This is a genomic window from Acidipropionibacterium jensenii DSM 20535 (assembly GCF_000425285.1).
Lineage (GTDB): Bacteria > Actinomycetota > Actinomycetes > Propionibacteriales > Propionibacteriaceae > Acidipropionibacterium > Acidipropionibacterium jensenii.
The window spans coordinates 114,429-171,582 of record NZ_AUDD01000006.1 but is presented as its reverse complement, the minus strand read 5'-3'; the positions used below and the strand labels follow the sequence as shown (position 1 = coordinate 171,582).

The following is a 57,154-nucleotide window of genomic DNA, read 5'->3' as shown; positions in this document are numbered from 1 at the left end:
GCGACCCCGGTCTTGCCCCGGAACATCTCACCGTCGGCCGACCGGGTGCCCTCGGGGAAGATCCCGACCATTCCGCCCTCGCGCAGCCGGTCCAGAATCGGACGCATCCCCTCGACGGAGCGCCGGCCGCCCGACCGGTCCAGGGGGACCTGGTCGACCGCCTTGAGGAACCAGGCGACCGCCTTGGACCGGAGTCCCCCGTCCCCCTGGAAGAGCTCCTTCTTGGCCGGGTAGGTGAGCTGGCGGGGAATCATCGCCGCCACGATCACCGGGTCGAGGTACTCGATGTGGTTGCAGGCCAGCACCGCTCCGCCGGTGCTCGGGAGGTTCTCCTCACCGACCACCCAGGGATGCCACAGGGTGCGCACGATCGGACGGATCAGACCGCTCCGGAAGAACTGGTACCACATGGGGATCCCTTCTGGACCATGGCCGCCCGCGCGGGGCCCGCCAGCGCTCGTGACTCTTCGGCCACAGACTATCCGGTGCCGCCGATCCCGTGCTGACCGCCGAGGGGGCCTAGGCTCGACGCCGTGATGCCCTCACAACTGCTCGGATCCTGGTCGTTCACCCGCTCGATCGCCGAGCACCGGACCGGGGCTCGCTACCGGGCGCACGGGACGGCCCGGTTCAGTCCGGCGACCGGTGGCCGGGTGCGCTGGTTCGAGGAGGGGGTTCTCACCACCGACGGCGGATCCAGGCCCTTCACCCGCACCCTCTTCCTGGTGCCGGGGGCGCAGGGCTGGACGGTGACCTTCGAGGACGGCCGGTTCTTCCATCCCTGGGTGGACGGGCGGGTCACTCATCTGTGCGGACGCGACACCTATCGCGGCGACATCGCCGGTCCGCAGAGCTCCGGTGCAGGGAACTGCGGCACGCAGAGCTCCGATACGGGCATCCACGGTGCGGGGAGCTCCGGTACGGGCGTTGACCAGGACCGGGAGCCGGCCTCCTGCGACGCCGGCTGGCAGATCACCTGGACGGTGTCGGGTCCTCACAAGGACTACACGATGACGACCGGGTACCGGCCGATCACCGAGTGATCGAGGACCTCTCCGAGGGGGCCGCGAAACCCTCGGTGAGGGTCTGGAAGATCGGGCGGCGGCGAGGCCGGGCGCGACGGGGGTTGCGACGGCGGGGCCAGAATCCGCGCGCCGGGCCTGGCGGCTCGGTGATGGAGTGACGGGCCAGATCGGCGGCCCCGATGAGCCCGGCGTCGGGACCGAACGCGGCGTGCTCGATCTCGGCCATCGGACGGAATCCGCGACCGGTGAGGTGTCTTCCGAAGGCGGTCCGGGCCGGTGCCAGCAGCAGCTCGCCGGCATCGCTCACCCCGCCGCCGATGACGAACAGATCGGGGTCCAGGGCGGCTGCCAGGTCGGCCATCCCGAGACCCAGCCAGTGGCCGACATCGGCGATGAGTTCGATGGCCATCTGGTCCCCGTCCACCGCGGCGGCGGTGACGTCGGGGCCGACGAGTCTGGCCGGATCGTGGTCGGTGACGTGCTCGATGAGACCCTGGGCCCGCGGTGAGCCCTCCTCGATGAGGGCTCTGGTGTCACGCACCAAGGCATTTCCGGAGGCGTACTGCTCCCAGCATCCGCGGTTTCCGCAGGGGCACCAGTGCCCGTCCGGGACCACCGTCATGTGGCCGAACTCCCCGGCCATCCCGTAGCGGCCTCGGAACAACCGGCCGTTGATCACCAGGGCACCGCCGATACCGGTCCCCAGGGTGAGGCAGACCATCACCCTGGATCCGCGTCCGGCGCCGAACCGGAACTCCGCCCAGGCGGCCGCGTTGGCGTCGTTGTCGACCAGCACCGGGACGGGTATCCGGGTGGTGAGCCGGTCTCGCAGCGGCTCGTTGCGCCAGGCGAGGTGGGGTGAGAACCTCACCAGGGCCTGTTCGGTGTCGACCCATCCGGCCGCTCCGATGCCGACCGCACCGATCGACAGGCCGGTGGAGAGCTCGTCCACCGACTCGACGATGGCGTTCTCGACGGCCTCCGGGCTCCGCGAGGGAGTGGGACGTCTCAGTCGGCGAAGGATGGTCCCGGACTCATCGACGACACCGGCGGCCACTTTCGTGCCGCCGATGTCGATCCCGATGCTGAGCACCGGGTCAGCCTACCCGCCTCGCACCCGCGATGGGCATCTCGCCCACGGGAGAGGTCTTGATGCCGGCGCTCGGATTGGCAGCGTGGACGATCTGCCCGTTGCCGATGTACATCGCCACGTGGCTCGGCGGCACGCCGTAGTAGAAGACCAGGTCACCGGGCTGAAGGCTGCCGGTCGAGACCGGGGTGCCGGCGTTGAACTGCTCCTCGGAGGTCCTCGGCAGGCTCACACCCGCCGAGGCCCAGGCGGCCTGCATGAGGCCGGAGCAGTCGTAGGCGGTGGGGCCGGTGCCACCCATCACGTAGGGCCCGCCGACCTTCGACATCGCGAAAGCGATGGCGGTGGCGGCGCGACCGGAGGCCGAGCTGCCGGTCGAACTGCTGGAGGAGGCCTTCCGGGGAGTCGACGAGGCGCTGGTGCTCGGGGCCGCGGGCCGGGAGTTGGAGCGGGAGGTCTGGGCGGCGGCCCGGGCGAGGTTCGCGGCGGCAGCCGCTGCCTGCTCCTGGGCCAGCCGCTCCTTCTCCTGGGCGGTCAACCGGTCGAGGATCTGGTTGGCCTCGTCCTGCTTGGCCTGGGACTGCTTGAGCAGCTTGGCCTGGGCGTCGCGGTTGGACTTGATGGTGGCCCGGTCGGCGGCCGCCTGCTTCTCGAGGGTCTGCAGCAGGCCCTGCTGGGTCTGGAAGGCCAGGAACTGGCTCTTGGTGCGGTCGCTGACGTTCTGCACGGTGGCCAGCTTGGAGAGGAACTGAGCGGAGTCCCCGCTGGTCACCAGCTGGGCGGTGAGGCTGACCCCGCCGCTCTGGTAGTCGTTGACGGCCAACGAGCTGAGGGTGGAGCGCATCGAGGAGACCTTGGCGCGCTGGGCGGTGAGGTCCTTGTTGGCGGTGGCCAGCTTCTTGGAGGTGGTGTCCAGCTGAGCCTGGGCCTTGGTGTAGCTGTCCTGGATCTTTGCGGTCTGGGCCGAGATGGCGTCGAGGTTCGACTTGGCCTCCGAAACCGTGTCAGGAGCGGCGGCAGCACTTCCCTGTCCGCCGACCAGCCCCGAGACGACAATGACACCGCTCAGTGCGGTGGCCGCCAGGCTGCGGCCGATCCTGCTCCGCCTGCCGGTCGAGCAGGGGCGGGTCGCCGAGCTGGTCTGTCGATCCTGTGCCACGTTCTCTCCTCTGCACCACCGGTGAACCGGTGGTCCTCAATGCCTGATGTCGTCGGTGTGCACATGCAAGCGCCCAACCCGTCCGACTGAGAAAATCTTAGACGTTGCTCAGCTCCAGCGCAAATGATCCCGTCCTTCGGCGTCCGCCCTTGTCAGAGCGATCGGAAAGGGATCGGGAGAACGCCGTGGGAAGTGTCGGTGGCGATCTCTAGCCTGAGGATCATGACCGCTCCCGCCGTCCAGCCCTCATTCGACGATCTGGGCACTCCGCTGTTCGACGTCACCTTCTGCGTGGTGGATCTGGAGACCACCGGGGCGGGCGGCGAGGACGCCATCACCGAGATCGGAGCGGTGAAGGTGCGCTCCGGCGTCGTCCTGGGCGAGTTCGCCACGCTGGTGCACCCGCCCTCCCACATCCGCGCCTCGGTCCAGCTGCTCACCGGGATCACCGACGAGATGGTGGCCGACTCCCCCTCCATCGTGGCGGTCCTCCCGAGCTGGCTGGAGTTCAGCCGGGGGACGGTGCTGGTGGCCCACAACGCCCGCTTCGACATCGGCTTCCTCAAGAGGGCCTGCGCCGACGACGAGCGACCCTGGCCCGGCAACACCGTGGTCGACACCCTGGCCCTGGCCCGCTCCTGCCTGCCGCGTCAGGAGGTCGGCGACTTCAAGCTCGGCACCCTGGCGCGCCACTTCCGGGCTGCCACCTCCCCCACCCACCGCGCCCTGGACGACGCCCGGGCGACGGTCGACGTCCTCCACGCGATTCTCGAGAGGCTCGGCAATCTGGGGGTGACCACCCTCGAGGACCTCATGGAGGTCACCCACGCGGTCCCGGCGGCGCGGCGTGCGAGACGCACCTGGGCCGACGGGCTGCCCGAGGGCCCGGGGGTCTACTGGTTCGTCTCGGAGCACCGGACCAGTGTCCCCGAGGTGATCTACGTCGGCACCTCGGTCAACGTGCGCAGACGGGTCCGCCAGTACTTCACCGCATCGGAGACCCGACGGCGGATGGATGAGATGGTGCGGGTGGCCACCGGGGTGCGAGCCCAGGCCTGCGCCACCACCCTGGAGGCCGGGGTCCGCGAACTGCGGCTCATCGACTCCCGTCAGCCGCGCTACAACCGCAGATCCCGACGTCAGGACGCGGTCACCTGGGTGGCCCTCACCGATGAGCCCTTCCCACGGCTCTCGATGGTGCGCGACACCCGCCGATCCGGCCGGATCTACTGGGGCCCGTTCACCGGTCGCGGTCAGGCCGAGGAGGCCACCCGGACGCTGCGCGAGCTCACCGGGCTGCGGGAGTGCACCGGGGCACCGGCCTCCCACCCGCACGGCTGCCCACTGGCGGAGATGGGTCGCTGCGCTGCGCCCTGCCTGGATCCCGAGGCGGCCGACCGCCGGGCCGACTACCAGCGGGTGGTCGACTCCGCCCGCCGGGCGATGACCGACGACGTCCGACCGGTGATGGAGGCCGCCTGCCGGCGGATCGCCACCCTGGCCCTCGCCGAGCGTTTCGAGGAGGCCGGTGACCTCACCCGGCGCACCGGGCTGCTCATCAGGGCCTCGCGCCGCCGCGCCCGGATAGCCGCCCTGGCCGACTGCGAGGAGATCATCGCCGCTCTGCCCTGCGGCGGGGGAACGGGCCGCGACGGCTGGCAGTTCCATCTCATCCGTCACGGCCGACTGGCCGCCGCGGCGGTGAGCCCGGCCGGCTCCGACCCGATGGAGACGGTGGCCAATGCCCGCCGGGAGGCCGAGACCGTCCTGCCCGGACCTCCCGGAGTGCCGGGCTGCTCGGTCGAGGAGGCCGAACTGGTGGCCTCCTGGCTCGAGCAGCCCGGGGTACGGCTGGTGGACATCACCGGACAGTGGGCGTGGCCGGTGCACTGCACGGTTCCGGACCATCAGCAGGCCCAGTCCGTGGCCCGGCTGATGACGCCCGAGCCGACACGACCGGGCGCGGCCCCGGAGATGGACGACACCCCCGGCGAGCGCCACTAGAGTTGTGGCCATGCTCAACGCGATCGTGCTCATCCAGGCCAGCTCGTCGAGAATCCCCGAGGTGGCCCAGGCCATCCTCGACCTGCCGGGAGTCTCCGAGGTCTACTCCACCGCCGGTCATGTCGATCTCATCGCCATCGTGCGGGCGCACGACATGGAGGAGGCGGCGGAGATCATCTCCGACCGCATCAACAAGATCGACGGCGTCGTCGACACCGACACCCACATCGCCCTGCGCACCTACTCCGAGCACGACCTGGAGTCGATGTTCTCGATCGGCGACTGACAGTCGGCCCGGCGGGGATCAGCGCATCCAGGTGAGGACCAGCACGACCAGGCAGACCAGCGCCACGGCGGCGTAGCTCAGCCAGACCCTGGTCCGGCTCGCCCAGCGCGTCCGGTTCCAGACCCATCCCACCAGGGCGCCCACCACGACCGCCCCGATCCCGGCGGTCCAGTCCCTGGAGCCGGCCAGGATCCCCCAGATCACCAGCAGGGCGATGAGGATGATGTCGCCGCGGATGTCCTGGTGCTGCAGGTACTTGATGACGGCCATCGCCGCGAGAATGCCGAAGACCCCGCAGATCGACCCCGACAGGGATGCGGCGACGCCGGTCACCGACAGCGCGGTGGCACCTCCCAGACCCGCCAGCAGGTAGACCACGGCGAAGTCGATGGAACCGAGCATCGGTTCCAGGGAGCGTCCGACCAGGATGAGGAAGGCGGCATTGATGACCGCCTGGAGGATCGACCCGCCGGACAGCGCGAACAGCAGCGGCCGCCACACCTGGAAGTCGAACTGGGGGCTGGCGCCCGCGGCCAGCCAGTAGCCGACCGGCCCGACCATCGAGACGACCGAGATCACCACCGTCACGGCGGCCAGTGCGATGGCGGCCGGAATCTGAGCACCGGATGGTCGGATCCGGTGCTCAGCCCATCTGTCATTGCCGTTCCTCATGTCAGCCTCCTCGTCGCGACCCCGCCGCAGGCTCGGTTGTTCAGCCGGGACGCCGGCCCCGGGGTGCCGGGGGAGGCCGACGAGGCGATCACTCGCCGAGCTCGACGCTCTCGATCACCACGGGCTCGACGGGTCGGTCCATCCGGCCGGTGGGCACCTTGGCGATCTCGTCGACGACCTTCCTGGACGCCTCGTCGGCGACCTCGCCGAAGATGGTGTGGCGCCGGTTGAGGTGCGGGGTGGGGGCGACGGTGATGAAGAACTGAGAGCCGTTGGTGCCCGGGCCGGCATTGGCCATCGCCAGCAGGTAGGGCTTGCCGAAGGTGAGATCGGGGTGGAACTCATCGCCGAACTGGTATCCGGGGCCGCCGGTTCCGGTGCCCAGCGGGCATCCTCCCTGGATCATGAATCCGTCGATGACGCGGTGGAAGGTCAGTCCGTCGTAGAACTTCCCGGTCGTCGGCTTGCCGGTCAACGGATCGGTGTACTCCTTCGTGCCGCCGGCCAGGCCGACGAAGTTCTTCACCGTCTTGGGTGCCTGGTTCTCGAACAGATTGAGCACGATGTCGCCGTGATTGGTGTGCAGGGTCGCGGATGTGGCCACCTGACTGCCTTCCTGGTAGGGGTGTTGGAGACAACTGCTGGTCCCCCGGTCCACAGTAGCGACTCCGGTAGGACCCATTCCGGTTTTCCCTGTCGTGGCTCGACCCCTGCGGCTACGGTGGGTGATGCTTGACCACAAGCCACACACCATCAGGAGGAACTCGTGTCCTGCACCAAGAAATCGCTGCGCGAGGCCGCCGAGCACACGGCCGCCTCGGCGAAGGAGCAGAGCGCCCAGGCACTCGCTGGCGCCACCACCACCCTCAGGGCCGCCCAGGAGAAGGCCGCTCCGCTGGCCGCTCAGGCCGCCGACCGGATCGGACCGTTGACCGAGCAGGCCGCCGAGCGCGGCAGGCGGGCGGTCGCCGAGGCCCGCGAGGTGACCCAGCAGAAGGTCGTCCCGGCAGTGAAGCAGGCCTACGAGTCATTCCAGAAGGATGTCCTTCCCGAGCTCGAGGTGCGCGCCCGCGAGGTCGCCTCCAGCCCCGCCGTCGAGGAGGCCACCAGGCGCGGCCAGGCCGCGCTGTCGGCGCTCAAGGGCCAGACGGCCGGCGCCGGGGCCACCGCAGCCGGTGTGGTCGCCGCCTCTCCGAAGCTCTCCCGCAAGGCGCGCAAGGCTGCCAAGAAGGCCGAGAAGAAGCTCGCCAAGGCCGACCGCAAGAGCCACAAGGTGCTCAAGACCTTCCTCATCCTGGGTGGTCTCGGAGCTGCCGGCATCATCGCCGCCCGCAAGTTCCTGGGCTCCTCCGACGACGGCTGGACCGCCCGCGAGCCCGCCGAGACCTACTCCTGGACGCCGAAGGCGCCCACCACGGAGCCCGCCCCGGAGGCCGAGAAGCCCGCTCCGCAGGCCTCGGCACCGTCTCCCGAGAGCCCCGACGAGACCTCGGGCGAGGCCACCATGACCGAGGAGGGAGCTCCGGCTCCCGAGGGCGTGGAGACCACCGCAGACGCCCCGGCCGATGACTCCTATGTCGGCAACGAGCCCCCGGAGGGATACGTCATCAAGGCCAACAGCCGCTCGAAGAAGTACCACCTGCCCGGATCCGCCGGCTACGACCGGACCATCACCGACATCTGGTTCGCCAGCGAGGAGGCCGCTGAGGCGGCGGGGTTCACCAAGGCGCAGCGCTGAGGCACTCAATCCGCTGAGCCGTTCCGGCACAGCGTCGAGACGTCACCGAGAGGCGGGCGGGTCCGAGAGGACCCGCCCGCCTCTCGTGCGCCCTCGCCGGGGCGAGTTTCCTGTGAATATCGCCCAGACCGTCACAACCGGGCCCTCTCAGTCCACCTGTTCAGGGTGAGAGGGGCTACTGGGTCCCTCCGCCCGACGACGCGAGGACAGTCATGAGCACCCCATCTCGACCGGACCGACCCGACCAGCCCCAGCATCCCCACCAGACCCGCCGGCCCGGGCGAACCCCCGCCGACGATGCCGTCGCGCACCGCTGGGTGCCGTCGGCCCGCTTCGCCGCCCACCTTCGTCAGCTGAGATCGGCCACCGGGCTGCCCTGGCGGGTGCTGGCGCTGGCCTGCGGGGTCTCCCCCCGCACGGTGGACCGACTGCTGGGCGGCGGCCGACCGCCGCGCCGGATCCGGCAGGTCGATGCCCGTCGACTCCTCCTCCTGGACACCCGGGCTCTGGCAGCATTGGAGCTGGAGCTGGTCAAGGCCGACGGCACGACGGCACGGCTGAGGGCCCTGGTGGGTCTGGGCGTTCCGCTGTCGCAGCTGTGCTCCGAGCTGAGGATCGACAGGACCGAGCTCCTCGACCTGATCAGTGGTCGTCGGCGCCGGTGCACCGCGATGGTGCGGCTGAGGACCAGGGCCGCCTGCCAGTCCCGCCGGATGTGGACCTGGAGCGAGGATGTGGGACCCACCGAGTCCGAGGAGGCGGCCTGAGATGTTCGGTGCAGCGCTGTCGTGGGATGTGCTCGCAGCGGCCGGGGCGGGGGCCGCGGTCTCCCTCCTGCTGGCGATCGTGCACCTGAGGGTGCTGGTCCCCCGGCTTCCCGAGCCCGACCCCGACGAGGTGGGGGCTGAGGTGATCGCCGCCAAGCCCCGGTACCGCGACCTGGTGACCCCGGCCCGCACCGCGGTGCTGTCGGTGCTGGCGATGGCGGCCGGAGCGGCCACCAGCCAGGTGCCGGCCTGGGGTCGGGGGATCTGGTGGGTGTGGGCGGGCTCGGTGCTCACCCTGGTGGCGGTGGACCAGGCCACCACCTTCCTGCCCGTCCGGTTGTGGAGATGGTGCCTGGCCGAGGGACTCATCGCCGCCGCGGTCACCGCGGCCCTCGTGAGCACCCGCCCGGCCGACCTGCTGGCCTGCCTGGTGCTCGGCGCGGTCACCGCCGGCCTGTTCTGGCTGGTGTGGAGACTCGGCGCCGGACTGGGCTTTGGCGATGTCCGGCTGGCCGCCGGGACCGGCGCGGTGGGAGCCGTGCTGGGTCTGGAGGGGTGGGCGGCCTCCCTGATGGCGACCGCCCTGACCGGGGTGCTGATCGGTGTCGGCACGACCCTGGTGAGGCGGTTCCGGCCCTCCCCGTGGGGCACCGTCTTCGGCTACGGACCGGCTCTGTGGCTCGGTCCGTGGGGCGCCCTGGCGGTCAGTGGTGCGCCCTGGCAGTGAGCCCAGCGGCACTCTCTGCTGAACCCCTCCGGGACGAGGACGGACCGGGAATGGAACCTCAGTCGGTCCGGGTGGCCCTCTGGGTGGCCTCGATCCAGCCGGCCAGATGCTCCCTGGCGACTCCCTGGTCGACGGCCTCGGCGGCGCGCTCCAGGGGACCCTTCAACTGGTCGGCCAGCGGGGCCTCCAGGTCGGGCCCCTGGAAGGCCAGCAGGGCGCCGGCGGCATTGAGCAGCACGATGTCGCGCACCGGTCCGGTCCGCCCGTCGAGCAGGTCGCGGACGACCTGGGCGTTGAAGGCGGGATCGGCCCCCACCAGGTCGTCACGGCTGGCCCGGGCCAGACCCAGGTCCGCGGGATCCAGGGTGGTCTCGACCACCTGGCGGTCGCGGAACAGCCAGATCGACGAGTCGGTGGTGGTGGTGAGCTCGTCGAGCCCGTCACCGCCGTGGAAGACCAGCCCCCGGGAGCCACGCCTGGCCAGTACCTGGGAGACCAGCGGAGCCATGCTCCGATCGGCGATGCCGATCGCATTGGCCACCGGACGGGCCGGGTTGCTCAGCGGCCCGAGCAGGTTGAAGGTCGTCTGGATGCCGAGCTCCTTGCGAGCCGGCCCGGCGAAGCGCAGCGAGGCGTGGTACAGCGGGGCGAACAGGAAGACGATGCCGGAGGAGGCCAGCACCTCGGGCTGACGGTCCGGGGGCACCGACAGGGCGACCCCCAGGGCCTCCAGGCAGTCGGCGGTGCCGCAGGCCGAACTGGCGGCCCGGTTCCCGTGCTTGACGACCCTCGCCCCGGCTGCTGAGGCCACGATGGCCGCCATCGTGGAGACGTTGACAGTGTTGGCCCGGTCACCGCCGGTGCCCACGATGTCGACCGTCTCGTGGTCCAGGTCGATCGGGGTGGCCCGGCCCAGCATTCCGTCCGCCATTCCGGACAGCTCGTCGACCGTCTCCCCCTTGGCGCGCAGGGCCACCGCGAAACCGGCGATCTGGACCGGGCTGAGATCTCCGGAGAGCACCTGATCCATCGCCCACGCCGCGGTCTCCTGATCCATGTCCGTGCCGCTCACCAGGCTGGTGAGCAGGTCCGGCCAGGTCCGGCCACCTGCGGGGACGGTTTCGGTCGACATAGGGGAACTCCCTTCAGGCTGCCCTGACGACGTCCGCGACGACCCTGGGCAGCTCAAGAGGATCGACGGGGTGGGTGGAGATGGCATCGGCACGTGACCAGCTGGCCAGCCACGCGTCGGCGACGCGAGCAACCAGCAGCACCACCGGTGGGCAGTCTGCCACCTCGTCCTTGAGCTGGTGACACAGTCCCATTCCGCCGCTCGGCACGGCTTCGCCGTCGGCGATCAGCACGTCATAGCCGCCGGAGTCCACCGCATGGACGGCTGCCGCCTGGGTGGCCACGTCCACCGTCTCCACCTCGGGCAGGTCCGCGGCGATCCGGCTGCCCAGTGCCAGCCTCACCTGCTCGCGCACCTGTCGGTCGTCGGAGTACACCAGCACCTTCAGGGTGCGCGTCCCACTCGTCTTCTCGTCACTCATGTCCGGTCCTCACACGGGTCGTTGTGTGCGCCGACGGTGAAATCCGGGAATCCGTCCGGCGGCTCTGGGCGGAGGCGGCCGCGGAGCCGACGTCGCACTCCAAGCCCTCCGGAGGGCATCGTATCGCCACCCGAACCGGCTGCGATCACCCCCACCCGACCGCCCCGAGGGCCCGGCCATATCTCATCGGGAAGTCTGTCAATCACTCAGGGTTGAGGTTTCCTTTCGCCAAGACATGACCAATCGCCCGATTGCCGACATAATGACCTCGTGGCCACTTCATCGCAGACAGCCGAGCGACCGACCGGTGCCATCCATCCGATCGCCCCATCACGACTCAAGGCTCCCGCCGGTCGTCCAGACCTCCTGCCCATGGGGGTCTGGGTGTGGCTCGCCAGTGAGCTGATGTTCTTCGCGGCACTGTTCGCCGCCTACTTCATGATCCGTCAGACCACCAGCGTCCAGGCGGCGGCCGGCTCGCAGAACCTCTGGCAGAGCCAGTCCTCCCACCTGGACATCCCCTACGCGGCGGTCAACACGCTGATCCTGGTGCTCTCCTCGGTCACCTGCCAGATGGGTGTCCACGCCGCAGAGCACGGCCGGGTGCGCCGTTCGGGCGGGTTGGGGGCGATCACCTCCTGGGGGATGCGCGAGTGGTACACCCTCACCTTCGCGATGGGCGCGGTCTTCATCGCCGGGCAGGCTCTGGAGTACGCGAACCTCATCAGCGAGGGCCACACGATCTCCTCGAACGTCTACTTCTCGTTGTTCTTCCTGGCCACCGGTTTCCACGGCCTGCACGTGCTGGGCGGCCTCATCGCCTTCCTGTTCACGCTGGCACGCACCTACCTGGCGCGGACCTTCACTCACGAGCAGGCGGTGATGGCGATGGTGGTGTCCTACTACTGGCACTTCGTCGACGTCATCTGGATCATCCTGTTCTCGGTCATCTACATCGTGCACTGACCGCGCGCCAGACAAGAAAGGTCGATCCAGTGAGATTCCTCTCCACGCGACGACGGCACCCGGCGGCGAAGCCCCTGATGCTGGTGCTGGCTCTTGTGCTGGTGGGCAGCGTCTACGCCCTGGTGAGCCCCGCCGCCTCCAGCAGTGCCGACTCGAATGTGTCCAGCCAGGTGGCTGCCGGCAAGGCGATCTTCGAGACGAACTGCTCCTCGTGCCACGGCATGAACGGCGAGGGCACCTCCCAGGGCCCCAGCCTGGCCGGAGTGGGAGCGGCGTCTGTCGACTTCCAGATGGGCACCGGGCGGATGCCGATGGCCCGCCCCGAGGCCCAGGCCCCCGCCAAGCGCACCACCTTCACCTCCGAGGAGGTCGCCCAGGTCGCCGCCTATGTCGCCACCCTGGCCCCGGGCCCGGCGATCCCCAGTGCCGACCAGTACGCCACCGTCGGCCTGACCGCCGAGCAGGTCGCCCGCGGCGGGGAGCTGTTCCGCACCAACTGCTCTGCCTGCCACAACATCGAGGGACGCGGCGGAGCGCTGCCCAACGGTTCCTACGCACCCTCCCTGATGAAGAGCTCCGGCAAGCACATCTACGAGGCGGTGCGCACCGGACCCCAGCAGATGCCGGTCTTCTCCAAGCAGGTGATGACCGACCAGGACGTCAAGGAGATCATCGCCTACCTCAACACGACCCACTCGCAGCCCTCAGACGGAGGGTTCGCGCTGGGCGGTCTCGGCCCGGTCTCCGAGGGGCTGTGGGGCTGGATCATCGGAATCGGTGGATGTCTGCTGGCCGCCGTGTGGCTGGCGCGGAAGGGAGCTCGGTCTCGATGAGCACCGATCAGATGGAACCGGCGGGAAAGACCCCGGAGCAGGATCCCTCGACGGTCCATCCGCCGATCGCTGATCCGGGCCCCGAGCCCTATGTCGACCGGTACAGCGACACCGACCCGGAGGTCGGCCGCCGGGTCTACCGGCAGGTGGTCGCGATGTACGGCCTGGCCCCGGTGCTGGCCGTCGCCTTCGTGGTGTGCTACTTCGCCATCCCCCGCGACGCCGCGGTGTCCTTCGGCCCGCTGCACACCAGTGCGATGCATCTGGCTCTCGGAGGCACCGCCGGGCTGGCCATCCTGCTGATCGGGCTGGCCTCGATCCACTGGGCCAAGCAGATCATGGAGGACCGCGAGATCTCCGAGGAGCGCCATCCGGTGGCCTCCTCCGACGAGGACCGGCAGGCCATCGCCGCGGCCTGGAAGGCCGGTGCCGAGGACTCCCGGCTCGGCCGGCGCAAGGTGATCGGCCTGGCCCTGGGAAGTGCGCTGGGAGCGCTGGCCCTGCCGGCCGTCGTGAGCTTCGCCGACCTCGGACCCAAGCCGACCGCCTCGATGCGCGCCAAGACCATCGAGCGCACCATCTGGGCCGAGGGTGTCCGGCTGGTCAACGACATCACCTACACCCCGATCAAGGCCTCCGAGATGGAGATCGGCCAGCTCGTCAACGCCGAGCCCGAGAACCTCGCCGAGATGGAGGGGGTCCACCAGCAGATCGAACGTGCCAAGGCCGCCATCATCATCGTGCGGATGGATCCGGACTCGATCAAGATCCCCGACTCCCGGCGCGACTGGCAGGTCGGCGGGATCCTCTCCTACTCGAAGATCTGCACCCACGTGGGCTGCCCGATCTCGCTGTGGGAGCAGCAGACGCACCATCTGCTGTGCCCCTGCCACCAGTCGACCTTCGACCTGGGCGACTCCGGAGTGGTGGTCTTCGGACCGGCCGCCCGCTCCCTGCCGCAGCTGCCGATCACCGTCGACCAGCAGGGCTATCTGGTCGCCCGCAGCGACTTCACCGTCCCGGTGGGTCCGAGCTACTTCGAGCGAGACTCCCGTCACGACTTCAAGAAGGGTGACAACTGATGGCCAGCCCCACCGGCACAGCCGACACCTCACCCGCCGTGGAGACCAAGGTCCCCGACGACGTCCCGCCCAAGAGGTCCGCCACCGGCGTCCTCACCTGGGCCGATGACCGGCTCGGACTGGCGAAGCTCGGCCGCTCCGGACTGCGCAAGGTCTTCCCCGACCACTGGTCATTCCTGCTCGGCGAGATCGCGCTGTACTCCTTCATCGTGCTGCTGCTCACCGGGGTCTTCCTGACCCTGTGGTTCAAGCCCTCGATGGCCGAGATCGACTACCAGGGCTCCTACCAGCTGCTCCGAGGGGTGCCGATGTCGGAGGCCTTCGCCTCCACCCTCGACATCTCCTTCGACGTGCGGGGGGGCCTGCTGGTCCGCCAGATCCACCACTGGGCCGCCATCCTGTTCGTCGCCGCCGCGATGGTGCACATGCTCCGGGTGTTCTTCACCGGAGCCTTCCGCAAGCCGCGCGAGGTCAACTGGCTGATCGGCATCGGACTGTTCATGCTGGCCATGGTCGAGGGATTCGCCGGCTACTCGCTGCCCGACGACCTGCTGTCGGGAACCGGCCTGCGCTTCGTCGACGGCCTCATCCGGTCCATCCCGCTGGTGGGCACCTGGATCGAGTTCTTCCTCTTCAACGGGGAGTTCCCCGGTACCGCCATCGTGCCCCGGCTGTACATGGTGCACATCCTGCTGGTGCCGGCGATCCTGCTGGGACTGGTGGTCGCCCACATCTCGCTGGTCGTCTACCACAAGCACACCCAGTACCCCGGCCCCGGACGCACCGAGAACAATGTCGTGGGCTACCCGATGTTCCCGGTCTACATGGCCAAGGCCGGCGGATTCTTCTTCGTGGTCTTCGGGATCACCACCCTGATGGCCACCTTCATGCAGATCAACCCGGTGTGGAAGTACGGCCCGTACAATCCCTCCCAGGTCACCGCCGGGTCCCAGCCCGACTGGTACATGGGCTGGTTGGAGGGTGCCATCCGCATCATGCCGGACTGGGAGTCGCACATCGGCCACACCACCTGGAGCTGGAACATCTTCATTCCGGGCGTGGGACTGATGGGGCTGCTGATGACCGCCTTGGTCGCCTGGCCCTTCGTGGAGCGGTGGATCACCGCCGACAACTCGTACCACAACATCCTGGACCGGCCGCGCAATGTGCCGACCCGCACCGCACTGGGTGTGGCGGCGATGACCTGCTACGCGATGTTCTGGCTGTCGGGCGGCAATGACATCATCGCCACCCACTTCCACGTGAGCCTCAACGCGGTGACCTATTTCATGAGGGTCGCGGTGTTCGTCGCCCCGGTGATCGCCTACCACATCACCAAGCGCACCTGCATCAGTCTGCAGCGGGCCGACGCCCAGCGTCTGCGCCACGGATCCCCATCCGGGGAGATCGTGCGCTCCCCCGACGGCGGCTACACCGAGTCCCATGAGCCGATCAGCGTCGCCGAGGCCTACTCCCTCACCCAGCACCGGCAGTACCCGGTCCTGGAGGCCACTGTCACCGGTGATGAGGGAATTCCGGTCAAGAACGGCATCTCGAAGCGGCGGGCCCGGCTGTCGCGGTGGTTCCTGGGAGCCAATGTCCCGGTCCCCCGCTCCGACGAGATCCACGTCGAGGAGGAGCCCGAGGTCGGCACTCAGCCCGAGTCCCCGTCCGAGGTCGGAGACGCCCCGAGGAGTGATGAACTCGAGGGATCGACGCACTGAGTCCTGCGGCCCGGGGGTTGTCCCCCGGGCCGCAGTGCGTCCTGGGGTTGCTGGTCCGGGTGGTCCTGTCGCGATGGCTCCCCGGCGGCGGCGAGTGCGCTCAGATAGGCCCGGGCCCAGCCGACCAGATCGGCGCGACAGCCGGCGATCCGGCAGCCACGACCCGAGGCCTTGACCGGGATACCCTCCTGCCGCCATCTCTCGACCGCTCGGGCCGTCAGTCCGATGGGCAGGTCGCCGGAGACGGTGACCACCCGCCACCAGCACACGTCATGGCCGCTGACCGCCATGATCCGACCGACCCGGCGGGCCGAGGTGCCGACCAGCTCGGCGACGTCGGAGTAGCTCACCACTCGTCCGGAGGGCACCAGATCCACGGCGAGCAGCACCCGGTCGATGGTCTCGGCGGTCGGGCTGGGGTTCACCAGGCCATTCTCGCCCAGCCGCGGAGCACCCCCGTCCACCCCGTGACAGAGATAGGCTGCAAGGCACCTGTCATGAGAGGATCAAGTACGTGCGTTTCCTGAATGAGCAGCCGACCTACGACCTCACGTACAACGACGTCTTCATGGCGCCCAACCGGTCCTCGGTCGGATCCCGGATGAATGTGGACCTCACCTCCACCGACGCCCTTCACACCCCCACCCCGATCGTGGTGGCCAACATGACCGCCGTCTCGGGCCGGAGGATGGCCGAGACGGTCGCCCGTCGGGGCGGCATCGCGATCCTCCCCCAGGACATTCCCGCCCCCTTCGTCGCCCGATCCATCAGCCGGGTCAAGGCCGCCGACACCCGCTTCGACACGCCCGTGAAGGTCGATCCGACGACCACCGTCGGGGAGGCCGTCGGACTCCTGCAGAAGCGAGCACACGGGGTGGGGATCGTCCTGGAGGACGACCGACCCGTGGGCCTGGTCTCCCCCAGCGAGGCCGAGGGGGTGGACCGGTTCGCCCAGGTCCACGAGGTGATGTCCACCGACCTCACGGTGGTCAGCCCCGATCTCAGCGCCGACGACGTCTTCAACACGCTCTCCGACCACCACCAGAAGGTGGCGGTCGCGGTCGACGACCAGGGCCGGCTGGTCGGCATCATGACCTCCCGCGGAGCCCTGCGCAGCGAGATCTACCAGCCCGCGGTCGACCCCTCCGGGCACCTGATGGTCGGTACCGCGATCGGCATCAACGGGGACGTCGCCGGGCGCGCCAGGGCCGCCCTGGACGCCGGCTCCGATGTGCTGGTGATGGACACCGCCCACGGTCACCAGGACCAGATGATCAAGGCGATCCGGATCGCCCACCGGGTGCGCGGCGAGTTCGCCGAGGAGACCGGACGGCGGGTCCCGATCGTGGCCGGCAACATCGTCACCCGGCGCGGCACCCTGGACCTGCTGGACGCCGGTGCCGACACCGTCAAGGTGGGCGTCGGGCCCGGCGCGATGTGCACCACCCGGATGCAGACCGGGGTGGGACGTCCCCAGTTCAGCGCCGTCCTGGAGTGCGCCGAGGCCGCCGCCGAGGTCAACGGCTCGATCTGGGCCGACGGCGGGGTCCGCTACCCGCGCGACGTCGCCCTGGCCCTCGCCGGCGGCGCCGGCTCGGTGATGATCGGGTCCTGGTTCGCCGGCACCCACGAGTCGACCGGTGAGATGATCACCGACCACGACGGACGCCGGTACAAGGAGTCCTTCGGAATGGCCTCGGCCCGCGCGGTGCGTCACCGCACCCGTCAGCGCAGCGCCTTCGAGAGGGCCCGTGCGGCACTGTTCGAGGAGGGCATCTCGCACTCCAGGATGTACCTGGACCCGGACCGCCCCGGGGTCGAGGACCTGCTGGACTTCATCACCTCCGGGGTGCGCTCCTCGTGCACCTACGCCGGCGCCGCCAATCTGGCCGAGTTCCACGAGAAGGCCGTCATCGGGGTCCAGTCCCCGTCCGGCTACGAGGAGGGCCGCCCGCTCTCCAGCTCCTGGAGCTGACCGGTCGCCCTCTGCCGGCCTGCGTAGGCTGATGACCATGAACTCTTCCATCAGCACAGCATCCACCAGTGAGGGCCGCACGGTTCTGGTCATCGGCGGGCACGGCAAGGTCGCCCTGCTGCTGGCCGCCGAGATGGCCGACACCGATAACCGGCTGATCTCCGTCATCCGTCACGCCGAGCAGTCCGACGATGTGCGGCGGGCCGGGGCCGAGCCCCTGGTCGCCGACGTCACGACGATGTCGGCCGCCGAGCTGGACCGACTGATCGAGGGGGTCGACGCCGTGGTGTGGTCGGCCGGCAACGGCGGCCGGGCCGGGGCGGAGCAGACCTATGCCATCGACCGGGACGGCTGCCAGGCCGTGGTCGACGCCATCTCACGGTCCTCCTCCCGGCCCCGGTTCATCCTGGTGTCGTGGTCCGGCAGCCCGGACCACGGGGTGGACCCGGCGGTGCCCTTCTTCGCCTACGCGGATGCCAAGGCCCAGGCCGACCGGTACACGATGGCCTCATCGGTCGACTGGACCATCCTCGGCCCGAGCTCGCTGAGTCTGGAGGCTGCCGGCGGCATCACGGTGCTGCCCGACGGGCACTCGGCCCACCCGGACACACCCACCTCCCGGCAGGCGGTGGCCCGGGTCATCGTCGCGGTTCTGGCCCACCCGAAAACCACGAGTCACCGGTTCATCCGGTTCAGCGATGGCTCGACCCCGATCCCCGAGGCCTTCGCCTGAGCCGCCTCACGGGCTCTTCAACGCCACGCAGCACCAGCACGACAGCGCCCCGGGAACCACTGCTGTGGTCCCCGGGGCGCTGTGCTTGCATGCGCACGCTGGCCGCCGGCTGGAGCGGCTCAGTGGGCGTACTCACCGCGGTAGAACTGGAAGGCCCATCCGGAGACGGCCCAGATGCCGACCGCGACGCCGAGCACCGACAGCCACCAGCCGAAGGGCGGGCCGAGGCAGATCAGGGCCACCGTCACCCCGCACCAGAAGGGCCAGATGCTCGTCGGGGGGAAGAAGCCCAGGGTGCCGGCGCCGTCGATGACCTCGGCCTCCTTGTCGTCCTCGGGGCGGGCGTCGATCCGCCGGCCGACCGCCAGGACGTATCCGGCGATCATCACCGACATCAATCCGGCGAGTCCCAGGGCCAGGGCTCCGGCGATCTCGTGGGCGGACAGCCAGTAGATCGGCGTCATCACGAGCAGGAAGATCGCCAGCCCGGTGAATACCCAACGTTCGACCTTCATCGGTGATCCTCTCGCTTGCTGGAGTGGATGAGCTCGCGCGGCTCGTCGGACTCCCCCGCCAGGGATCCTGGCTCCTTCTGAAGTTCAGGATGGGCGGCGTCGAAGGCCGGGGAGGCCGAACGGACCCGGATCATGTGATCGAAGTTGTGTGCCGGCGGCGGGCAGGTGGTGATCCACTCCAGGGTCCGCCCCCAGCCCCAGGGGTCATCGACCTCGACCTTGGGGTGCTTGCGGGAGATCCAGACGTTCCACATGAAGGGCAGCATCGAGATGCCCAGCAGGAAGGCCCCGAAGGTGGACACCTGGTTGAGGGTGGTGAAGCCCTCCCAGGCGCCGTAGTCGGCGATCCGGCGCTGCATGCCCTCCACACCCAGCCAGTGCTGGACCAGGAAGGTGGTGTGGAAGCCGACGAAGAGGGTCCAGAAGTGGATCTTGCCCCAGGTCTCGTCGAGCATCCGCCCGGTGATCTTGGGCCACCAGTAGTAGTAGCCGCCGAACATCGCGAAGACCACCGTGCCGAACAGCACGTAGTGGAAGTGGGCGACGACGAAGTAGGTGTCGGAGACATTGAAGTCCATCGGGGGGCTGGCCAGGATGACGCCTGTCAGGCCGCCGAACAGGAAGGTCACCAGGAAGCCGACGACGAAGAGCATCGGGGTGTCGAAACTGATCGACCCGCCCCACATGGTGCCGATCCAGTTGAAGAACTTCACACCGGTCGGAACCGCGATGAGGAAGGTCATGAAGGAGAAGAAGGGCAGCGAGACCGCACCGGTGACGAACATGTGGTGGGCCCACACCGACATCGACAGGCCGCCGATCGCCAGGGTGGCGAAGACCAGACCGACATAGCCGAAGACCGGCTTGCGGCTGAACACCGGGATGATCTCGGTGACGATCCCGAAGAACGGCAGGGCGAGGATGTAGACCTCAGGGTGGCCGAAGAACCAGAACAGGTGCTGCCACAGGATCGGTCCGCCGTTGGCGGCGTCGAAGACGTGGGAACCCAGCAGCCGGTCGGACTCCATCACCAGCAGGCCGGCCGACAGCACCGGGAAGGTCACCAGCACCATGATCGAGGTGACCAGGATGTTCCAGCAGAAGATGGGCATCCGGAACATCGTCATGCCCGGGGTGCGCATCGTGATGATGGTGGTGACGAAGTTCACCGAGCCGAGGATCGAGGACAGGCCGAGCAGGTAGATCCCCATCATCCACAGGTCGCCGCCGACACCGGGGGTGTTGATGGCGTCCGACAGCGGCGCATAGGCGAACCAGCCGAAGCTGGCGGCACCGCCGGGGGTGAGGAATCCGGAGCAGGCGATCAGCGAGCCGAACAGGTACAGCCAGTAGGCGAACATGTTCAGCCGCGGGAAGGCGACGTCGGGGGCGCCGATCTGAAGGGGCATCACGTAGTTGGCGAAACCGGCGAACAGCGGGGTCGCGAACATCAGCAGCATGATCGTGCCGTGCATCGTGAACAGCTGGTTGAAGGTCTCGTAGTGGACGAACTGCATGCCCGGGTAGGCCAGCTCGGCGCGGATGATGAGGGCCATCACGCCGCCGAAGAGGAAGAAGAAGAAGGACGTGATGAAGTAGAGCCGACCGATCTTCTTGTGGTCGGTGGTCGTCATGTAGTCCCAGATGAGCTTGCCGACCCGGTGCCGGGTGGTGGTCCGCTCACCGGCGGGGGCGATCGCCTCGCGGTTCAGTGGTGCTGCTGCGCTGCTCACTTGCCCTCACTTCCTTCCTGGCTGGGGCTGGAACCGGCGAGGGTGGTCACCGATGCCGGTGCCTTCACCTCTCCGGTCTGGCCTGCCGCCTTGAGCTTCTGAAGGTGAGCGTTGTACTCGGAGACCGGCACGACGTGGACCTTGAAGAGCATGTTCGCGTGGTAGGTGCCGCAGAACTCGGCACACTTGCCGTCGTAGACCCCGACCCTGGTGGGGGTCAGGTCGAACTGGTTGGGATGGCCGGGGATGACGTCCATCTTGAAGTAGAAGGCCGGCACCCAGAAGGAGTGGATGACGTCGGCGGAGTTGAGATGGAACCTCACCGACTCGTTGACCGGCAGGTAGAGGTCCGGAATCTTCTCGATGGTTCCGGCCTCGCGGGTCACCACGGACCCGGCGGCCGGGTTGTCGGCCTCCATGTAGTTGAAGGTCCAGGACCACTTCTGCCCCACCACGTTGATGGTGTGCTGAGGCTTGGTGTCCTTGGCCAGGACCGAGCTCTGGGTGCGCACCGTGTAGAAGAACAGCACCCCGATGATGAGGAAGGGCACCATCGTGTAGAGGACTTCCAGGGGCAGGTGGTAGCGCGACTGCCGGGGAATCTCGGGATCACCGGAGCGGCGGCGGAACCGCACGACCGCGAAGATGATGAGACCCCAGACGAACACTCCGACGATGAGTGCCGCGATCCAGGCACCGGTCCACATCGACTCCATGTGCGCCGCACGATCGGAGGCACCGTCCACCAGACCGAACCTGGCAGCCTGCCCCTGAGTCTGCGAACTGCACGCCGACAGCATCAGCGCTGACAGCCCCGCTCCCACGGCCGCGAGCCGACGGCCCACTCTGGCCCGCCGAGGTTCGACTTGAGCTCTCACGACTCACCCTTCCCGCCACATGCCGTGCCGCAGGCGCGACAGAAGACCGTTGTGTCCGACAGGTCGAACAATAGCGAAAAAGAGTCACCCCGTCCGGCTCGAGAACCGGACGGGGTGATATCAGTCGACGTGTGACGCCGGTGGCCTCACGGGTCGACGCTGTAAGCGGAACACGATCCCCGACAGCCGACCTTCTGGATCAGTGGAAGGAGTCGCCGCAGGCGCAGGTCGAGGTGGCGTTGGGGTTGTCGATGGTGAACCCCTGCTTCTCGATGGTGTCCATGAAGTCGATGGTGGCGCCGGCCAGGTACGGGGCGCTCATCCGGTCGGTGACGACGTCGACGCCGTTCCAGGTCCCCACGACGTCGCCCTCGAGGTGACGCTCGTCGAAGAACAGCTGGTAGCGCAGGCCGGAGCATCCGCCGGGCTGGACGGCCAGCCTCAGGGCGAGGTCGGTGCGACCCTCCTGGTCGAGCAGGGCCTTGACCTTGGCGGCCGCGGCATCGGTGAGGATGATGCCCTCGATGGCGGGGGCCTCGTTGACAGTGTCAGTCATATCGGTACTCCAAGCTGATCAATCGGTGTTGATCCAACGGTGCTGGTCGGACGATGCTGCTCGAACAAATCCGGGTGCGGGACATCGACCCGCACCGCCACCAGTCTAGAAGGTGCCCCCAGAGCCCGCCCAACGCGTCTCGGGCGAACCACTCACCAGTGCCAGGTGCGCGCCACCGGCACGGCGAGGTCGGTGATCGCGGCGGCGCCGGTGCGCCCGACCGGCTCGGTACCGGGTTCCAGGGCCAGGGCGGCCTCCAGTCCGGCGGCCCGCAGTTCCCGCTCGGACACCTCGTTGGTGGCCGTCACGGCGATCACAGGGACCCCCGCGCGCCCGGCCAGACCGGTCACGGTGGAGACCACCTCGCCGGTCAGGCTCATCGCGTCGAGGTGGCGCACCCCGGTGACGATGAGGTCGGCGGTGGCGGCGCTCTGCTCCGCTGCGGCCGCCTCGAGGAGGAATCGGGAACCGGTGGTGACCTCTCCGCCCAGAGCGGAAACTGCCATTCCGACCCCGCCGGACGCCCCGGATCCCGGGGCGGTGCCGGCCTGGGGGGCACCGGTGAGCTCGGCGGCCCAGTCGCACAGCACCTGGTCGAGCCGGAGCATCCGTGCCGGGTCCATCCCCTCGGAGCGGGCCTCGGTGGAGACCAGCCCGCGCAGTCCGGTGAGCTGGCGATCGGCCTCCTCGACCGAGGTGACCAGGGTCATCCCGGACAGCCGTGACGCCATCGGGCCCAGAGCGTCCATCATTCCGTGGCCGCCGTCGCGCCACGGGGCCGAGGCGAGCTCCAGAACCGGGGGCCGGACCGGGTCCCGGTCCCCCAGCGCCGACCGGAGGAACTCCCCCAAAGGTGCCGATGAGGCCGTCCAGCGGTCCTCGCCGACGTCCGGCCACCGTGGGCTGAGCGGCCTGCCGCCGGTGAGACGGTTCAGGCAGTGGGCGAAGCCCTGCCCGGCCGGAGCCACCGGGAGGACGGCCGCCTCGTCCCCCAGTCGGGCCCAGGCCCGGGCCAGGCACGCTCCGACCTGCGCCGAGTCGAGACCGGCCGGTGAGTCCTGGGACTGCCAGGATCCGGTCGCGACGAGAACTCTCACCCGGGGATCAGGCCGTCTCCCGATCCATTGCCTGCGAGCAGCCGGGAGACCTCCTCCACGGTCGCCGTCTCATCGGGGACGATGAGGTCGGAGTCGAGGATCTGGTCGTCGGGAACCTGATGGCCCTGCGTGCGCAGGGTGTTCACGAGGTGGGTGAGGGCCGTGGTGAGCTCCTCCTGGGAGCCGGTGGCGACGGCGTGCTCGACCTGAGAGTCGATCCCGTTGAGCTCATGGAGGACCGAGTCGGGAACATCCCACTGGCCCTCTCCCATGATGCGGATGATCATCTCTGGTCCTTCCCGTCCTCACCCTGCTCCAGCTCCGGACGGGCGGATGAACCGCCCGTCAGCTGGGCCTTCATCGCCGACAGCTCCTGCTCGACCGAGGAGTCGGCCGACAGGGCGTCCAGCTCGCGCGTGATGCCGTCCTTGTGCATGTCGGTGGGGTCGTCGATCGCCCCGGCGGAGATGAGTTCATCGACGGCACCGGCGCGGGCCTGGAGCTCCAGGGTCTTGTCCTCGGCGCGCTGAATGGCCATCCCTACGTCGCCCATCTCCTCGCTGAGGCCGGTGAAGGCCTCATTGATGCGGGTCTGGGCCTCGGCGGCGGAGTAGCTGGCCTTGATGGTCTCCTTCTTGGTGCGGAAGGCGTCGACCCTGGCCTGCAGCCGCTGGGAGCCGCGGATCAGCTTCTCCTCCTCGCCCTGCAGCTGGGCGTGCTGGGCCTGGAGATCGTCGAACTGGGACTGCAGGCCCGCCTTGCGGGTGAGCGCCTCGCGGGCCAGGTCCTCGCGACCCTGCTCCAGCGCACGCTGGGCCGACCGCTGCATCTTGTCGATCTCACTGTTGAGCTGGTTGGCCTGCAGCTCGACGCGTTTGCGGCTCGTGGCGACATCGGCGACGCCGCGGCGCACCTTCTGAAGCATCTCGAGCTGTTTCTGATACGAGTAGTCCAGCGTCTCGCGCGGATCTTCCACCTTGTCCAGGGCCTTGTTGGCCTTGGAGCGGAAGATCATCGAGAATCGCTCGAAAATTCCAGCCATGGGTGGTGTCGGATCCTTCCGTTCGGTTCGGCCGCGACCGCGGCACGGACATCCCGCGACCGCCTACGGTCCCGGTGACGCCCTCAAGACTACGGTCACCGGGTCAAGATGTCCGCCCGAGACGACGTCAATCACCCTGTGGGCCCGAATTCGGGGGACCAGTCCGGGCCCGGGAACCGATCTTGGCAGGATCTTCTAGACTGTCCGAGCCTCCTTCACCAAGGAGTGCCCCCAGGAGCATGGGGGTGGACATATCGGATCAAGGACGCAGCGTGGGACTCTTCCGCCCGTACCAGCAGGGCCAGACCGAGACCGCCAAGGCCTCCGACCGGGACACGGCAGAGCACTCCCCGAGGGCCTCCGAACCCGGCCGGGACGCCGACAACCAGGTCGCCAAGGGCCAGGGTGACAAGGGTCAGGACGCCAACGGTCAGACGGTCGTGACCGGGCGTCGCGGACCGCAGCGCAAGAGCGGTCCGACACCGAGCCGCGCCGAGGCCGAGGCGGCGAGAATGGCGCGTCTGCACCCCAACCTGTCACGACGGGAACTGCGCCGACGCGACCGGGACGCCAGGCGCCAGGCCCGGATCACCGGCCTGGAGAACATGGAGAAGAAGCCGGAGCGGATCCTCATCCGCGACTACATCGACTCCCGCCGGACCTTCAGCGAGTTCATCATGCCGATCTTCCTGGGCGTGATGATCCTGTGGTTCATCATCATCACGATCTTCCCGAGAGCCATCGTGGTGGTGAACCTGATGACCGTGCTGATGCTGGCCGTGATGGTCGGCTGGGCGGTGGATGCCTGGCGACTGTGGCGTCCGATTCGCCGTCAGCTCATCTCCGAGTATCCCGAGACCTCGCGCAAGGGGATGCTGAGCTACATGAACAACCGGTCGATGACGCCGCGCCGGTGGCGCAACCCGGCCCCCCGGGTCGCCCCCGCCTCCCGCAAGAAGGCCTGACAGACGCGCTCCCGGCTAGGCTCGGGTGCCATGAGCTTCGCGTGGATCCTGTCAGTCCCCCGTCCCACCCCCGCCTCGGCCGAGGCGCTGGCCGAGCTGGGTGCCAGCCAGAGCTTCGAGACCGCCGACGAGGCGGACGCCTGGTTCTCCGAGGTCTGGGAGGACCTCTCGGAGGAGGGGGTGGACGCTGCCACCCTCGCCGAGGACGGCAATCCGGTCCGCTCCCCGATGTCCCTGGCCGAGGGCTGAGCGCCTCTGCTTGAGGGTTACCTGCTGAGGGTTGAAGGCCCCCTTCCTGGGGGCTGAGAGTCACTGCTTGGGGGGTGACTGCCTGGGGGCTGGGGGCTCCGGTCGTCGCAACCGCCGAGTGAGCATTCCGGCGCCGAAGACCGTCACCACTGCCCCCAGGACGATGACGGTGGGGCGCGACTGCGCGACCGCCCGGCGTCGCTGCTCGTAGCTCTGGACGGTGTCGGTCCGCAGCGAGGTGTAGCTGGACTTGTGGCAGACGTCCCCCGGGCCCATCTCGACCCCGCGGCAGGTGAGCGTGGGATGGGTCAGCACGACGGTCCCCCAGACCAGGATGACCACCCCGACAGCAACCACTGCGGCGTCCAGGCACACGCGCCACCAGCTGCGACCACCATCGGCGGCGGTTCGCGATGATCGGTTCCGGGTCGATCCTGTCACTGCATGCACATTACGACAGCCCGGGCTAGGCTGAAACTCACACGTAGCGGCTTGCAAAGGAGCTCCACCTCATGTCGACCGAAGTCACCCTCCCAGCGCTCGGTGAGTCCGTCACCGAGGGAACCGTCTCCCGTTGGCTCAAGGCCGTCGGCGACACCGTCGAGGCAGACGAACCCCTCCTTGAGGTCTCCACCGACAAGGTCGACACCGAAGTCCCCTCACCCGTCTCCGGAACCCTCCTGGAGATCCGCGTCCGCGAGGACGAGGACGCCGCCGTCGGATCGGTCCTGGCCGTCATCGGAGACCCCGACAGCGCCCCAGCCCCCGCACCCGCGGCCACCCCCGAACCCCCCAGGTCCGAGCCCACCCCACCACCCGCACCGGCACCCGCAGCACCGGCCACACCCGCCCCGGCACCCGCGCCGGCTGCTCCCTCAGCCCCCTCTCCGGCGGCCCCCCCGTCGGCCGGCAGCAATGCCGTGGCGCCGCGGGCCACCAGCTCCTCCTCTGATGTCTACGTCACCCCGCTGGTCCGCAAGCTCGCCAAGGAGAACGGCATCGACCTCGGCTCCCTCACCGGAACCGGCGTCGGCGGGCGGATCCGCAAGCAGGACGTCCTCGACGCCGCGGAGAAGGCCAAGGCCCCCACTCCCGTTCCGGCACCCGCCCAGTCCCCCGCGCCGGCCTCGTCGTCGGCCAGGGCGGCCGCCCAGGAGGTCTCGGCGGAAGCGGCAGCACTGCGCGGCACGACCGAGAAGATGAGTCGGCTGCGCAAGGTGATCGCCTCCCGGATGGTCGACTCGCTGCACGTCTCGGCCCAGTTGACGGCCACCGTCGAGGTCGACATGACCGCGATCTCGCGGATCCGCAAGGCCGAGAAGGCCGCCTTCAAGGCGCGCGAGGGAGTGGGCCTGTCCTACCTGCCCTTCATCACCAAGGCGATCGTCGAGGCCCTCAAGCAGAACCCCAAGTTCAACGCGCGGATCGACACCGAGGCCGGGACGATCGAGTACGGCGCCAGCGAGAACGTCGGTATCGCGGTGGACACCCCCAGGGGCCTGCTGGTCCCGGTGATCAAGAACGCCGGCGATCTCAACATCGCAGGACTGGCCCACCAGATCGGCGATCTGGCGGCCCGGACCCGCGACAACAAGGTGACTCCCGACGAGTTGGCCGGTGGCACCTTCACCATCACCAACTACGGTTCGGCCGGTGCCCTGTTCGACACCCCGATCGTCAACCAGCCGGAGGTCGCCATCCTCGGCACCGGGGCCCTGGTGAAGCGCCCGGTGGTGGTCACCAATGAGTTCGGCGAGGACACCATCGCGATCCGCGACATGATGTACATCTCGCTGAGCTACGACCACCGTCTGATCGACGGCGCGGTCGCCGCCCGCTTCCTCACCGGCGTCAAGAACCGCCTGGAGGAGGGCGACTTCGGGGGCGAGTTCTGAGCCCTCCTCCCACTCAACCAGCCGACTCATCCCCTCCCCTGCACGGGCCCCGACACGGGTCCGCGCAGCGGAGGGGATCGGTGTATATGGTGACTGCGTGACACAACAGGCGACCTCACAACCACAGACTCCGCAGGTCCACGGCGGCGTCTCGCCGAAGGGCTGGGTGCCCCATCCCGAGGGTCTGGAGTTCGAGTACCTGGGCATCACCGAGGTCCCGCCGGTCCGCACCGAGTACCGCTGGTGCTGGGACCACCAGCGCCGGGTGCACGCCCGGGTGTCGGCCCATGAGATCCCCGACACGGTGATCTACGTGGAGCACGACCCGGTGTACACCGCCGGTCGGCGCACCCGTCCGCAGGCCTATCCCTTCGACGGCACGCCGGTGGTGCCGGTCGACCGGGGCGGGGAGATCACCTGGCACGGGCCGGGCCAGCTGGTCGGCTACCCGATCGTCTTCCTCCAGCGCGGGATCGGCGTCGTCGACTACGTCCGCCGGGTCGAGGAGTCCATCATCCGGCTGCTGGCCGGCTACGACCTCCAGGCCGGGCGGGTCCCCGGACGCACCGGCGTGTGGTTCCCCTCCGACGGGACCGGGCCCGAACGCAAAATCTGCGCCATCGGGATCCGGGTCTCCAGGCAGACCGCGATGCACGGGTTCGCCCTCAACATCGACCCGCAGACCACCGGGTTCGACAACATCATCCCGTGCGGGATCGCCGACGCCGATGTCACCACGATGGCCAGGGAGTTGCGCCGGGTCCACGGACCCGAGGCCCGCATCCCCGGTCTGGTGGAGGTCGCCCGGAGTCTGGAGCCGATCCTCACCGAGATGATGGCCTTCCGCCCCTACCGGATGAGCCCCGACATCCCCCGGCGCTCCCATCCGGCCTTCCTCCATCCGATCGACTGAGGGCGACGTACAGTTCGATGAGGTCCAGTTCAGCAGATCGAGGAGACGTTGTGGCCTCTGAGGGTGTTCCCGCTCCCGACGGGCGGGTGGCGCCGAGGCGCCTGTGGCTCGCCCCGGTCGTCGTGGCGATGGCGGTGGCATCCGGTCTGATCGGGTCCCTGAGGCGGCTGGAGCCGCGACTGCTGGGCCGTGAGAACCCCGATCTGGCCACCTCCGTGCTGCACACCATGGTCGCCACCGCGGCATGGACGGCGATGATCCTCACCCTGGCCCAGCTGCTGCTCGCCACCGTCCTGGGCCCTCAGCGGTCCCCCGACGACCCGCGGCGACGGGTCGGGCGCGCGGCCTGGCGGTGCAGCCAGGCATGGACCATCGCGGCCCTGCTGATGGTGCCTCTGGAGGCGGCCGACTCCTCCGGGCTTCCGACCGCCACCGTCCTGGGCGACCTGCCCACCCATCTCACCTCGACCCCCTCGGTGATGGCCTGGTTCGTGATGGCGGTGGTGGGCCTGGTGACCTCCCTGGTCTGCCTGCTGTGCCGCACCGCGGGCGGGCTGCTGCTGACCGCCCTGGCGGTGATCGCCTCCGCGCTGCCGGTGACGGTCACCGGATCGGTGTCGGTGGGCCTGAACCACGACTTCTCCACCGATGCCGGGGCCGTCTCCGCGGTGGCGATGGTGATCGCCTCGGCATCCTGCCTCGCCTGCCTGCTCGGCCACCCGGCCGGCTCGGCGGCCCGGCTGGCGCGCGTCCGGGCACCCATGGTGGTGTGTCTGGGGGTCGCGCTGGCGGGACAGCTGGTGGTCACCTGGCAGGGCCTGGCGGGCACCGCCGTGACCTCCTCCCGGTGGGGCATCGTCCGTCTGGTGCTGCTGGTCGCGGTGACGCTGTGGCTGGCGATGGCGTGCACCGGGTGGCGCACCCGGACCCGGACGATGGGGATCCTGGTGGCCGTCGTCCTGGTGGTCACCGGATCCTCCTCACAGCTCATCCCGCCGCGCTACTTGGTGCCCCAGACCACCGTGGTGAACTACCTCGGCTACCCGCTGCCCGGCCCGCCCACCGTCGGTTCCCTGATGCTGCCGGGACGCCCGAACCTGCTGATGCTGTTCCTGGCCCTGTTCGGGATCGCCGGCTACCTGCTGGCGGTCCGCCGGGTGCGCCGGCTGGGTGGCAGCTGGTTCCCCGGCCGGATCGCCGGCTGGGTGGCCGGCTGGGCGGTGGTCGGCTACCTGGCCAGCGCCGGACTGTGGCAGTACTCCTCGATCACCTTCAGCTGGCACATGTTGGTCCACATGATGTTCAACATGCTGGTGCCGGCCCTGCTGGTGATGGGGGCGCCGATCACCCTGCTGCGAGAGGTGCTGACCTCCCACCCGGTGCCCGCAGGGTTGGATGCAACCGATCCGACGACGCAGCAGACGCCGGCGGGCCCGGAGGCGCAGGCAGGACCGGAGGCGTCAGGGACGCCGGGGACCGGCCTGATGGGCCCCCGCGAGTGCCTGGAGAGTCTGCTGCACTGGCGTCCGACCCGGATCCTGTTCGGACCCTTCACCGGATGGGCGGTGTTCATCGCCAGCTTCTACGCGGTCTACTTCACCCCGGTGTTCGGCCTGCTGATGCGCTACCACTGGGGCCACCAGTGGATGCTGCTGCACTTCCTGGCCGCCGGACTGCTGCTCTTCCAGTACGTCATCGGGCTCGACGAGCTGCCGGCCTCGCTGCCCCACATCGGCCGGCTGGGATTCATCATCACCGCTATGCCCTTCCACTCGTTCTTCGCCGTCATCGTGATGGGCGCCAGCCAGATCATCGGCGCCGACTACTACCGGACCCTGTCGGTGCCGTGGGTGGGCGATCTGGCCGCCAACCAGAACCTGGGCGGCCAGATCACCTGGGCCACCGGGGAGCCGCCGATGGGCGTCGTCCTCATCGCGCTGTGCGTGCAGTGGTTCCTCGCCGACAGGCGGGACCAGCACCGGATCGACGCCGCCGAGGACGAGGGCGGCCTGGAGGCCTCCCTGAGCGCCTACAACGACATGCTGGCGCAGATGGCCGGCGAGGACGCCGCCCGCGCCAACGAGGAGCGGATCGAGCGGATCCGCGAGCAGAACAGGCACCGTCGATGACCTCGACGGAGGCTCTGCAACTCCAGATCGGCGGGATGACCTGCTCGGCCTGCGCCACCCAGATCGAGAAGAGGCTGTCGCGGATCGACGGCGTCCGGGCCAGTGTGAACTACGCCACCGAGCAGGCCGTGGTGACCGGCCTCGACCTGGCCACGGCGGTCACCGCCGTGGAGCGGGCCGGTTACAGCGCGGCCCCGGTCGGCCAGGTCGACCCGGTCATCCAGACCACCCGCCGGATCACCGCGCTGCGCCGGCGTCTGGTGGTCGCGGTGCTGCTCACCATGCCCCTGATGGACATCGGCCTGGTGCTCGCCCTGGCCCCCCAGCTGCGGTTCCCCGGCTGGGACTGGCTGCTGGTGGCGTTGGCCCTGCCGGTAGTGGTCTGGTGCGCCGGACCGTTCCACCGGGCGATGTGGTCGAACCTGCGCCACGGAACCACCTCGATGGACACCCTGGTCTCCCTGGGGGTGCTGTCCTCCTTCACCTGGTCGGTGGTCTCGATCGCCATCGGCGCCTCCGACCACGAGGGCTACTGGCTGGGCTACGGGATCACCCCGGCCGGGGCGGACACCCTCTACCTGGACGTCGCCGCCGGGGTCACCTGCTTCCTGCTGGCCGGCCGCTACTTCGAGGCCCGGGCGAAACGGTCGGCCCGCTCCGTGCTCACCGCCCTGGGCCGGCTGGCGGCCACCCGGGCCCGGCTCCTCGTCGACGGCGTCGAGACCGTCGTGCCGATCTCCGATCTGCACCGCGGCGACCTCTTCGTCACCCTGGCCGGGGAGACCGTCGCTGCCGACGGCGAGGTCGTCGAGGGCTCCTCGGGGATCGACACCGCGATGATGACCGGTGAGGCGATGCCGGTCGAGGCGACCCGCGGGACCGCGGTCCTCGGCGGCACCGTCAGCCTCACCGGCCGCATCGTGATCCGCGCCACCGCCGTCGGGTCCCACTCCCAGCTGTCCCAGATGGCGACGATGGCCGAGCAGGCCCAGGCCCGCAAGGCCAACGTCCAGAAGCTCGTCGACCGGGTCGTCCAGGTCTTCGTGCCGGTGGTCCTCGGCGTGGTCGTCGTCACCTTCGGCGCCTGGTGGCTGACCGGCGGCGGACTGCGGCACGCGATGTCGGCGGGGCTGTCGGTGCTCATCATCGCCTGCCCCTGCGCCCTGGGTCTGGCCACCCCCACCGCCCTGATGGTCGGGGTGGGCCGGGGCGGCCAGCTCGGCATCCTCATCAAGGGACCCGACGCCCTGGAGGCCTCCGGCCGGATCGACACCGTCGTCCTGGACAAGACCGGAACCGTCACGACCGGCACCATGACGGTGACCTCGCTGACCGCCGCCGGTCCCGCCGTCGATCTCGACCAGGCGATGCGCCTGGCCGCGGCCCTGGAGGCCGGTTCCACGCACCCGATCGCCGGCGCCGTGCTGGCCGCGGCCCGCGACCGTGGGGTGACCGACCGGCCGCCCTCCTGCACGGATCTGGAGACGGTGGCCGGGCGCGGACTGCGCGGCACCGTGGAGGGCCACCGGGTGATCCTGGGCAACCCGGCCATGATCACCGAGAACGGGCTGGAGACACCGGCCGGCGCCTCCGACGCCCTGCAGACCGCGGTGTCCCACGGGGCCACCCCGGTGGCGATCGGGATCGACCAGCGGGTGGTCGCGGTGATGGCGCTGGCCGACACCCTCAGGCCGGAGGGCCCCGAGGTGGTCGCCGAGCTGCACAGGATGGGCCTTCGCACCGTGCTGCTGACCGGCGACACCCGGGCGGCCGGCGACCGGGCGGGCCGCGCACTGGGCTGCGACGAGGTGCTCGCCGAGGTGATTCCCACCGAGAAGGCGGCCGTCATCGAGAGACTTCGGGAGCAGGGTCACCGGGTCGCGATGGTCGGCGACGGGATCAACGACGCCGCCGCCCTGGCCAGCGCCGATCTGGGCCTGGCGATGGTCACCGGAACCGACATCGCGATGCGCAGCGCCGACATCATCTGCGTGCGACGCCACCTGGGAGTCGTCCCCGACGCCATCCGACTGGCCCGCAAGACCCTGCGCACCATCCGCGGCAACCTGGTGTGGGCCTTCGTCTACAACATCGCCGCCATCCCGATCGCCGCCGCCGGACTGTTGAACCCGTTGATCTCCGGGCTGGCGATGAGCCTGTCGAGCCTGCTGGTGGTCACCAACTCGCTGCGACTCAAGTCGTTCGAATAGTCAAAAGGGGGGACGACCCCCCTTCGCTCGCTGCGCTCGCCACCCCTCGTGGCGACCAGTCCCCGCATCCCCGGTCCGCCGCGCCGGCCACCACGCTCGCTGCGCTCGCCACCCCTCGTGGCGACCAGTTCTGTCCACCCCCCCGATAGACTCACGGTCATGAGTGTCGAAGCTGATGGACGTCGCCTTCTGCGCGTCGAGGTGAGGAATGCACAGACCCCGATCGAGAACAAGCCCCGGTGGATCCGTACCAAGGCCACCATGGGCCCCGAGTACCGGGACATGCGCCGACGGATGCACGACACGGACCTGCACACGGTCTGTCAGGAGGCCGGCTGCCCCAACATCTTCGAGTGCTGGGAGGACCGCGAGGCCACCTTCCTGATCGGCGGGGACAAGTGCACCCGGCGCTGCGACTTCTGCCAGATCGCCTCCGAGAAGCCCGACGGGTACGACACCGACGAGCCCCGCCGAGTCGCCGAGTCGGTGCGCCAGATGGGTCTGCGCTACGCCACCATCACCAGTGTCTGCCGCGACGACCTGCCCGACGAGGGAGCCTGGCTGTGCGCCGAGACGGTCCGCCAGGTCCACTCCCTCAACCCGGGAGTCGGCGTCGAGATGCTCGCCCAGGACTTCTCGGGCCGCCCCGAACTGCTCGACCAGGTCTTCGAGGCCGGCCCCGAGGTCTTCGGCCACAACCTGGAGACGGTCCCCCGGCTGTTCAAGCGGATCCGCCCGGCCTTCCGCTACCAGCGGTCCCTCGACGTGCTGACCCGGGCCCACGAGCACGGCATGGTCACCAAGTCCAACCTCATCCTCGGGATGGGAGAGACCCGCGAGGAGATCTCCGAGGCGATGAGGGCCCTGCACGAGGCCCACACCGACCTGCTCACCATCACCCAGTACCTGCGTCCCAACGCCCACCTGCACCCGATCGACCGGTGGGTCACCCCCCAGGAGTTCGACGAGCTGGCGGAGGAGGCCGAGGAGATCGGTTTCGTCGGCGTCATGAGCGGACCCCTGGTGCGCTCCTCCTACCGGGCCGGGCGCCTCTACCGACAGGCGATGGCCGCCCGCGGCGAGACCCCGGTGACCATCGTCACCGGCTACCGGGACGGTTCGGGACCGGCCCCCTTCGCCGCCAGGTCCTGACCGGCCCCCTTCGCCGCCAGGTCCCGACCGGCCACCGGCCGTTCGTCGACGGCCGCAGGTGCAGGTAGACTGGGTCACCGCTTGTGATCGTGCCCGGTGCACGGTCGGATCCAGCACGTTGAACCGCACGGGAGTCGTCACAATGCCGAAGAGCCAGGCCGCCAAGGAGCTCGCTGCCAAGCAGAAGGCCGAGGCCAAGGCCGCAAAGGAGCGTCGCAAGAACTCCGACAACCCCAGGGACTGGGGCACCTGGAAGCAGCTCGTCGAGACCTACAAGATGACCCGGACCACCGATCCGGCCGTCCTGTGGTGGTCCCTCGGCGGCTTCCTGGTCCCGCTGATCGTCTTCGTGGTGATCGGCCTGTTCGTCAAGCCGTGGTGGATCTACCTGATTGTCGGCATCTTCGCCGGTGCCGCCGGCGCGATGTGGCTGTTCAGCCGCCGTGCCCGCCGTTCGATGTACGCGCGGTTCAAGGGTCAGCCCGGATCCGCCGAGGTCGCGCTGTCCCAGCTGGACAAGAAGACCTGGTCGGCCACCCCGGTGATCGCCGTCAACCGCCACCAGGACGTCATCCACCGCGCCCTGGGCCCCGGCGGACTGGTCCTGGTCGCCGAGGGCTCCGGCAACGGCGTCCGCCAGCTGCTCGCCTCGGAGAAGCACCGCCACGAGCAGGTCGCCTTCGGCGTCCCGGTGATCACCTTCGTGATGGGCGAGGGCAAGGACCAGGTCCCCCTCGAGCAGCTCAGCACCAAGATCCGCAAGCTGCCGAAGACCCTCAACGCCGCCCAGATCGCCGAGATCAAGTCCCGACTGCGCGCCCTGGACGCCATGCGTCCGCGCCTGCCGATGCCCAAGGGCCCGATGCCGACCTCCTCCAAGGGCGCCCGCAGCGCCATGCGGGGTCGCTGAGAGCTGGTGGCAGCGACCAACCTCGTCAACGCCGAACACGTCTCCAAGACCTTCGGCACCAGAATTCTCCTCGACGACCTGTCACTGGGTCTGTCCCGCGGCGACGTCATCGGCGTGGTCGGCCGCAACGGTGACGGCAAGTCCACCCTGCTCGGCCTGCTCACCGGCTCAGTCGAGCCCGACACCGGGACGGTGACCCGCACCGGATCGGTGTCGATCGGCGTGCTGGCCCAGGCCGGACAGCCCGGCCCCAACCAGACGGTGCGCGACATCGTCGTCGGCGGACAGCCCGACCACGTCTGGGCCTCCGACCCGCAGGCCCGACCGATCGTCGAGCAGATGCTCGCCGACATCGATCTGGACTCCCTGATGGTCGACCTGTCCGGCGGGGAGCGCCGCCGGGTGATGCTGGTCGCCCTGATGCTGGCCGGCCACGACCTGCTGGTGCTCGACGAGCCCACCAACCACCTCGACGTCGAGGCGGTCTCCTGGCTGGCCGAACACCTGAAGCACCTGCAGTCCCGGGGGGTGGCGATGCTCATCGTCTCCCACGACCGGTGGTTCCTCGACGAGGTCTGCAACCACATCTGGGAGGTGCACGACGCCACCGTCGACGCCTACGACGGCGGCTACGCCGCCTACACCCTGGCGCGGGCCGAACGCTCCCGTCAGGCGGCCAGCAACGAGGGCCGTCGCCAGAACCTGGTCCGCAAGGAACTGGCCTGGCTGCGTCGCGGAGCACCCGCCCGCAGCTCCAAGCCCAAGTTCCGCATCGAGGCCGCCAACGCCCTCATCGCCGACGTCCCCGACCCCCGCGACAAGCTCGAGCTGGCCCGGTTCTCGGCCACCCGACTGGGCAAGGACGTCTTCGACCTGAAGGATGTCACCCTCACCCTGCCCGACGGTCGCACCCTGCTGAACCACCTCACCTGGTCCATCGGCCCCGGCGAGCGGATCGGCCTGGTCGGCGTCAACGGGGCCGGCAAGTCCACCCTGCTCAACCTGCTGGACGACCGCCTCTCCCCCACCTCCGGTCGGGTGAAGAGGGGCAAGACGCTGCGCATCGCCCATCTGACCCAGGAGGTCCACGAGCTCGACCCCGGCACCGAGGCCGGCCGGGAGAGAGTCCTGGAGTCGGTCCAGAGACTGCGCCAGGAGACCATGCTGGCCACCGGCCAGGAGGCCAGTGCCACCAACCTGCTGGAGGACTTCGGGTTCACCGGGCAGCGACTGGTGACCCGGGTCGGCGACCTGTCGGGCGGGGAGAGACGCCGTCTGCAACTGCTGCGGCTGCTCATCGAGGAGCCGAACGTGCTGCTTCTCGACGAGCCCACCAATGACCTGGACATCGACACCCTGCGGGTCGTCGAGGACTATCTCGACGGCTGGGCCGGAACCCTTATCGTGGTCTCCCACGACCGCTATTTCCTGGAACGGGTCTGCGACGTCACCTACGCCCTGATGGGCGACGGCTCCTGCGTGCTGCTGCCCGGCGGCGTCGACCAGTACCTGGCGGCCCGCCGGGAGCGCCGGGTCGACTCCCCCAAGTCCCAGCGGGTCGGGAGCGCCGCCGAGACGGCGACGCCCGGACCCTCATCGGCCGAGCTGCGGCAGGCCCGCAAGGATCTCGCCCGGCTGGAGGGTCAGATGTCGAAGACCCAGCGCGATCTGGACCAGATCCATCAGCAGATGGCCGAGGTCGCCACCGACTTCCAGGCCCTCAACGACCTGCAGACCCAGGCCGGCGGACTCGAGGACCGCCTCGCCGAGCTCGAGGACGCCTGGTTGAGCGCCGGGGAACTCATCGAGGGCGCCTGATCACAGCCTGATCACAGTACCGGGGAGTCCTGACCCACCGGATCGTCGGCCGTCTCCTGCCTCTGCGACCCCCGGACCGACCCTGCCGACTGCTCGGACGGGCTGGCCGGGCTCGCCGGAGCATCCGACTCCCGTGCCGACCGCGACACCCCGACCGTCTCCTCACCCTCAGCCGACCCCGTCTCCTGGCCCGACTCGTCGAGATCGTCGTGCAGGTGGGCGGGGGTCGGCATCAGGCGCCTGAGGACCTGGTCCAGGATGGCGCCGATGACGATCGCGCCGACCACCCCGATGCCCATCGCCAGCAGATGATTGTCGCCGATCAGGCTGGAGGCGCCGGCGCCGATGAGCACCGCGTACCCCGCCCAGGCGATCCCGGCGATGATGTCCACGGCGAGGAAGACCTTGTAGCTGAACCGGGTCGCACCGGCCATCGCATTGACGACCACCCGGCCCGCCGGGATGTAGCGGGCCACCAGGATGCACAGCGGGCCGCGTCGGCGCAGCTGATGTCGGGACCAGGCGACCATCTTCTGGCGCTTGGGACCTCCCGTCATCACGCGGGTGGTGCCCAGCTTGCGTCCGGCCCAGTAGGCGATGTTGTCTCCGGCGACCGCAGCCGCGGCCGCCACCGGCAGCAGCATCCACCATGGCGGCTGGCCGACCGCGGCCAGCCCCACCACCAGGGACTCGGAGGGGACCGGTGGGAAGAATCCGTCGATGGTGCAGAAGGCGAACAGTGCCAACAGCACCCAGGGTTCACCGGCGTGCTGCTCGATCATCGTGTTGATCGCTGAGAACCAGACTGCCAGATGCACCCCTCAAGTCTTCCACGCCACGGGCCCCGGCGGGTCAGACCTGGGTTCCGGGTTCTGGCGGCGTGCGTGCCACCGAGGTTCCTACCTGGGACCGGTCGTCGCCGGCCGCCGGCCCGGGCCGGGCCGCTACCCGATGAGTTCCCGGTAGATCCGCTGCAGGGTGGCGGCCAGCGCCTGGGGGGAGAACCGGTCCCGGGCACCGCGGGCGATCTGCTCGGCGTCGAAACCGGCCAGCCGCTCCACGAAGTCGGTGAGGCCGGCGCGCAGATCCCCGGCCTCGAACCCGCGGGTGACCAGCCCGGCGTCGGGGCCGATGAACCCCTCGGGGCCGCCGCAGGGGGTGGCGAGCACCGGGGTGCCGGCGGCCAGCGCCTCGGCATAGGCCACCCCGAAAGTCTCCCACCGGGAGAACATCACGAATCCTCCGGCGCCGGCCACCTCCCGGGCCACCCGGGCCCGGTCCGTGCGCCCCAGCAGGGTGATCCGGTGGTCGGGGTCCTGGTCCGCCAGGAGAGTCTGCAGGTCGGCGTGCAGCGGCCCGTCGCCGATGATCCGCAGTCTCAGGTGGGGGAAGGTCTGCGCCGAGGCGATGACGGTGCGGCACAGCTCGACCATCCCCTTGCGCTCGATGAGACTTCCGACGCTCACCAGGGTGTTGAGGTCGCGGTGCTGGTGGGCTGCGGCCCGGGCGAACAGGTCGACGTCGACGACATCGGGGACCACCTCGACATTGGTGGCGTACTCGTCGACCAGGATCCGGGCCAGGGCTCCGGAGACCGCCAGCACCCGGTCCGCGGCCCCGTAGGCCACCCGGCAGTCCTCGGCACGCAACCGGCTGGTGGCTCCGGAACGCAGCTGGGAGTCGTGCTCGGTGACCACCAGCGGCACTCCCCCGCCCGGCAGACCGGCCCGCACCAGGGCGGCGGCGTAGCGGGCGAAGTGGGCGTGGACGACGTCGGGGGTTCCGAACCGCTGGACGACGGCCGTCCACAGCCGCTTCATCGCTCTGGCGTGGGCGGCGTGGTCGAGTCGGGCCGGCATCCTGCCGAGCGGGAGATCGAGCCGGACGGTGTCGATCCCGTCGACGCTGGTCACGTGGACCCCCATCGGACGACGGTGCCGCACCGATCGCACGTCGAGGGCGGCGAGGACGACGCGGCAGCCGGCGTCCTGCAACGCCCTGGCCTGATCGAGCTCGAAGATTCCGCGCAGCGGGTCCGAGTCCGAGGGGGCCCCTCGGCTCACCACCAGAACGAACATCCGATCACCTCCGGTTGACCACCACGGTGCCGAGCATCAGATCGTCCAGGCCACGGCGGTCGGCACCGATGATGACCGCCGGGATGACAAGACATTTGAGGGCGGTGCGCACCGCGGACCGCCACCAGCCCACGTGGGCGGCGGAGTCCACCCGGACCACCGCGACATGGGCCAGCAGCTGCCCGAAGGAGGCCGAGGCGAGGGCGGTGAGGATGGTCCGCTCGACGAAGAAGACGGCCATCGGCATCCAGACCGGCCATCCCTGGTCGCGGATCACCCTGACCCCGAAGACGGCGATCGCGACGACCATCGAGGCCGCCCAGTCCAGCAGCAGTGCGGCCAGGCGACGGTTCCACGGGGCCAGCGATCCCCTACCGGTGGCCGGCAGTCCCAGAGCGGCACCGACCTGGGATGCTGCTGGTCGGGGAGACGAGGTGTCGGGCACCTCGTCAGCTTATCGGCCCCGTCGCGTAGCGCGGGCAGCGACCGAGCCGATGTCGGACCGGCCGGTGCGAGACCAGACCAGCTGTCAGATCAGTTGGTCGTGATGGCCGACGTGGTCGAACTCGATCCCGCTGTCGGTGCGCATCCACCAGGTGAGCCGCGGAGCCCCGGGCGACTCGGCCTTGACATAGGTCCGCCAGGCCTGGGCGCCGTCGGCCCTCACCCGCTGCTTGCCGCCGCGCGGCGAGTCGTTGAAGGGATGGGTGATGTGGCGGTCCCAGGCCCACCCGGCGAGGATGTCGACCATCACCCGCACCGTCTTGCCGCGGGGCACGATCTCGGCCTTCAACGAGTCGAGGAACCGCGGGCCGAAGGAGAAGCCCCTCAGCCCTGCTCCGCGATCGGTCTCGGGGGTGCCCAGCAGCCACTCCTGCTCGATCTCCCAGCGCAGCTGTGCGGCCGGATCGGAGTAGACCTGCGCGGGCGCCGAGCCGTGCGGCCCCACCGCGTCCAACCGCCTCCGCAGGTCTGCGTTCTGCTCCTCGAGCGCGTCCGCCCGGGAGTGCTCCCCGTCCTGAAGCTCAAACTCGTCCCTGAGCAGGCTCAGCAGCCCCTCCTCCACCCCGGCGATGACTCGTCCGGCGACGGTCTCCACGCTCCTGTCCAGCAGCTTCTCGAGGGTGGCGAGGTCCACGGTGACGGTGCGCGAGGATGCGCGCTCCTCGCCGGGAGCACCCCGGGTGGGGACCGCCTCAGGAGGCGGAACGGGTTCGGGGGCCCGGACCGCCTCCGGCGCCGGGACCATTCCAGGAGCCGGGACCGGTTCGGGAACCGGGATCTCCGCGGGAGTCCCGGGGGCGGCCGGCAGGCCGGGTGCCACGACGGGTTCCGGCTCCCGCGGCACCGCCCTGCGCCTCCCGGGACCCGGTTTCGGTCCGGACGTGCGTCCTCCACCAGGGACCGGGGTGGGTCCGGTGGCCGCGTCGCCTGTGGTGGCGACGTCGTCCCCGGCGATCGGGCCGCCACCGGCAGCAAGGGCGGTACTGGCAGCCGGGGCGGCACCGGGAGCCTCGATATCATCGGAGAGCAGCCGACGTCGGTAGGCGATCAGTTTGGCGGCCTGCCCGGAGTCTAGGGCTCCGGTCCCGGAGCGCCCCGAGCTGTGGCCGGCGGGGCCGACCCCCTCCATCTCGGTGACGTGGCGGGCGATGAGGGCGCACAACCGGTCGGCGTCGTCCTCCGGGGCGATGGTGAACAGCCGGTGCCGGCGCCAGTTGTCGGTGCGCGAGGCCCCGGGCAGGATCACCCTCACCCTGCCCCCGTAGCAGTGGAACTGGGGGTCGACGGCGTCCGAGAGCAGATTGCTGGCCGCCTGGCTGGCCAGCACCGCCACCTCGGTGTCGGGAGGAATCAGACCGATCAGACGCGGCACGCTGATCCGTGACCGACCCGACTGCGAGGGCGAGACCACCACGAGGGGAGCCGTTCTGGAGGGGTCGAAGATCCGGGTGACAAGGCGTCCGACCTCCGCACTGCTGACCTGCCATGTCTCTGCCACGGTCGTCCCCTCTCACGGGTCGTCACCTGTCCGGACCTCCAGCCTGCCACCTCGGCCCCACTCGGCGGGCCGCCGCTGTAACATCCCTGCAACAAGACGGTGACTCCCGAGCAACCGGTCACCGTTAGGTTCAGAACAACACCACGTCCTAGATGGAGGAACGATGTTCGAAGGCCCAGACGATCTACTCGAGTTCGTGAAGAAGGAGGGCGTCGAGTTCATCGATGTCCGCTTCTGCGACCTGATCGGGATCATGCAGCATTTCACGGTTCCGGCCCGCGAGTTCGACAAGCACACCTACGAAGAGGGTCTGGCGTTCGACGGCTCCTCCATCCGCGGCTTCCAGAAGATCAACGAGTCCGACATGGCTCTGAAGCCCGATCCCAGCAGCGCCTGGCTGGATCCCTTCCGCGAGCACAAGACGCTGATCCTCAACTTCTTCGTCACCGACCCGATCACCGGTGAGCTGTACAGCCGCGATCCCCGCAACATCGCCCGCAAGGCCGAGGCCTACCTGACCTCCACCGGTATCGCCGACACCGCCTTCATGGCCCCCGAGGCCGAGTTCTACGTCTTCGACGACATTCGTTACGAGACCAACCAGAAGACCGCCTACTACTCCATCGACTCCGAGGAGGGAGCGTGGAACAGCGGCCGCGAGGAGGACGGCGGCAACCGCGGTTACAAGGTCAAGTACAAGGGCGGCTACTTCCCGGTGGCCCCCACCGACCACTTCGGCGATCTGCGTGACGAGATCGTCACCATCATGGAGGGCATCGGCCTCAAGGTCGAGCGCGGCCACCACGAGGTCGGCACCGCCGGCCAGGCCGAGATCAACTGGCGCTACGACACGCTCACCAAGAGCGCCGACAACGTCATGAAGTTCAAGTACATCGTCCGGAACGTGGCCTGGAACCACGGGAAGACCGCGACCTTCATGCCCAAGCCGATCTTCGGCGACAACGGGTCGGGCATGCACGTCCACTCCTCCCTCCGCAAGAACGGCGAGCCGCTGTTCTTCGACGAGTCCGGTTACGCGCAGCTGTCGGACACCGCCCGGTACTACATCGGCGGCATCCTCAAGCACGCCCCGGCCCTGCTGGCCTTCACCAACCCGAGCACCAACTCCTACCATCGCCTGGTGCCCGGCTTCGAGGCCCCGGTGAACCTGGTCTACTCGCAGCGCAACCGTTCGGCCTGCATGCGAATTCCGATCACCGGTCCCTCCCCGAAGGCCAAGCGCGTCGAGTTCCGCTGCCCCGACCCATCCGCCAACCCGTACATGGCCTTCTCGGCCCTGCTGCTGGCCGGACTGGACGGCATCCAGAACAAGATCGAGCCGCCGGCCCCGGTCGACAAGGACATCTACGAGCTGCCCCCCGAGGAGCACGCTCAGCTGGCCCACGTGCCCAGCGACCTCGGATCGGTGCTGGACGCCCTGGAGGCCGATCACGCCTTCCTGGAGGCCGGTGACGTCTTCACCCCCGACCTCATCGACACCTGGATCGACATCAAGCGCAGCGATCTCTCCGAGCTCCAGCAGCGCCCGCACCCCTACGAGTTCGATCTCTACTACGACATCTGAGTTCGATGTCTGAGTTGCCCACCTCCCCCTGCGGCAGGTGAACGACCCATCGCGCGACGACCCCGGGCGGGCCACCACTGGTGGCCCGCCCGGTAGCGTGTGCGCCATGACCACCGTCGCCGACATCCGGACCCTGCTCGACCACTGGTACCCGCCCCGGCTCGCCGAGGAGTGGGACAGTCCCGGTCTGATCTGCGGCGACCCCGACGACCGGGTGACCACCATCGCCTGCGCTCTGGAGGCCACCGACTCCGTGGTGGCCGCGACCCTGGCGGCCGGCGCGCAGATGCTTGTCGTCCACCACCCGCTGCTGATGCGCGGGGTCACCTCGGTGGCCGCCGACACCCCGAAAGGCCGCATCGTGCACCGTCTCATCCGGTCCGGGGTCGCCCTGATGAGCGCCCACACCAATGCCGACGCCGCCATCGGCGGGGTCAACGATGTGCTGGCCGGGCTCCTGGGGGTCACGGTGAGCGCGCCGCTGGAGCCTTCCGACGCCGCCGAGGACCCGCTCGAGGGGATCGGACGGGTCGGCCGCCTGGAGCACGCCGTGACCCTGCAGCAGTTCACCGACCTGGTCGCCGATCGCCTGCCGACCACCGTGTGGGGGGTCCGGGCGGCCGGCGATCCGCAGCAGCCCGTGCGCACCGTGGCCCTGTGCTCGGGTGCCGGGGAGTCCCTGCTGGGGGCCGCCGCCCGGTCCGGGGCCGACGTCTACCTTACCAGCGACCTGCGACACCACCCCGCCGACGAGTCGCTGCGGGCCGGCGGCCCGGCCCTGGTCGACACCGCCCACTGGGCCTCGGAGTCCCCCTGGTGCGAGTCGGTGGCCGACCGGCTCGCCGAGGCCACCGGGGCCACGACCACCGTCCTGCCGGTGCGCACCGATCCGTGGACCATCGGCGTCCACCCCGCAGCGTGAGAAGAGACATGGCGAACGCGAGAAACGACAGACAGTTCATCGACGACACCGAGGCGGTGGTCCGGCTCGGTTCCATGCTGCTGTCGGCGGGCACCGGCTCCTACCGGGTGAAGCGGGCGATGGAGCGGGCGGCCGCCACCCTGGGGATGGACCGCCACGACGCCTCGGTGGGCCTGACCGAGATGAGCGTCACCGCCCACCGCGGCGACAACTTCCGCACCGTGGTCCGCGAGGTCTACCGGGTGCGCGTCGACTCCTCGCGGATCGAGTCCCTGGAGTACCTGTCTCGCCACCTGCCGAACCCGTGCAACGCCGCCGCCCTGGAGGCCGAGCTGGACCGCATCTCGCGGACCGTCACCGCCCGCTGGAAGCCCTGGCAGACGATGCTCGCCGCCGGCGTCGCCTGCGCAGGGTTCTCCATTCTCAACCGGTTCCCCCTCACCGACACCGCGGTGGTCCTGGTCGCCGCCTCCTGCGGCCAGATGGTGCGGATGTTCCTGGCCCGACGCTGGCTCAACCAGTTCGGCAGCACCGCCCTGGCCGCCGCCACCTCCAGCCTGGTCTATCTGCTGGTCGCCTTCCTGGCGAACCTCACCGGGATCCCCCAGCTGGGGGTCAGCGACCCCGGCTACGTCGCCTCCCTGCTCTTCCTGGTGCCCGGGTTCCCGATGATCACCTCGATCCTGGACTTCGCGAGGATGGATCTCACCGCCGGCCTCACCCGCGCCGCCTACTCGCTGGGCATCGTCGTCTCCGCGACGATGTCGGCCTGGGTGATCTCCTTCCTCACCGGCCTCACCCCGTTGGCCACCGTGGCGGCCCTGCCCGGTCTGTGGCAGTGGGCGGCCTACGCGGCCGCGACCTTCCTGGGGGTCTCCGGCTTCGCGATCCTGTTCAACTCGACGCGGCGGATGGTGCTCATCGCGGCCTCCCTGGGGACCATCGGCAATCTGTCCCGGCTGGCCCTGGTCTCGGCCTCGGCACCGGCCCAGCTGGCCGCCGGTTTCGGCGGCCTGGTGGTCGGATTGGTGGCGGCCCCGCTCACCCGGCGGCTGCCCATCCCGCGGATCACCGTCACGGTGCCGGCCTGCGTCATCATGGTGCCCGGCACCGCGATGTACCGGATGATGTACTGGTTCAACGGCGAGGACACCGTCCGGGCGATCGGTTTCGGCGTCGACGCCGTCCTGGCGGTGGTGGCGATCGGCATCGGCCTCGCCCTGGCGCGGATGCTCACCGACCCGGCATGGACCTTCGCCCGGCCGATCCCCAGTCCCCACGCCTTCCGCACCGACCACCGCGGGATCGAGCGGGTTCAGGACCAGAAGAGCTGATCGACCGCCTTGGAGGCCAACCGGCATCGCCTCAGGTGGTTCTCCATCACCTGGGCCGAGGCCCCCAGTCCCAGGCCGAGCAGTCGGGCGATCCCGTCCAACTCCTTCGGATCGGTGGGGATCACGTCGGAGGCCCTGCCGCTCACGATGAGAATGGCGTTGCGCATCCGGGAGGCCTCCCGCCACGCCACCTGAAGGGCGACGTCCTGGGTATCGCTCAGCAGGCCGGCGTCCAGCGCGGCCTGCAGGGCGCGGACCGTCGAGGTGGTCTGCAGCCCCGCCACCTCGGCGGCGTGCTGCAGCTGCATCACCTGGATCGTCCACTCGACGTCGGCGAGCCCGCCGGGCCCCATCTTGAGATGACGGTGGGGAGACACCCCGCGCGGGATCCGCTCGGCCTCCATCCTCGCCTTGAGTTTGCGGATCTCCCCGAGCTGACCGGCGGTGAGCCCGCCGGGCGGCCAGCGCAGGTGGGACACGCTGTCGAGAAGGGCGGCGGTGAGCTCGCGGTCCCCCGCCCCGTGGCGAGCCCGCAGCAGGGCCTGGGACTCCCAGGTGCTCGACCAGCGCCGGTAGTAGGCGCGGTAGCTGGACAGGCTGCGCACCATCGCCCCGGAGCGTCCCTCCGGGCGCAGGCCGGCGTCCAGGTCGAGCTTCGGGTCGGGGCCGGCCGCCCCCAGCAGGCTGCGCACCCGGGTGACGATCCGGGTCGCCGCCGTGACGGCCTCGGCTCCCCCGGCGTCCTCGACGACGAACATCGCATCGGCATCCGAGGCGTAGGACATCTCCCCGCCGCCCCACCGACCCATTGCGACAACGCCGATCCGCGGCGGCTGGTCGACCTCGCGGGAGACCGTCTCCAGGGCGGCGTCGACCGTGGCGCCGGCCAGGTCCGAGAGTCCGGCGGCGGTCTGCAGGACGTCGATCCGGTCCAGGATGTTGGCCACCACGATCCGGAAGAGTTCGCGGCGGCGGACCGCCCGGACCGCGGTGACGGCGTCCTCGACTGTCTCGTGGCGGGCGGCCACCGCAGTCATCTCGCGCAGGATGTCGTCGTGGCCGCGCGGTACCAGGTCCTCCTCCACGAGGATCTGGACGGTCTCGGGGGCGTGGTCGAGGATCTCGGTGGCGTACCGGCTGGTGGACAGCACGAAGGCCAGACGCTGGGCCATCGCCCCCTCGTCGCGCAGTGCCCGCAGGTACCAGTGGGACTCCCCCAGCGACTCCGAGACCCGGCGGAAGGCGAGCATCCCGGCGTCCGGGTTGGGGCCGTTGGCCAGCCACTCCAGCATCACCGGCATCAGCTGGGCCTGGATCCGCTTGGCCCTGGTGGTGCCCTGGGTGAGGGCCTCGATGTGGCGCAGGGCCGAGCGCGGATCGGCGAAGCCGAGGGCGCGCATCCGGTCCTCGGCGGCCTGCGGGGTGAGTCGCAGTTCCTGGGAGGGGATCCGGGCGACCGCCTCGACCAGCGGGGAGTAGAAGACCCGGTTGTGGGACCGCAGGACGGCCCGGGAGGTGGCCCGCCACACCCCGGTCACCTCCTGGGGGGTGTGCAGCCCGAGGCTGCGGGCCAGACGCCGCAGGCCCGCCTCATCGGTGGGCAGCAGATGGGTCCGGCGCAGCTGGAAGAGCTGGAGGCGGTGCTCCATGAGCCGTTCCAGACGGTAGGCGGTGTCCAGATGCTCGGCGTCCCCCCGTGAGATGTATCCGCCGGCGGCCAGCGCGGCCAGCGCCCGGAGGGTGGATCGTTGCCGCAGGGACTCGTCGTGGCGGCCGTGGACCAGCTGAAGCAGCTGGATGGTGAACTCGACGTCGCGCAGCCCGCCGGAGCCCAGTTTGATCTCGCGGTCCTTCTCCCGGGCCGGGATGAGGGACACCACCCGGGTGCGCATCGCGCGGGTCTGGGCGACGAACTGCTCCTTCTCCCCAACGCTCCAGACCATCGGCGAGACCAGCTCGCAGAACTGGCCGCCGAGATCCCGGTCCCCGGCCATCGGACGGGCCTTCATGAGGGCCTGGAACTCCCAGTTCTTCGCCCAGTTGCGGTAGTAGGTGGCCATCGAGTCGAGGGTGCGCACCAGCGGGCCGGCATTGCCCTCGGGTCGCAGCGCAGCGTCGACCTGCCAGATGGTGCCGGCCGCCGAGCGGGCCGAACAGATCCGGGTGAGGGTGCCAGCCAGCTTCGCGGCCACCGTGACGGCCCTCTCGGTGCTGACATCGGGCCGGGCGGGTTCGGCGATGTGGATGACGTCGACGTCGGAGACGTAGTTGAGCTCCTGGGCGCCGCACTTGCCCATCGCCACCACGGCCAGCCGGGCGTCGCGGTGTCCCGGGGTCTGGGCGCGGGCCAGGGCCAGGGCGGTCTCGATGATGGCATCGGCCAGGTCGGCGAGTTCGGCGGCGATGTCGTCGAGGATCTCGGCGCACTCAGAGGCGTCGACATCGCGGGAGGCGATCCGCACCAGGTGCCTCCGGTTGGCCAGTCTCAGGAGGTCGGCGCCGCGGTCGGGGTCGGTCTGCCGGGCGGGATCCTGGCCGGCGACCAGGAAGCCGTCGGCATCGGGCGCCGCCCCGACCTCGGCGAGCAGGTCGGCGGCGATCCGGTCGGCGGGCATCCGCACCGGCTCGCGGACCACCTGGTCGAGATCCTCCGGATGACTGGCGAGATGGCGTCCCAGTTCCGATGAGACGCCGAGCAGCCGCACCAGACGTCGCGCGACGGCGTCGTCGGACAGGGCGGCGGCGGTGGCACCGGGAGCGGCCTCGGCGATGTCGACCAGGGAGAACAGCGCCATGTCGACGTCGGCGCACTCCTCCAGGTGGTCCTCCCAGGCGGCGAGGGACTCCGGTGCGGCATCGAGCAGCTGGGCGATCGTGTCGTGGAGGCCGGCGGCGCGCGGGCCGTCGGCGGCGCCACGCCTGGCCAGCTCGGCCGCGATCGTCGTCGTCCGGTCCATCGGGCCTCCTCGAGTCTCGCCGGTCCGTCGGCTCATCGTCGAGCTGGCGAACTGTCAGAACCCGAGACTAGCGTCACCGTCATGCCCCTCGAACCCAGAACACGCATCGATCGCAAGGTGAGGCGCACCGCACAGGCCTGTCTGCAGGCCTCGGCCGCCGTGGCGGGGGCCGATCCGGACCGGCCGGCCGGCGCGCGGCTGCTGGTGGTGCTGACCGATGTGGTGCAGTCCTTCGACGACTCGGGGCGGTCCGGCTCGGAGCAGGCCGGGACGCTGAGTCTGACGCAGTTGATGGACGCCGGGGAAGCCGGTCGCGCCGAGCTCTCCGCGATCGCCGACCGGGCGTTCGCCGGAGCCGGTGACCGGGACCTCGGCCCGCAGCTGGCGGTGGTGCACCAGCGACTGGCACAGATCCTCGACGCCCCGGTGCCCGACCAGGTGCAGGCTCTCGCCGGGCCGGTCGACACCTCGACCCTGCTCGAGGCGGCCGCCATCGAGATCTGTGCGATCGGTCTGGGGGCCGGGATCCAGATGCCCCGGACCAGCCTCATCGCCGCCTCCCGCGGACTGGCCGGTGTCCTCGGGGACAGATTCGGCGGCCGGACCATCGAGATGCGGGTGCCGCCGGCCACCGCCGTCCAGCTGGAGGCCTTCGGACAGGGCCCGTCCCACCACCGCGGGACCCCGCCCAATGTTGCCGAGACCGATCCGGCGACCTTCGTGCGGTTGGCGACCGGACTGGCGACCTGGCAGCAGGTGCGCGAGGCGGGCCTGATTCAGGCCTCCGGCTCCCACGTCGACGCGATGGCCCGGATGCTGCCGGTCATCGACCTGGGCTGACCGGCGGGCCGGCCGACCCCGCCGGGGCAGCCCTCCTGACTGGCTCGGCGGGCTGTCTCGGCAGACGGGTCACAGACTCGGCAGGAAGCGGTCCAGCTCGAACTGCGTCACCTGGTTGCGGTACTCGTCGTACTCGGCCTTCTTGTTGCGCAGGAAGTAGTCGTAGACGTGCTCGCCGAGGGTGTCGGCGACCAGTTCGGAGTCCTCCATGCAGCGGATGGCCTCGTCGAGGCTGGTCGGCAGAGGACGGATCCCCATCGCCACCCGCTCCCGGTTGCTGAGCTTCCAGACGTCGTTGGAGGCCTCCTCGGGCAGCTCCATCTCGTGCTCGATACCGGACATGCCGGCGGCCAGGATCATCGCGTAGGCGAGGTAGGGGTTGGTCGCCGAGTCGATGGATCGCAGCTCGACCCGGGCCGAGGCGGACTTGTTGGGCTTGTAGAGGGGAACCCGGACCAGGGCCGACCGGTTGTTGCGTCCCCAGCAGATGTAGCTCGGCGCCTCGCCGCCGCCGTTGAGACGCCGGTAGGAGTTCACCCACTGGTTGGTCACCGCGGTGTACTCGGGGGCGTGATGGAGCAGACCGGCCACGAAGTGCTTGCCGATCGTCGACAGCCGGGTCTCGTCGGCGGCGTCGAAGAAGGCGTTGTTGTCCCCCTCGAACAGGGAGACGTGGGTGTGCATGCCTGAACCGGGGTGGTCGGTGAAGGGCTTGGGCATGAAGCTGGCACTGATCCCGCGCAGCGCGGCGACCTCGCGGATCACCACCCGGAAGGTCATGATGTTGTCGGCCATCGTCAGCGCATCGGCGTAGCGCAGGTCGATCTCGTGCTGGCCGGGGCCCGCCTCGTGGTGGGAGAACTCGACCGAGATGCCCATCTGCTCGAGCATCGTGATGGAGTCGCGGCGGAAGTCGGTGCCGGCCCCCAGGGTGGTGTGGTCGAAGTACCCGCCGTCATCCAGCGGCACCGGCCGGGTGCCGGGCTTGTGGGCCTCGGTGAACAGGTAGAACTCGATCTCGGGGTGGCAGTAGCACGTGAACCCCTTCTCGGAGACCTTGTCCATGGTGCGCTTGAGGACGTACCGCGGGTCGACGTAGCTCGGCGTCCCGTCGGGGTTCGTGGTGTCGCAGAACATCCGGGCGGTGCCGGTGCCCTGCCGCCAGGGCAGCATCTGGAAGGTCGCCGGGTCGGGGTGGGCGACCATGTCGGATTCGGAGAGACGGGTGTAGCCCTCGACGGCCGAACCGTCGAAGCCGACCCCCTCGGCTAAGGCGCCCTCGACCTCGGTGGGAGGAATCGCCACCGACTTCAACGAACCCAGGACATCGGCGAACCACAGTCGCACGAAACGGATATTGCGCTCCTCCATGGAACGCAGGACAAACTCGGTCTGCCTGCTCATGGGGCCAGTCTGCCGCCTCTTCGTTGCAATCCCATAACGTACATGCCCACAACCCCCGGGTCGGCGACGACGAGGACACATACACTCGCCCACATGGCCCCACCAGGTTGGTACCCCGATCCCGATGGCACACCGGGACGGTTCCGATGGTTCGACGGAACCGACTGGACGGACCAGACCGCCGATGGATCCCCGGGCCAGGCCCCCGACAACCCTCTGCGCCAGACCGGCGACGGTCCTTCTCGCCCCGGGGGCGGGCCGGTGCGCGCCGTGCTGGGTGCTCTCGTCGTCATTCTGATCCTGGTTCTGGTGGGGTGGCTGATCCTGCGTCCCGACAGCGGGAACTCGCAGATGGCCCAGCCCGACCAGAACTCCTCGACCCCGACCGTCTCCTCATGGAATGAGAAGTCCTCGACCCCCAGCGCCGGGTCGAGCGTCGTGAAGTGCCCCGCCGGCGGATCCTCGCCGGGGTCGACGACCAACGACGGCCGACTGCGGTCCGGCAGGATCTCGGCGGCGAGGATCTCCGACTGGGCGGACCAGACGATGTCGATGCCGTGGGTGCGCAACATCTCCTCGCAGACCGAGACCGTCTACGTCTCCAGTCCCACGAGCTGGATGAGCGTCTCGGGGGTCGGGCAGTTGGCCGCCGCCGACGGATTCTCCGACCCGAGGACCGCGGCCCGGATGATGACCGAGTGCTTCGCCAGTTCGCAGTACTACTCCGGGTACACCGGCTCCAAGGTGGTCTCCCAGCAGGAGTTCGACCGCAACGGCCACACCGGCTGGTGGGTACGCACCGAGATCGACGTGTCCATCCCGAACCTCCCCCAGGTCCGCGGAGACGTCGTCGACGTCGTGGTGATGGACACCGGCCAGAGCGACTTCATGGGGGTCTACTTCAACTCCGCGACCATCGGGGACTCCGCCCGCCAGAAACTGGTGGACGCCGCCAGAGAGTCGATCCAGGTCAGCTGAGCGCGTGGCCCCCCTGGCCGACGGACTCGGCCCGCGTCCATCGACTGACGATGAGCATGCACGGCGCAGGGGCCTACCGCCGCAGGACCACGCCGGAGCGGCTGAGCCGCTTCGACGAAGGCCTCGCACTCCCCGAGCGGATCACGTCCGCTTGCCGCCGGCCACGACAGCGGCAAGACCCGAGACCTGCCGACGGCGGTCGGGTGTCGCAGCATGGTCAGCCAGAAGGGCTTCCCGCCCCAGGCCGGGCGAACGCGTTCCTCGCCGGCATCGGCGACACGGTCACCGCGGTGATGACCGACCACGGCGCCTGCTACCGGTCAGCTCTGCCGCAGGGCGTCGACCGGCTCGATCCGGGATGCCCTGCTGGCCGGGTAGAGGCCGGCGAGGCCGCCGACCAGCAGGCCGGCGACGGGTCCGAGAACCGCGAGGCGCCAGTCCAGAACGGCCGTCCACTGCTTCGCCCAGCAGGTCGCCACGACGATGACGGTGCCCAGGCTCGCACCGATCAGCCCGCCCAGGGTGCCCAGCGTCACAGCCTCGACGAGGAACTGGGAGAGGATGTGTCGCGACCGTGCTCCCAGCGCCCGCCGCAGACCGATCTCGGGGGTGCGCTCGATGACCGACACGAAGGTGGTGTTGGCGATCCCCACCATCCCGATCACCAGGCTCACCGCGGCCAGCAGCAGGAACAGCCCCTCCATGTCGGTGTTCACCTGATCCTTCAGGGAGGAGATGTCCGGGGGCTTCGTCACCTTGTATGTGCCGGCCAGATCGGGGTTCACCGCGTCGGCGAGTTGCGACGCGACCACGGCCGCCGCCCCGGGGCGCACCTGCGCCCACAGGGTGAAGGCGCCGGCCCCCGTCGGCGTTCCGAACAGGGCACGAGCGGTCGTACTGGGGATGATGACGGCATTGAGCAGTTCCGCGTGCCGCTGGGTGTTCGACAGGATGCCCATCAGGAAGAAGCGATGACCGTCCATCCAGATGGTCTGTCCGACGGCGGCCCGCGTGATGGACAGCTGTCGGGCAGCCCCGGGGCCCAGCACGACCACCGGCTGGGCGGTGCGCTCGTGCCAGTCGTTGTACAAAGCCCCAGAGGACAGTGTCGCACCGGCCTCGGCGAGCAGACCGGGGGACGCGGCCATGTAGGCCAACTTCGTGTCCGGATCGGTGGTGCCGGGCGGCGGGAGGAGCGAGACCTGTCCCTTCACGTCGTGAAGGCTCCAGCCGATGCCTGCCTCCTCCACCCCGTTGATGGATTTCACGCGCTGCTCGGCGTCGGGCCGAAAGGTGTAAGAGGCGACGGTCACCCCGTCCCCAGGGTCGGTGATCGAGACCTCGTTGGCGGTGAGCGGGTCGAATCTGCTGCCGATCTGGGCGGCGGCGGAGCTGGTGAGTCCGAGCACGCACACCAGGACGGCCACCCCGAGCACCGTGCCCAGGGCCGTCATGACGGAGCGTCCGGGCCGCTGAGTGATGCCGGCGAGGGCCTCGGCGAAGAGGTCGGCCGCCCTCATGGTGGAGCGGGGCAGCTGAGGGGACTGCCCGGCGTCCGCGGCCCCGGCCCCACTCCTACGCCATCTCATGGACCCGACCATCCTTGATCTGGATCTGGCGGTCCCCGTGCCGAGCGATCACCGGATCGTGGGTGATGATGACGATGGTCATCCCCTGGTCGTGGAGCTCGTCAAGGAGATCGATCACCTGGGCCCCGTTCTGGGAGTCCAAGTTTCCGGTGGGCTCATCGCAGAGCATGAGGTGGGGACTGTTCATCATGGCGCGGGCGATGGCAGTGCGTTGCATCTCGCCTCCCGACAGGTTGCGGGCGGGCGCGTTGAGGCGGGCGCCGAGCCCGACGCTCTCGATCACCTCACTGGCCCGCTCCCATCGCCGTGCCGGCGGCATCGACCGGTACAGCCCCGAAAGGCACACGTTCTCCAGCACGCTGCGGTGCGCCATGAGATGGAAGGACTGGAACACGAAACCGAGCCAGCCGCCGCGGATCGCGGTGCGCTGGTCGGCACTGAGCCGCCCGGTGTCCACCGCATTGACCACGACCGAGCCGGTGCTGGGACGGTCTAGCAGCCCGGCCAGGTTGAGCCAGGTCGACTTCCCGGAGCCACTGGGCCCGCACACGGTCACCAGGTCGCCGCGTTCGATCACCAGGGAGCAGGGATGCAGGGCCGTGACCTCCGGCGGGCCGGCGTAGGTGCGGCCCGCCGCCACGAACTCGAGCACCGGACCGACGGCGGAAGGAGCACCGATCATCTCGAGCTCGGTGAGGAGGAGGGCTGGATGGAGTCGCCGATAAGCACGGTGTCTCCCTCGGAGAGGCGACCGCTCACCTGGACACGTCCGTCTCCCTGAAGGCCGGTGACCACCGGCACGACGCGTCGAGTCCCCTTATCGACGATGGTGACGGAGGTATCTCCCCTGGCGCCGGTCGCCACAGCGCTGATGGGCACGTTGAGCACCGGGGCCTGGGAGGTCGCGGTATTGACGATGACCCTCACCTGGGTACCCTCCCCGGCAGTGATCGGATCGCTCGGAGCGATGACGATGCCGACCTGCTCCTCGACTGTCTGCGCGGGCTGGCCCTGCCCGTCCTGACCGGAGGAGGCCGTCGTGATCTGGACGGCGGACACCACCGCTGCGTGACGGGCTCCGTCGTCGGTGACGATCTCGGCGCTCTGGCGCGCCTTGACTCCCGTCGCGCTAGCCGCATCGAGACCGGTGACACTCGCCACCAGGGCACCACTCACGAGAGTGAACGCGGTGCCGCTCGCCTCCTTGCCGACCGCGGTGGACAGCGAGGCGACGGTCGCGGGCACCGAGGGCACGAAGACCACCTCGGAGCGGGGCAGCGTCGGCCCAGCCTTGGCCTGCGCCCGTTCCAGGGCCGTCGAGGCGTCGGCGAGGGTGTCCTGGGCCTCACCCAGTTGCCGTTCGGCCGAGCGCAGCGCCCTCCTGGCATCGACGATGCCGTCCTGCTGGGAGGTGTCGGTGCCGGACTCCTGGGAGGTGGCGGAGCCGGACGAGGATGCTGCGGGGACCGACTGAGCCGCCGGCCTGCGGGCTCGCGTGAGCGCGATCCTCGCAGTGTCCACGTCGTCCTGACGGGACTGGACGGCCTCCTTGGCCGAGGCGACGGCCGAGCGAGCCTCCTTCACCTCTTCATTGCCGGTGCTGGCGACCTTGTAACCGAGCTTGCCGTAGAGGCTCACCAGAGCGTCCTGTGTGTCGGGGCCGAAGCCACTCTCCTCGCCGGAGAGATAGTGCAACGAGCGGAGCGCCTTCTGCAGCTGGACGACGTCGGGGCCGGTGCCGCCGGGACTGATGGTCCGGTATGAGGGCATGGCTCCGGGCAGCAGGATCACCGGCCGCCCGCTCACCTCCAGCAGGACGCTGCCGCCTTGGACGCTCTGGCCCTCCGTGACCCGGAGGCTGCTCACCACGGCGCGTTCGGCATCCTCACCCGTTGCGGAGTCCAACGTGACGTCGGTCCTGATGCCGCGCTGGAGGCTCGCCCCGAAGGGCACGGACCGGGTGACGACGGACTTCTTGACGGTGTCGGTGAGTGGCGTGACCGGAGGTGGAGCGGTGTCGGCCTGGCGCTGGGCCGGCGACTTGAGGAAATGGCCGGCGATCAGCCCGACCGCCAGGAAAGCCACCGCGATCACAGTCATGACGGCGATTGCCCTGGCGCTTCGCCGCCGGCGCGGACCGGCCGCCATGAACTCACCCTCGTCGTCCACCTGCTGGTACCTAGCCCTTCGCGATGATGCCGCGCGCGGTCACCAGAGCCTTGCGCACGCCGTTCTGGGCCGACGTGAACTGCGCCTGGTGCGCGACGATGTACTGATTCTGGTAGGCCGTGTCCAGTGCGTACATGATGCCGTAGTAGTTGATCTGCTGGGAGCAGGTGGCGTCGTCGACGGCCACCTTGACCTGCTGGGCGCGAGGTTTCCCGGCCACCGACTGGACGGCGTCATCCTTGTGGGTGAAGGTGTATCCCTTGGTCTTCATGCACGCCGCCCACTTCTTCTCGGCGTCGAGCAGTCGGGAGTCGTTGTCGAGCCGGTCCAGAGCGTTGTCGAGACCGTCGGACGAGAGATGGATGAGATCGGCCCAGTAGTCCTTCTCATGATCCTGGATCTCGGCGTTACCCTCACCGTAGCAACCACCCTGGGGCAGGAGGTTGCCGTTCTTGTCCTTCAGGGAGGATTTCTGGCCGTCAGCGGTCACTCCGTTGAAGACCTCCCTCTCCTTCGGATTGGCCGGAGCCGCGTCCTTCACCTTCTCCTTGTCGTCCACCTTCACCGCGTACCGCGGGTCCTGCTGGTAACCGTACTGTCGTGCCCCGTCCAGCGAGACGACGGTGCTGTAGCGTCCATCCAGTTCCAAGGCATCGCTGGGCAGTCGCACGTTGTCTGGTTTCTGGCTGCTCACCACACCGAACCGCAGAGAGCACTTGTTCGCGACGATAATGACGGCGTTCTGAAGGGTGGCCGCATCCTCGGGGCTGAGGATGTAGGAGGCCATCGGGGCCTTGATCTGACTCAGCGAGGTGATGGGCGGCGGGTTGTCCGGGATGGAGACCGAGGCCTCGTTCCCGCCCGTGTCACCGCCACGGGAGCAGGCTGTCGCCATACTGGCTAGGGCAAGGACCCCAGCCAGCATGACTAGCATTCTTCCCGAGTGCATCATGAGATCTTGAACGAGCTGGCCCGGTCATTCAGAGAGGCTCCGACATACCCGATGTTCTGCCCGTAGTTCACATATCCGGTGGAAACACCACCGTATCCCAAGTTCGTGAAGAGATCGACGTCGCAACCTGCAAAGTCCTGAGCGCCACTCACGACATCGTTCCAGCCGCGGTCCCCCATCCAAGACATGACGGTGTCAGCATCGCTCGTTGATGCTGTACAATTTCCTGTCCCCAGAACGGTGAGCTTGTGACCCCCGTTGTAGTTCTCCCACAACACAGCCCTAGTAACCTTGCCAGAGGACCAGCTCGCATTCGATACGGCGTTCGCTCCGGGCGACGTAGCAATGACGGACACCAGTGTGACACCGGCCATCGCAATCGCCGCGATTCTCTTTTTCATGGTTGCCCCTTATCCTCGTCGTTGGTCGACGAGAACCACAGTATGGGATGTGACGATAACTGTCGAGCACTCTGGGCGAAAACGGTCCTTTTGGGCCCCTATCCCGGTCGTCGTCCACCAGAAATCGTGAAACAGCTGCCGAGATCCTCCCCGCCCACGGTGCCGTAGGTGCATCACAACGCCTTCGGCGCCTTCTCGCGCTGTCAGGGTGATCGACAGATTCCCATCAGGGGTGTCCTTTCGGCCACCCAAGCCCCATCTCGGGCGACCACTCACGATGCACATACACACAGCCAACGGAGGTCTACGCCCTTCATGTGAACTTCCCCTGGCGGCAGCCGTCTCGGCGCTCTTCATCGCGATGCTGACCTTGGCCTCGCCGCGGCCCGGATGATGACCGAGTGCTTCGCCAGTTCGCAGTACTACTCCGGGTACACCGGCTCCAAGGTGGTCTCCCAGCAGGAGTTCGACCGCAACGGCCACACCGGCTGGTGGGTACGCACCGAGATCTACGTGTCCATCCCGAACCTCCCCCAGGTCCGCGGAGACGTCGTCGACGTCGTGGTGATGGACACCGGCCAGAGCGACTTCATGGGGGTCTACTTCAACTCCGCGACCATCGGGGACTCCGCCCGCCAGAAACTGGTGGACGCCGCCAGAGAGTCGATCCAGGTCAGCTGAGCGCGCGGCCCCCCAGCCTTCGAGCGCCCCCTCGCGCGTCACCACCTGGGTCATCGGGAGGTCATGTGGGCGACCGCTCCCACCGCCAGCAGTCCGGCAGCCCAGGCCCATCCAATCCCGGAGGAGGGCCCGAGGATGGGCCAGTTCCAGGCGGCGTCACCTCCGTAGTTCGTTCTGCCGGCGAGCACTCCGATGAGGATCCAGCCCACCGCAGGCAGCGATATCACCGCCACCGCCAAGAAGCGTCCGGCGAGAAGAGTGAGCCCGATCCCGGCGGCCGTGCTGCGGGCGCAGATCAGCGACGCATCGCGGGGACCGGCGACGGCAGCGGCCAGGAACAGGACCACCAGCAGGACGCCGAATGCTACGTCCCAGATCCGTACTGGCCGGGCCGAACGGGACTCGGTGAGACGATCGGGCCGGGCCAGTCCGATCCCGTAGGCGACGATCACCGGCAGCGGGATGAAGAATCCCAGGGGCTCGTCCGCGCCGATCGCACCGATGATCGACGGCACCTGCACCCGAACGCCGCCTGTCAGCGCCAGGAGAACACTCAGCAGGAGGGTCAGCGCGTCAGTCGCCAATCCGCCTCGGCACTTCGCCCACCAGATGAAGGCCCGCCCTGTGTCGAGAATCCCCCTCATCGGCAGGCAGCCAGGTAGTCAAGGTCGGCGTTGACAGTCCGGCCCTGCTGAGCCCTCGGCTTCACCAGCAGCGCCGTAGCCCAGTCCCAGGCCTCCCGGTCCAGTCCGAAGCGTGCAGCGTCCATCCCGCCTCCGACCTGGGCGCCGGCGGAGCGCACCAGCCATGCCTGGGCGCGCTGCTGACGCTGGATCACCTCAACAGGCACCTGAGTGCCGGGGGCC

54 protein-coding genes and 3 pseudogenes (2 of these 57 only partly in view) are annotated in these 57,154 nt (G+C 69.4%); 28 read left to right on the top strand and 29 right to left on the bottom strand.

Annotated features, from left to right (window positions below):
• On the bottom strand, positions 1-410 hold the 5' portion of the coding sequence (locus H590_RS0105695) for a lysophospholipid acyltransferase family protein (protein WP_028702806.1). It extends 361 nt beyond the left edge of the window; the window shows 410 of its 771 coding nt (coding positions 1-410); its start codon is at positions 408-410; the stop codon falls past the left edge of the window.
• 126 nt (positions 411-536) lie between these two features.
• Between H590_RS0105695 and H590_RS17200 the strand changes: the two genes are divergently transcribed.
• Positions 537-1,043 (top strand): DUF6314 family protein, encoded by a 507-nt coding sequence (locus tag H590_RS17200; RefSeq protein WP_051238213.1) that lies wholly within the window; start codon positions 537-539, stop codon positions 1,041-1,043.
• Here H590_RS17200 and H590_RS0105685 read toward each other — a convergent pair.
• Complete coding sequence (locus tag H590_RS0105685) at positions 1,033-2,118, bottom strand: ROK family glucokinase (protein ID WP_028702805.1); 1,086 nt, start codon at positions 2,116-2,118, stop codon at positions 1,033-1,035. The genes H590_RS17200 and H590_RS0105685 overlap by 11 nt on opposite strands.
• Before the next feature lie 4 nt (positions 2,119-2,122).
• The gene (locus tag H590_RS0105680) at positions 2,123-3,274 is read right to left on the bottom strand and encodes a C40 family peptidase (protein WP_084149296.1); all 1,152 of its coding nucleotides are present in this window, start codon (positions 3,272-3,274) and stop codon (positions 2,123-2,125) included.
• Between the two features lie 222 nt (positions 3,275-3,496).
• On the opposite strand from H590_RS0105680, the gene H590_RS15095 reads away from it, so the two are divergent.
• Together H590_RS15095 and H590_RS0105670 are read left to right on the top strand one after the other, a co-directional pair.
• Positions 3,497-5,278: a DEDD exonuclease domain-containing protein gene (locus tag H590_RS15095; protein WP_071161707.1), complete on the top strand. Its 1,782-nt coding sequence runs from the start codon at positions 3,497-3,499 to the stop codon at positions 5,276-5,278.
• A gap of 10 nt (positions 5,279-5,288) precedes the next feature.
• On the top strand, positions 5,289-5,564 hold the full coding sequence (locus H590_RS0105670) for an Lrp/AsnC family transcriptional regulator (protein WP_028702803.1): 276 nt from the start codon (positions 5,289-5,291) through the stop codon (positions 5,562-5,564).
• A gap of 18 nt (positions 5,565-5,582) precedes the next feature.
• On the opposite strand, the gene H590_RS0105665 is transcribed toward H590_RS0105670, so the two are convergent.
• Both H590_RS0105665 and H590_RS0105660 read right to left on the bottom strand, forming a co-directional pair.
• The gene (locus H590_RS0105665; protein WP_028702802.1) at positions 5,583-6,161 is read right to left on the bottom strand and encodes a rhomboid family intramembrane serine protease; all 579 of its coding nucleotides are present in this window, start codon (positions 6,159-6,161) and stop codon (positions 5,583-5,585) included.
• Between the two features lie 163 nt (positions 6,162-6,324).
• The gene (locus H590_RS0105660) at positions 6,325-6,840 is read right to left on the bottom strand and encodes a peptidylprolyl isomerase (RefSeq protein ID WP_028702801.1); all 516 of its coding nucleotides are present in this window, start codon (positions 6,838-6,840) and stop codon (positions 6,325-6,327) included.
• Positions 6,841-7,002: 162 nt separating this feature from the next.
• Here H590_RS0105660 and H590_RS0105655 point away from each other — a divergent pair, with 162 nt between their 5' ends.
• The 3 genes from H590_RS0105655 (at position 7,003) to H590_RS0105645 (ending at position 9,468) form a co-directional block, all read left to right on the top strand.
• On the top strand, positions 7,003-7,974 hold the full coding sequence (locus tag H590_RS0105655) for a sunset domain-containing protein (protein ID WP_028702800.1): 972 nt from the start codon (positions 7,003-7,005) through the stop codon (positions 7,972-7,974).
• Positions 7,975-8,186: 212 nt separating this feature from the next.
• Positions 8,187-8,741, top strand: a complete 555-nt coding sequence (locus H590_RS15090; protein ID WP_051238211.1) for a transcriptional regulator — start codon at positions 8,187-8,189, stop codon at positions 8,739-8,741.
• A 1-nt stretch (position 8,742) separates the two neighbouring features.
• Positions 8,743-9,468: a prepilin peptidase gene (locus H590_RS0105645; RefSeq protein WP_051238210.1), complete on the top strand. Its 726-nt coding sequence runs from the start codon at positions 8,743-8,745 to the stop codon at positions 9,466-9,468.
• A 58-nt stretch (positions 9,469-9,526) separates the two neighbouring features.
• Here the strand turns inward: H590_RS0105645 and trpD are convergent, their stop codons facing one another.
• Together trpD and H590_RS0105635 are read right to left on the bottom strand one after the other, a co-directional pair.
• Entirely contained in the window at positions 9,527-10,600 is a 1,074-nt protein-coding gene (gene trpD, locus H590_RS0105640; protein WP_028702798.1) for an anthranilate phosphoribosyltransferase, read from the bottom strand.
• A 13-nt stretch (positions 10,601-10,613) separates the two neighbouring features.
• Complete coding sequence (locus H590_RS0105635; RefSeq protein ID WP_028702797.1) at positions 10,614-11,021, bottom strand: DNA-binding transcriptional response regulator; 408 nt, start codon at positions 11,019-11,021, stop codon at positions 10,614-10,616.
• Positions 11,022-11,291: 270 nt separating this feature from the next.
• Here H590_RS0105635 and ctaE point away from each other — a divergent pair, with 270 nt between their 5' ends.
• The 4 genes from ctaE to qcrB are packed head-to-tail and all read left to right on the top strand — an operon-like array spanning position 11,292 to position 15,626.
• Complete coding sequence (gene ctaE, locus H590_RS0105630) at positions 11,292-11,987, top strand: aa3-type cytochrome oxidase subunit III (protein ID WP_436406245.1); 696 nt, start codon at positions 11,292-11,294, stop codon at positions 11,985-11,987.
• A 29-nt stretch (positions 11,988-12,016) separates the two neighbouring features.
• A complete protein-coding gene (qcrC, locus tag H590_RS0105625) occupies positions 12,017-12,820 on the top strand; it encodes a cytochrome bc1 complex diheme cytochrome c subunit (RefSeq protein WP_028702795.1) in 804 nt (267 codons plus the stop codon).
• Entirely contained in the window at positions 12,787-13,902 is a 1,116-nt protein-coding gene (gene qcrA / locus H590_RS0105620) for a cytochrome bc1 complex Rieske iron-sulfur subunit (protein WP_414973644.1), read from the top strand. Before qcrC ends, qcrA begins: the two co-directional genes overlap by 34 nt.
• Positions 13,902-15,626, top strand: a complete 1,725-nt coding sequence (gene qcrB / locus H590_RS15085; protein ID WP_051238209.1) for a cytochrome bc1 complex cytochrome b subunit — start codon at positions 13,902-13,904, stop codon at positions 15,624-15,626. Before qcrA ends, qcrB begins: the two co-directional genes overlap by 1 nt.
• Here the strand turns inward: qcrB and H590_RS17615 are convergent.
• The gene (locus tag H590_RS17615; RefSeq protein WP_084149299.1) at positions 15,557-16,051 is read right to left on the bottom strand and encodes an MGMT family protein; all 495 of its coding nucleotides are present in this window, start codon (positions 16,049-16,051) and stop codon (positions 15,557-15,559) included. The genes qcrB and H590_RS17615 overlap by 70 nt on opposite strands.
• 89 nt (positions 16,052-16,140) lie before the next feature.
• Between H590_RS17615 and H590_RS0105605 the strand changes: the two genes are divergently transcribed.
• Together H590_RS0105605 and H590_RS0105600 are read left to right on the top strand one after the other, a co-directional pair.
• Positions 16,141-17,601, top strand: coding sequence for a GuaB1 family IMP dehydrogenase-related protein (locus H590_RS0105605; protein WP_028702793.1), 1,461 nt, complete (start codon positions 16,141-16,143; stop codon positions 17,599-17,601).
• A gap of 37 nt (positions 17,602-17,638) precedes the next feature.
• On the top strand, positions 17,639-18,334 hold the full coding sequence (locus tag H590_RS0105600) for an NAD(P)H-binding protein (RefSeq protein WP_051238208.1): 696 nt from the start codon (positions 17,639-17,641) through the stop codon (positions 18,332-18,334).
• Between the two features lie 119 nt (positions 18,335-18,453).
• Here H590_RS0105600 and H590_RS0105595 read toward each other — a convergent pair whose 3' ends face one another.
• From H590_RS0105595 to H590_RS15075, 7 genes are all read right to left on the bottom strand, one after another.
• Positions 18,454-18,849, bottom strand: coding sequence for a cytochrome c oxidase subunit 4 (locus tag H590_RS0105595; RefSeq protein WP_028702791.1), 396 nt, complete (start codon positions 18,847-18,849; stop codon positions 18,454-18,456).
• The gene (ctaD, locus tag H590_RS0105590) at positions 18,846-20,561 is read right to left on the bottom strand and encodes an aa3-type cytochrome oxidase subunit I (RefSeq protein ID WP_414973645.1); all 1,716 of its coding nucleotides are present in this window, start codon (positions 20,559-20,561) and stop codon (positions 18,846-18,848) included. Before ctaD ends, H590_RS0105595 begins: the two co-directional genes overlap by 4 nt.
• Before the next feature lie 17 nt (positions 20,562-20,578).
• Positions 20,579-21,460: an aa3-type cytochrome oxidase subunit II gene (ctaC, locus tag H590_RS0105585; protein WP_436406251.1), complete on the bottom strand. Its 882-nt coding sequence runs from the start codon at positions 21,458-21,460 to the stop codon at positions 20,579-20,581.
• 199 nt (positions 21,461-21,659) lie between these two features.
• Positions 21,660-22,016 carry an iron-sulfur cluster insertion protein ErpA gene (gene erpA / locus H590_RS0105580; protein WP_028702788.1) on the bottom strand — a complete coding sequence of 119 codons (357 nt, stop codon included), beginning with the start codon at positions 22,014-22,016 and terminating at the stop codon, positions 21,660-21,662.
• Positions 22,017-22,168: 152 nt separating this feature from the next.
• Positions 22,169-23,113, bottom strand: coding sequence for a glycerate kinase (locus H590_RS0105575; RefSeq protein WP_028702787.1), 945 nt, complete (start codon positions 23,111-23,113; stop codon positions 22,169-22,171).
• Positions 23,110-23,400 carry a PspA-associated protein PspAA gene (gene pspAA / locus H590_RS0105570; protein ID WP_028702786.1) on the bottom strand — a complete coding sequence of 97 codons (291 nt, stop codon included), beginning with the start codon at positions 23,398-23,400 and terminating at the stop codon, positions 23,110-23,112. The genes H590_RS0105575 and pspAA overlap by 4 nt, the downstream gene beginning before the upstream one ends.
• Positions 23,397-24,155, bottom strand: a complete 759-nt coding sequence (locus H590_RS15075; protein WP_036981190.1) for a PspA/IM30 family protein — start codon at positions 24,153-24,155, stop codon at positions 23,397-23,399. The genes pspAA and H590_RS15075 overlap by 4 nt, the downstream gene beginning before the upstream one ends.
• 272 nt (positions 24,156-24,427) lie before the next feature.
• Here H590_RS15075 and H590_RS0105560 point away from each other — a divergent pair, with 272 nt between their 5' ends.
• Positions 24,428-25,120, top strand: a complete 693-nt coding sequence (locus tag H590_RS0105560; protein ID WP_028702785.1) for a DUF3043 domain-containing protein — start codon at positions 24,428-24,430, stop codon at positions 25,118-25,120.
• 30 nt (positions 25,121-25,150) lie between these two features.
• The gene (locus tag H590_RS0105555) at positions 25,151-25,369 is read left to right on the top strand and encodes a hypothetical protein (protein WP_028702784.1); all 219 of its coding nucleotides are present in this window, start codon (positions 25,151-25,153) and stop codon (positions 25,367-25,369) included.
• A gap of 60 nt (positions 25,370-25,429) precedes the next feature.
• Here H590_RS0105555 and H590_RS0105550 read toward each other — a convergent pair whose 3' ends face one another.
• Positions 25,430-25,810: a hypothetical protein gene (locus H590_RS0105550; protein ID WP_126412624.1), complete on the bottom strand. Its 381-nt coding sequence runs from the start codon at positions 25,808-25,810 to the stop codon at positions 25,430-25,432.
• A gap of 71 nt (positions 25,811-25,881) precedes the next feature.
• On the opposite strand from H590_RS0105550, the gene sucB reads away from it, so the two are divergent.
• From sucB to H590_RS0105515, 7 genes are all read left to right on the top strand, one after another.
• Positions 25,882-27,264: a 2-oxoglutarate dehydrogenase, E2 component, dihydrolipoamide succinyltransferase gene (sucB, locus tag H590_RS0105545; protein ID WP_028702782.1), complete on the top strand. Its 1,383-nt coding sequence runs from the start codon at positions 25,882-25,884 to the stop codon at positions 27,262-27,264.
• Between the two features lie 97 nt (positions 27,265-27,361).
• A complete protein-coding gene (lipB, locus tag H590_RS0105540; protein WP_028702781.1) occupies positions 27,362-28,177 on the top strand; it encodes a lipoyl(octanoyl) transferase LipB in 816 nt (271 codons plus the stop codon).
• Between the two features lie 128 nt (positions 28,178-28,305).
• On the top strand, positions 28,306-30,306 hold the full coding sequence (locus H590_RS15070) for a cytochrome c oxidase assembly protein (protein ID WP_051238220.1): 2,001 nt from the start codon (positions 28,306-28,308) through the stop codon (positions 30,304-30,306).
• On the top strand, positions 30,303-32,516 hold the full coding sequence (locus H590_RS0105530) for a heavy metal translocating P-type ATPase (protein ID WP_028702780.1): 2,214 nt from the start codon (positions 30,303-30,305) through the stop codon (positions 32,514-32,516). The genes H590_RS15070 and H590_RS0105530 overlap by 4 nt, the downstream gene beginning before the upstream one ends.
• Positions 32,517-32,675: 159 nt before the next feature.
• Positions 32,676-33,668, top strand: a complete 993-nt coding sequence (gene lipA, locus H590_RS0105525) for a lipoyl synthase (RefSeq protein WP_028702779.1) — start codon at positions 32,676-32,678, stop codon at positions 33,666-33,668.
• A gap of 142 nt (positions 33,669-33,810) precedes the next feature.
• The gene (locus H590_RS0105520) at positions 33,811-34,578 is read left to right on the top strand and encodes a DUF4191 domain-containing protein (protein WP_028702778.1); all 768 of its coding nucleotides are present in this window, start codon (positions 33,811-33,813) and stop codon (positions 34,576-34,578) included.
• 6 nt (positions 34,579-34,584) lie between these two features.
• Positions 34,585-36,396, top strand: a complete 1,812-nt coding sequence (locus H590_RS0105515; protein ID WP_028702777.1) for an ABC-F family ATP-binding cassette domain-containing protein — start codon at positions 34,585-34,587, stop codon at positions 36,394-36,396.
• 221 nt (positions 36,397-36,617) lie between these two features.
• Here the strand turns inward: H590_RS0105515 and H590_RS15065 are convergent.
• From H590_RS15065 to H590_RS0105495, 4 genes and pseudogenes are all read right to left on the bottom strand, one after another.
• Positions 36,618-37,214, bottom strand: a pseudogene (locus tag H590_RS15065) (DedA family protein); the annotation flags it as partial.
• A 126-nt stretch (positions 37,215-37,340) separates the two neighbouring features.
• Entirely contained in the window at positions 37,341-38,474 is a 1,134-nt protein-coding gene (locus H590_RS0105505) for a glycosyltransferase (protein ID WP_028702776.1), read from the bottom strand.
• Positions 38,475-38,478: 4 nt separating this feature from the next.
• Positions 38,479-38,919, bottom strand: coding sequence for an RDD family protein (locus tag H590_RS0105500; RefSeq protein ID WP_028702775.1), 441 nt, complete (start codon positions 38,917-38,919; stop codon positions 38,479-38,481).
• Positions 38,920-39,003: 84 nt separating this feature from the next.
• Positions 39,004-40,476: a hypothetical protein gene (locus H590_RS0105495; protein ID WP_028702774.1), complete on the bottom strand. Its 1,473-nt coding sequence runs from the start codon at positions 40,474-40,476 to the stop codon at positions 39,004-39,006.
• A 163-nt stretch (positions 40,477-40,639) separates the two neighbouring features.
• On the opposite strand from H590_RS0105495, the gene glnA (H590_RS0105490) reads away from it, so the two are divergent.
• From glnA (H590_RS0105490) to H590_RS15060, 3 genes are all read left to right on the top strand, one after another.
• Complete coding sequence (gene glnA, locus H590_RS0105490) at positions 40,640-42,061, top strand: type I glutamate--ammonia ligase (protein ID WP_028702773.1); 1,422 nt, start codon at positions 40,640-40,642, stop codon at positions 42,059-42,061.
• 106 nt (positions 42,062-42,167) lie between these two features.
• Complete coding sequence (locus H590_RS0105485) at positions 42,168-42,983, top strand: Nif3-like dinuclear metal center hexameric protein (RefSeq protein WP_028702772.1); 816 nt, start codon at positions 42,168-42,170, stop codon at positions 42,981-42,983.
• Positions 42,984-42,991: 8 nt separating this feature from the next.
• On the top strand, positions 42,992-44,317 hold the full coding sequence (locus H590_RS15060) for a threonine/serine exporter family protein (RefSeq protein ID WP_084149293.1): 1,326 nt from the start codon (positions 42,992-42,994) through the stop codon (positions 44,315-44,317).
• On the opposite strand, the gene H590_RS0105475 is transcribed toward H590_RS15060, so the two are convergent.
• Positions 44,299-47,274 (bottom strand): bifunctional [glutamine synthetase] adenylyltransferase/[glutamine synthetase]-adenylyl-L-tyrosine phosphorylase, encoded by a 2,976-nt coding sequence (locus H590_RS0105475; RefSeq protein ID WP_028702771.1) that lies wholly within the window; start codon positions 47,272-47,274, stop codon positions 44,299-44,301. The genes H590_RS15060 and H590_RS0105475 overlap by 19 nt on opposite strands.
• Before the next feature lie 81 nt (positions 47,275-47,355).
• On the opposite strand from H590_RS0105475, the gene H590_RS15055 reads away from it, so the two are divergent.
• On the top strand, positions 47,356-48,114 hold the full coding sequence (locus H590_RS15055; RefSeq protein WP_126412627.1) for a sterol carrier family protein: 759 nt from the start codon (positions 47,356-47,358) through the stop codon (positions 48,112-48,114).
• A 69-nt stretch (positions 48,115-48,183) separates the two neighbouring features.
• Here H590_RS15055 and glnA (H590_RS0105465) read toward each other — a convergent pair whose 3' ends face one another.
• Positions 48,184-49,485 carry a type I glutamate--ammonia ligase gene (gene glnA, locus H590_RS0105465; RefSeq protein ID WP_028702770.1) on the bottom strand — a complete coding sequence of 434 codons (1,302 nt, stop codon included), beginning with the start codon at positions 49,483-49,485 and terminating at the stop codon, positions 48,184-48,186.
• Positions 49,486-49,560: 75 nt separating this feature from the next.
• Here glnA (H590_RS0105465) and H590_RS19295 point away from each other — a divergent pair.
• Both H590_RS19295 and H590_RS19095 read left to right on the top strand, forming a co-directional pair.
• Positions 49,561-49,710, top strand: a pseudogene (locus H590_RS19295) (DUF2510 domain-containing protein); the annotation flags it as partial.
• A 360-nt stretch (positions 49,711-50,070) separates the two neighbouring features.
• Positions 50,071-50,496, top strand: a complete 426-nt coding sequence (locus tag H590_RS19095; protein WP_036981234.1) for a hypothetical protein — start codon at positions 50,071-50,073, stop codon at positions 50,494-50,496.
• 320 nt (positions 50,497-50,816) lie between these two features.
• Here the strand turns inward: H590_RS19095 and H590_RS0105455 are convergent, their stop codons facing one another.
• Genes H590_RS0105455 through H590_RS18275 form a run of 5 tightly spaced genes read right to left on the bottom strand, consistent with a single transcriptional unit; the run spans position 50,817 to position 55,607 of the window.
• Complete coding sequence (locus tag H590_RS0105455) at positions 50,817-52,085, bottom strand: ABC transporter permease (RefSeq protein ID WP_027588150.1); 1,269 nt, start codon at positions 52,083-52,085, stop codon at positions 50,817-50,819.
• The gene (locus H590_RS0105450; RefSeq protein ID WP_027588149.1) at positions 52,072-52,767 is read right to left on the bottom strand and encodes an ABC transporter ATP-binding protein; all 696 of its coding nucleotides are present in this window, start codon (positions 52,765-52,767) and stop codon (positions 52,072-52,074) included. Before H590_RS0105450 ends, H590_RS0105455 begins: the two co-directional genes overlap by 14 nt.
• Positions 52,764-54,254: a hypothetical protein gene (locus tag H590_RS0105445; RefSeq protein ID WP_027588148.1), complete on the bottom strand. Its 1,491-nt coding sequence runs from the start codon at positions 54,252-54,254 to the stop codon at positions 52,764-52,766. Before H590_RS0105445 ends, H590_RS0105450 begins: the two co-directional genes overlap by 4 nt.
• Positions 54,255-54,264: 10 nt before the next feature.
• Positions 54,265-55,149, bottom strand: coding sequence for a hypothetical protein (locus H590_RS0105440; RefSeq protein WP_036981183.1), 885 nt, complete (start codon positions 55,147-55,149; stop codon positions 54,265-54,267).
• Between the two features lie 53 nt (positions 55,150-55,202).
• Entirely contained in the window at positions 55,203-55,607 is a 405-nt protein-coding gene (locus tag H590_RS18275; protein WP_126412629.1) for a hypothetical protein, read from the bottom strand.
• Positions 55,608-55,988: 381 nt separating this feature from the next.
• Here H590_RS18275 and H590_RS15050 point away from each other — a divergent pair.
• Positions 55,989-56,288, top strand: a pseudogene (locus tag H590_RS15050) (DUF2510 domain-containing protein); the annotation flags it as partial.
• A gap of 50 nt (positions 56,289-56,338) precedes the next feature.
• Here the strand turns inward: H590_RS15050 and H590_RS0105430 are convergent.
• Together H590_RS0105430 and H590_RS17195 are read right to left on the bottom strand one after the other, a co-directional pair.
• The gene (locus tag H590_RS0105430; protein WP_028702768.1) at positions 56,339-56,872 is read right to left on the bottom strand and encodes a hypothetical protein; all 534 of its coding nucleotides are present in this window, start codon (positions 56,870-56,872) and stop codon (positions 56,339-56,341) included.
• A 56-nt stretch (positions 56,873-56,928) separates the two neighbouring features.
• Positions 56,929-57,154, bottom strand: the end of a protein-coding gene (locus H590_RS17195) for a DUF7224 domain-containing protein (RefSeq protein WP_051238204.1). Its footprint extends 1,031 nt past the window's final position; the window shows 226 of its 1,257 coding nt (coding positions 1,032-1,257); the start codon falls outside the window, past its right edge; it ends in the stop codon at positions 56,929-56,931.

Bases quoted from the DNA above. Each gene is read 5' to 3' on its own strand.
- H590_RS17200 (WP_051238213.1), top strand. From the start codon at position 537: ATGCCCTCACAACTGCTCGGATCCTGGTCGTTCACCCGCTCGATCGCC.
- H590_RS15095 (WP_071161707.1), top strand. From the start codon at position 3,497: ATGACCGCTCCCGCCGTCCAGCCCTCATTCGACGATCTGGGCACTCCG.
- H590_RS0105670 (WP_028702803.1), top strand. From the start codon at position 5,289: ATGCTCAACGCGATCGTGCTCATCCAGGCCAGCTCGTCGAGAATCCCC.
- H590_RS15090 (WP_051238211.1), top strand. From the start codon at position 8,187: ATGAGCACCCCATCTCGACCGGACCGACCCGACCAGCCCCAGCATCCC.
- H590_RS0105645 (WP_051238210.1), top strand. From the start codon at position 8,743: ATGTTCGGTGCAGCGCTGTCGTGGGATGTGCTCGCAGCGGCCGGGGCG.
- trpD (WP_028702798.1), bottom strand. From the start codon at position 10,600: ATGTCGACCGAAACCGTCCCCGCAGGTGGCCGGACCTGGCCGGACCTG.
- H590_RS0105635 (WP_028702797.1), bottom strand. From the start codon at position 11,021: ATGAGTGACGAGAAGACGAGTGGGACGCGCACCCTGAAGGTGCTGGTG.
- qcrB (WP_051238209.1), top strand. From the start codon at position 13,902: ATGGCCAGCCCCACCGGCACAGCCGACACCTCACCCGCCGTGGAGACC.
- H590_RS0105600 (WP_051238208.1), top strand. From the start codon at position 17,639: ATGAACTCTTCCATCAGCACAGCATCCACCAGTGAGGGCCGCACGGTT.
- H590_RS0105595 (WP_028702791.1), bottom strand. From the start codon at position 18,849: ATGAAGGTCGAACGTTGGGTATTCACCGGGCTGGCGATCTTCCTGCTC.
- erpA (WP_028702788.1), bottom strand. From the start codon at position 22,016: ATGACTGACACTGTCAACGAGGCCCCCGCCATCGAGGGCATCATCCTC.
- pspAA (WP_028702786.1), bottom strand. From the start codon at position 23,400: ATGATCATCCGCATCATGGGAGAGGGCCAGTGGGATGTTCCCGACTCG.
- H590_RS15075 (WP_036981190.1), bottom strand. From the start codon at position 24,155: ATGGCTGGAATTTTCGAGCGATTCTCGATGATCTTCCGCTCCAAGGCC.
- H590_RS0105555 (WP_028702784.1), top strand. From the start codon at position 25,151: ATGAGCTTCGCGTGGATCCTGTCAGTCCCCCGTCCCACCCCCGCCTCG.
- sucB (WP_028702782.1), top strand. From the start codon at position 25,882: ATGTCGACCGAAGTCACCCTCCCAGCGCTCGGTGAGTCCGTCACCGAG.
- H590_RS15070 (WP_051238220.1), top strand. From the start codon at position 28,306: ATGGCGGTGGCATCCGGTCTGATCGGGTCCCTGAGGCGGCTGGAGCCG.
- H590_RS0105530 (WP_028702780.1), top strand. From the start codon at position 30,303: ATGACCTCGACGGAGGCTCTGCAACTCCAGATCGGCGGGATGACCTGC.
- lipA (WP_028702779.1), top strand. From the start codon at position 32,676: ATGAGTGTCGAAGCTGATGGACGTCGCCTTCTGCGCGTCGAGGTGAGG.
- H590_RS0105520 (WP_028702778.1), top strand. From the start codon at position 33,811: ATGCCGAAGAGCCAGGCCGCCAAGGAGCTCGCTGCCAAGCAGAAGGCC.
- H590_RS0105505 (WP_028702776.1), bottom strand. From the start codon at position 38,474: ATGTTCGTTCTGGTGGTGAGCCGAGGGGCCCCCTCGGACTCGGACCCG.
- glnA (WP_028702773.1), top strand. From the start codon at position 40,640: ATGTTCGAAGGCCCAGACGATCTACTCGAGTTCGTGAAGAAGGAGGGC.
- H590_RS0105485 (WP_028702772.1), top strand. From the start codon at position 42,168: ATGACCACCGTCGCCGACATCCGGACCCTGCTCGACCACTGGTACCCG.
- H590_RS15060 (WP_084149293.1), top strand. From the start codon at position 42,992: ATGGCGAACGCGAGAAACGACAGACAGTTCATCGACGACACCGAGGCG.
- H590_RS0105475 (WP_028702771.1), bottom strand. From the start codon at position 47,274: ATGGACCGGACGACGACGATCGCGGCCGAGCTGGCCAGGCGTGGCGCC.
- H590_RS15055 (WP_126412627.1), top strand. From the start codon at position 47,356: ATGCCCCTCGAACCCAGAACACGCATCGATCGCAAGGTGAGGCGCACC.
- glnA (WP_028702770.1), bottom strand. From the start codon at position 49,485: ATGGAGGAGCGCAATATCCGTTTCGTGCGACTGTGGTTCGCCGATGTC.
- H590_RS19095 (WP_036981234.1), top strand. From the start codon at position 50,071: ATGCCGTGGGTGCGCAACATCTCCTCGCAGACCGAGACCGTCTACGTC.
- H590_RS0105455 (WP_027588150.1), bottom strand. From the start codon at position 52,085: ATGAGATGGCGTAGGAGTGGGGCCGGGGCCGCGGACGCCGGGCAGTCC.
- H590_RS0105450 (WP_027588149.1), bottom strand. From the start codon at position 52,767: ATGATCGGTGCTCCTTCCGCCGTCGGTCCGGTGCTCGAGTTCGTGGCG.
- H590_RS0105440 (WP_036981183.1), bottom strand. From the start codon at position 55,149: ATGGCGACAGCCTGCTCCCGTGGCGGTGACACGGGCGGGAACGAGGCC.
- H590_RS18275 (WP_126412629.1), bottom strand. From the start codon at position 55,607: ATGAAAAAGAGAATCGCGGCGATTGCGATGGCCGGTGTCACACTGGTG.